We start from the raw sequence: 57264 nt of genomic DNA, 5'->3' as shown, positions 1-57264 counted from the left end.
CTCTTCCCCTCCCAGGTTGAAGAGCTGGCCCTGCAGCAGCCCGAGCTGTCGCCCCACTTTGCCTTGGAACTGACCCGCCCCGGCCGCATGGACGAAATGACCGTGCGCATCGAACGCCGCGAAGAGTTCACCCTGGAAGCCGCCGAAGAGGCCGGTAAGCGTCTGCTGCACGATATCAAGACCAAAATCGGCTCCACCTGCCGTATCGAGGTGCTGGACCCGGACGTCCTGCCCCGCTCCGTCGGCAAGATTCGCCGTATCTACGACTACCGCAACAAGCCCAAAGGCAACGAATAAACCTACTCGCCTGCAGGCAGGTTTGTTAGCATGTAGGGAGCTCCTGTGCGGGGGCTCCCTACCCGTGTGTGAGAGGAAGATGCTGTGAGCACTCAGTCCCAGCCCGCCAAGCGCGGCCGCCCCGGCTATGACCGCCAAGAGGTACTGCGCCTGGCCGTAGAGGTCTTCAACGAGCACGGCTACGACGCCACCAGCATGGATATGCTCGCTAAGCGCCTGGGGCTGACCAAGAGCGCTATCTACCACCACGTGACCAGCAAAGAAGAGATTTTACGCATCGCCCTCGACCGTGCCCTCGATGCCCTTGACGAGGTATTTGAGGCTGGCGAGAGTTTAGAGGCGGACGCCCGCGAGCGGCTTGAATTTGTGGTGCGCCAGACTGTGTTTGTGCTGGCTGAGCACCTGCCCTATGTGACCCTGCTACTGCGTTTGCGCGGTAATTCCCCGGCCCAGCAGGCTGCTCTCGATAAGCGCCGGGCCCTGACCGGCCGCCTGGCGGCCCTGGTGGATGCTGCCCAGCAGGCTGGGCAGGTGCGGCAGAGCGCGGACGCCCGCACCCTGGCCCGCCTGATTTTCGGCATGATTAACTCCCTGGCGGTCTGGTACGACCCGGCCCGCGGCGGCGATGTTGAGGCCCTGGCCGACACCGTGGTGGATATGGCCTTTAGGGGGATTGCGGCAGGCCCCCGCCCCTAGAGCTGGTGCAGGGTATCGTAGACCTATGACTGAAACCCACTCCGCACCTACCTTTCCTGGCCTAAGCCCGGCGGGGGCGCGCGTCCGCTCCACCAATCGCGGGGCAGAAATGTCCAGCCCGACCGGTAAGGGTACTACCGGCATCAATAAGCAGCCGGTAGATTCGCTGGAGGTTTTTGCCCCGGCGCCCGGCTACGGCAACGGCTCCGGCGTGAGCGGAGATTTTGTGGGGGATGCCAAGCACCACGGCGGTGCTGACAAGGCGGTTTATGCCTTTTCTTGGGAAGAATTGGATTACTGGGCCGAGCGCTTAGGTGCTCCCTTGGGTAACGGGCAGTTCGGTGAGAACCTAACCACCGAGGGTATTACCTGGAGCCGGGTTCTCATCAACCAGCGCCTAGCGGTAGGCACGGCTGTGCTTGAGGTGTCGGTACCGCGCCAGCCCTGCCGCACCTTTGCCGACTGGCTGGGTCAAAAAGGCTGGGTAAAAACCTTTACTGAGCGTCAGGACGCCGGCGCCTACTTGCGCGTTATCCAGCCAGGCACCATCACCGCCGGGGATACTATTACTTTTCTGCCTGCCCCCGACCACGGGGTGACTATGGGGCAGGCCTTTGCAGCTGCTATGGGTGACCGTGCTGCCATGCAGGCCGTGGTGGAAGCAAGTTGCTACCCGCCCTTCTACCACGACCGGCTACTGGCTAAACTGGGGCGTTAGCTGGCGTCAGCCTCAGTCATAGGCCAGGTCTTGGCCACCAGGGTCAGCACATCGTAGGTGGCGACGATTTCGTCCCTCTGGTTGTGTAGCACCGCGTCCCAGGTGACCTCGCCGTACTCGTCGGTCACGCGCGGGGTAATCTTCTTGGCGGTAAGAGTCACGCGAATCGAATCATCGTAGGTGACCGGGGTGATAAAGCGCAGGTTCTCCAGGCCGTAGTTAGCCAGCACCGGGCCCGGAGCCGGGTCAACGAAGAGCCCGGCGGCCCACGAGACCAGCAGGTAGCCGTGGGCCACGCGGCGGGGGAAGAAGGGGTTAGCTGCCGCAGCCTCCTCGTCGGTGTGGGCGTAGAACTGATCCCCGGTCTCGTTGGCGAAATCGGTGATGTCTTGTAGCTTGACCTCACGCAGGTCAGAAGCGAACTGGTCGCCGATAGCCAGCTCGTCCAGAGACTTGCGGAAGGGATGCACACCCTCGCCCGACTCTACCTGGGCGCGGGTGACGGTTGCGGCGTCCGCCCCGGGGTGCCACACCCCGGTCAGGGCAGTGAGCTTATTGGGAGAGCCCTGAATGGCGGTGCGCTGCATGTAGTGCTTCACGGCGCGCACACCACCGAGTTCCTCACCGCCACCAGCACGGCCGGGGCCACCATGCACCAGGTGGGGCACGGGGGAGCCGTGGCCGGTTGAGGTCTTGGCGTCCTCGCGGTCCAGCACCAGGACGCGGCCGTGGTGGGCGGCAATGCCCAGGGCCAGCTGGGAGGCGGTGCCATTATCGTGGGTGCAGACCGTAGCCACCAGGGAGCCCTTGCCCAAGGCGGCCAGCTCAACAGCCTCGGCTAGGTCGGTGTACTCCAGAATGGAGGTTACCGGGCCGAAAGCCTCAACGGAATGAACCTCGGGGGTGCGGGCGTCCTCAAAGGTCAGCACCGTGACCGGGTAGAAGGAGGGGCCCTCGGGGGCTTCGCCGCGGAAGGCAATCGTACCGCCAGCCTCCACCAGGCGGGTCACAGCCTTTTCAACCTCGGCTTTCTGCTCGGGGGAGGCCAGCGAACCCATGGTCACGCCCTCCTCGCGCGGGTCGCCGACCACCACGCGTCCGGAAATCTTGCCCGCCAGGGCCTCAACGACCTCAGCGGAGCGCCCGGCGGGCACCAGGACGCGGCGGATAGCGGTGCACTTCTGGCCTGCCTTAGCGGTCATTTCCACCATGACCGACTTGATAAAGGCCTCAAACTCGGGGGTATCAGCGGTGGCGTCCGGGCCCAGAATAGCGGCGTTCAGGGAGTCGGTTTCGGCGGTAAAGTGCAGGCCCTTGGTCTGCACGCTGGGGTGTTGACGCAGGGTGTGGGCGGTGGCGGCAGAACCGGTAAAGGCGACGTGGTCACGGTAGTCCAGGTAGTCCAGCAGATCGCGGGCTGAACCAGAAATCAGCTGTAGGGAGCCCTCGGGCAGCAGACCCGAATCCAGCATGAGGCGCACGGTTGCCTCGGTGACATAGCCGGTGGGGGTGGCGGGTTTGACGATGGTGGGCATGCCGGCGATAAAGGCCGGGGCGAACTTCTCAAGCATGCCCCAGATGGGGAAGTTGAAGGCGTTAATCTCAACGGCCACCCCGGGCAGGCTGGTGTAGATGTGCTCACCGATGAAGGAGCCGTCGCGGGAGAGCTGCTCGACGTTGCCGTCGATCATGACGCGGGAGTTGGGTAGTTCGCGGCGGCCCTTGGAAGAGAAGGTGAAGAGGGTGCCGATGCCGCCGTCCACGTCGATGTAGTGGTCACGCTGGGTGGCGCCGGTGGCGAAGGAAAGCTCGTAGAGCTCGGTCTTGTGCTCGGTGAGGTACTGGGCCAGCTGCTTGATGATGAGGGCACGGTCGTGGAAGGTGAGCTTGCCCAGATTGGCCTGGCCGGTGGTACGGGCATAGTCAATGGACCCTGCGGTGTCGAGTCCCTCGGTGGATACCCGGTAGATGGGCTTGCCGGTGATGGCGTTGAGGACGTCCTGGGAAGAGGTGGGGTTTTCCGGGGTCCACCAGGAGCCCTTGATGAAGCTGGGGACCAGTGTGGGGGTGCTCGTCATTGAGAAATCCTTACTGTTGGGAAGCCCGGAAATAAATGACCGAGCGTTCAGTTATTGGTATAAACTATAGTTCACATCACAGGTGAAGAAAAGCCTTGCACCTCTTGAGGAACAGGGCGGAAAGGACGCTCATGGGCGAGCAAGTAGCCACCGGCCAGGAGGCTGATGGGCAGGTCGAACTCTGGAAAATCACCCTGGGTGAGCTAGACGAAAAGATGGGCGTGCAGGTGCTCGAAGAGTCCGCCGAGCGGGTCGTGGCCACCATGCCGGTGGAGGGCAACCGCCAGTCCCTGGGCCTGCTGCACGGGGGTGCCATGCTGGCCCTGGGGGAGGCTGTAGGCTCCTGGGCCGCGGTCATTCATGCCTCGTCCATGGGTAGGGTTGCGGTGGGTGTGGACGTGAACGCCACCCACCATAAGTCATCGAAGACCGGCACGGTGCGGGCCACGGCATCTGCTATTCACCTGGGTAGATCGCTGACCACCCACGAGGTGCTGATTACCCACGAGGAAACCGGGGCCCGGCTCTGCACCCTGCGGATTACCAATTTTATTAAATAGAAGATTATTTTAAAAAATATATTTTACCAAATTTCAAACAAGGCTTATTTTGAGTATTCTAATTATCTATTGAAATTCTATTTTTAGGCACGCGTTTTATATTCAAAAATCCTCCTCTCAAATTGGGTCGAGGGCTTGGTAAAAAACGTTCATCTATAACAATAGACTTATAACCCCAGCCTGAATCAGGATCATACCAGGCCACCCAAGTTGTGAATTCAGCGCCGGGCTCCTTTTGAGCACTCCCAGCTTGAAACCAGATACGGTCAATCCCTTTAGGTATATCCACAGGCAACAAAGGCTCATCTTGAAAATCAGGCTCCCAGCGACAAAGGCGATTAAACCAATCCCGATATTTCATGCCACGACCATAAAGATAAAGGTGCCTTCTATCAGCTTTCGCCATACGAAGTTTTTCAACATTTTTCACAACCCACCCCTCAGACAACATTTCATTAATATTCTCATGAAGCATACCCCAGTCACTCCCAAGAAATCCAGATTCGATATGATTTTTCCCATCTCGCGCAGCAATAAACATGTTTCTCATCAACTCGGTTTCATCGGGAGAAGTCACTTCTAATATATTTAAAAAATCATTAGCAGGGTCTCGCCATTCTCCATCCGGCCTACTATTTCCCCCACCAGAATCTGCCAGATATATATCAACATCAAGAATATTTTCAATTGCAAGAAAGGCTATTTCTTCTTCGCGACGCGTCTGCGTTCCAGTTTTATTACTCATGGAAAAATTCTACTCAAGAGGGCAAATTTCGACAAGAGTATTCCCAATGAGTCAGATTACCTTTAAAAGAAGCTGGACCCGGTATCCAATGTAAATATTGGGTGGGTCCGCATTTCTATTATCCTCTATCTCTGTAGATATAGAGGGTTATTCAAAAGGTGAGGTTTATTCATAAGGGGTCGGCGAAGCATGCTCACAGCGAACCAGGCGAGAGGGTCAGGCTTACGCCTATTCCGCCCGCAGATTTACTTCCTCGCTCGCTCGGAATCTGCTGGGCTCCATCCAGCGTGAGCATGCAAGACCCTTATGAATAAGCCTCATAGCAAGGTCTAGCTGTAGTCGTAGAAGCCCCTAAGCTCTTCACGAGCGTGCATAAAACGAGGCTCCATGATACTTACACTATGGGCATCAAGGCCATTCTTTCTAGCCTCAGGAATAGCCCCTTCAAGGACCGGCCCTACCGCCTGTAGCCAGCGCTTTGCTTTAGCTTCAGTCAGCCCACAAAGACTAAGTATCTCCCGATCAAGAACTTCATCAAGGGTGTAGTCCTCTGAGCCGTACAGTGATAGCTGATGGAAAACGTCATCAGGTGTCGGGTTGACATCAAAACTGGGAGCTAACTCCCAAGAGCCAGAGCTATACAAGAAACCGTGGTTTCGCAGGTGATCGTCAGTATTGCCCACCAGATAGCCAAAAGCCAGACGGCGCCACAGCTCCTGAGTGTTGGCGCCATTTTCGCGTGCGAACTCAAGCAAATCTACCCAGTCGCCCCCGTCACCATCCTGAGCTTCAAGTGCAGTCATAGCAGAAATATAAGGAATACGTGCTCCTTGCAAGGTGCGGTCGAACCGTCTTTGGAGGTAAACCCGTCGAGAGCTCCCCGCCTCATCAGTGATGGTAAGAGTCCGCCCCTGTGGCACGGCAATGCCAACCTTCTCTTGCAGGGACCGTGCGGTGAACTCCCAGCCCATAATGTCCCACTCATCCCCAATGGGCTTAGGAAACTTAGCCAACCACAACTGGTCATTAATCTTTATATTTGCCTTAGGCCGAGCACCCCCCAGGGAGCCGGTCGCCCTAAAGAGTCGACGGGTCTGCACATCCGGAATATCAGGGAAATTCTGTTCTACCGCGTCTGCTATTGATAGGAGCTGGGGTAGATCCACTTCGGCAGGGACCCCTGCCCCATCTGCTGTCTGAACCACGCCCTCACGCCAAAACCTTGTAGCCCCCTGCCGCCCTGCGTCATTGACCCCGAGGAGATAGTCATATTCTCCCAGGCTGGTCTTACCGGCGGCTCTTTGCAGAAGCTTGCGCCCCCAGCGGTCAGGTGCACTATCGGATAAAGGGCCTAATCCCTGGAAGGCCTGAGGGCCCGATACAAGAGGCAGTGAGGGTGCTAAAGCAAAGGCGCGCGGCTGTGAAAGGTAATCTGTGGTGTAAGAAAAAACCCCTGTGCGGTAGTCGGGATAGAGGTGCCCTGCGGTTACCTCTTGACTGCCGATGAAAGTTGTTACGGTAATTTTAGGGTTCATTGCGCCGCCTCACCACCTTGGGCAGTTTCTCGTTGGCGCGGAGCTTGCCTACATCGGTCTGGTAGGGGTCAGTTGCGGTGACAACACTGTCTAGCATTCCTAGGACCTTCAAAACCGTCAGCAAAATATCAGAGCGCACCGGCTGACCCGACTCAATTTTTCGCAGGGTCACCACCGTGGTTCCAGCACGTTCCGCTACCATCTGGGCGGTAAGGCCCAAAAGTTTGCGCTGGGTTCTTAGCTGCTCGCCCATAGTGCGTTGGGCCCGGCGGACGGGTAGGGGAATATATCCCACTGAGACCTCCCTTAAACAGAAGCTTTTCTTTTAGTATAAGTCTTATAGTGAAAGAAAAGCTTCTGTTTATTGTATGGTCAGGCGGGCCTAGCTGTAGTCGTAGAAACCCTTGCCGCTCTTGCGGCCCAGCTCCCCGCGGGCTACCATGTCGCGCATGAGCTGGGGTGGGCTGAACCGCTCCCCCAGCTGGGACTCCAGGTACTCGGCGATGCCCAGGCGGACGTCCAGCCCCACCACATCGGTCAAAGCCAGCGGGCCAATGGGGAACTTGTAGCCCAGCACCATGGCGTTATCGATATCCTCAGGGCTGGCCACCCCCTCCTCGACCATACGGATAGCCTCAAGAGCGATCGCCACACCCAGGCGCGAGGACGCAAACCCAGGAGCGTCATTGACCACCACCGGGGTCTTGCCCAGGCCCTCAACCCAGAGGCGGGCAGCCTCCTTCAGTTCGGTAGAAGAATGCTTGGACTGCACCACCTCCACCAGCTTGGACGCCGGCACCGGGTTAAAGAAATGCAGGCCAATAAAGTTACCGGGGCGCTGCAAAGACTCCGCCAACCCGTCAATCGACAGGGAGGACGTATTCGACGCCAACCAGGCCCCCTCTCCCAGCTGCTCCTCCACAGCCCGCAGGGCACTAACTTTCAAATCCCAGTTCTCGGGCACGGCCTCAACCACCAGCTGGCGGTCCGCAAAATCACCGTAATCCACCGACACCGCAAACCGCCCGGTCAGCTCATCAAAATTACCGTCAAAAGCCCCGCGCTCCAGCGACTTAGCCAGGTCGCGCTCCACGCGCTCGCGGGCAGCTTCGGCTGCCTGGGCATCCCGCTCAACCACCACAACCTGGGCCCCGGCCAGCAGGAAGGCATGGGCAATACCCGCGCCCATGCGTCCGCCACCCAGCACGCCCACACGGGCGGGAACCTTCAACTCGTGAACTTCAGTCATCACTCACCTCTACTTCTTTTTGCGGTCAAGAAAAGCTTGCATGCGGTCAAACTTGGCCTGGGACTCAAACAAAATCGCCTGGGCCAGCTCGTCAATGTGGGGGTGGGCCTCGCGCGGGGCCGCAAAGACCCGCTTGGTCACGCGCACCGCCAGGGGGTCCTGGGCCCCGATGCGGTCTGCCAGGGCATGGGCGGCAGGCAACAGCTCGGACGGCTCATGCAGCTCGGTCACCAGGTGCAGCTCAAGTGCTTCGTCGGCAGACAGAATACGGCCGGCCATCAGAATTTCCAGGGCCACCGGCTCACCCACCAGCTCCTTAAGGCGCCAGAGGGCTCCGGCCGCGGCGATAATACCCAGGTTGGTTTCGGGCTGGCCCATCTTGATATAGGGGGTGCCCAGGCGGAAATCAGCCGCGTAGGCCAGCTCCGCACCGCCGCCCAGAGCGTAGCCGTCAATAGCAGCAATCGCCGGCATGGGGAGCTTATGAATACGGTCGAAAATTTGCGAATTAACCCCGCGCAGGGCGTCCTCCCGGCGGCGCTCGCGCAGCTGGGCGATGTCGGCGCCCGAAGCGAAAATTCCGCGCCCGTCCACCTCGCAGCCGGTCAGGATTAGGATCTTAGGAGTGACCTCCAGGTAGGTGCAGACCTCGTGCAGCTCGGCGACCATGGTGGCGTCAATGGCGTTGCGCACCTCGGGGCGGTTCATGCGGACGACCAGGCGGTCCTCGCCCTCTTCAACAGCTAGGGCGGTGAAGTGCTCAAACATTAGACGGCCTCCACCAGCAGGGCAGCGCCCTGGCCCACGCCAATGCACATGGTGGCTAGACCCTTGGTGGCTCCCTCGCGCTCCATGCGGCCCAGCAGGGTAATGACAATGCGGGAGCCGGACGAGCCCAGCGGGTGGCCCAGAGCAATCGCCCCGCCGTCGCGGTTGACGATATCCTCGTTCAGGCCCAGGCGGCGCATGGACGCCAGGGACTGGGAGGCAAAAGCCTCGTTGAGTTCCACAGCCCCCAGGTCTGCCACCGTCCACCCGGCCCTGGCCAGGGCTTTTTCGGTGGCGGGTACGGGGCCCAGACCCATAATTTCGGGGGCTAGACCGGCGGACGTGCCGGTGACGACGCGGGCGCGCGGGGTTAGCCCGTACTTCTTCACAGCTTCTTCGGAGGCCACAATAATGGCTGATGCTCCGTCGTTGAGGGAGGATGAATTACCTGCCGTCACCACAGAACCACCGGCAACAACCGGGCGCAGCTTGGCCAGCACCTCGACGGTGGTGCCGGGGCGGGGGCCCTCGTCCGTATCAACCGCAGTTTCCCGGCCCTTGCGGTCCCGTACCACCACGGGAACGATTTCGTCTTTAAAGTGCCCAGCCTCAATGGCCGCGATGGCCCGCTCGTGGGAGCGGACAGCAAAGGCGTCACAGTCTTCACGGGAAATAGAATCGACGCGGGCTACCTCTTCTGCAGTTTCTGGCATGGAGTAGGTGAACTTGTCGCGCTCAGCAAAGACGGGGTTGACGAAGCGCCAGCCGATAGAGGTATCAAAGCTCTGGCCGGGCTTAGCAAAAGCGGTGGTGGGCTTTTCCATGACCCAGGGGGCACGGGACATAGACTCCACGCCACCGGCAATCACGATATCGGCCTCGCCTGCCTTAATCATCTGCGTAGCCAGGGTAATAGCGCTGAGCCCTGAGGCGCACAGGCGGTTGACGGTGATGCCGGGGACGGTGTCGGGGTAGTCGTTGAGCAGCCAGGCTAGGCGGGCCACGTTGCGGTTCTCTTCACCGGCGCCATTGGCGTTGCCCAAGATGACCTCGTCGACAGCCGCCGGGTCAAGCCCGGCCTTCTCGACGACGTCCTTAATCACCAGAGCCGCGAGATCATCGGGGCGGACGGACGACAGCGCCCCGCCGTAGCGCCCCACGGGGGTGCGGGAGCCGCCTACGAGATAAGCCTGGGGTGTCTGCGACATTCAAACTCCTTTGTCAGAAAGCCAAGAAATAACTGACCAATCGTTCACTAAATCTTTTCACTTTAAGTGATGTAGGTCAAGGGCAAGAGAAAGACCCCCGCCACCGGTGGGTGGCGGGGGCTGAGGGCTTATGCCTCTTCGGGGTGAAGGTCAATCTCCTGGTTGCTCTTGGGTACCATGCTGACCGCAATCACCGACACCACAGCCAGGGCCGCGATGTAGACGCCAATCACCCAGGACTGGCCGGTCTGCTTCAGAATCATCTCAGCAATCATGGGGGCAAAAGCGCCACCCAGAATCGCGCCGATGGCGTAGCCAATCGAGATGCCCGAGAACCGCACGGAGGCCGGGAACATTTCGGCGTACATGGCTGACTGGGGGCCGTAGGAGGGGCCCAGGCCAATGGTGAGGACGAAAATAGCCAGGGTGAAGAGGGCTGCGTTGCCGCTGTCGATCAGGAACCACATGGGTACGGCCCAGAGAATCATAAAGCCGTAGCCCAGCTGGAAGGTGCGCACGCGGCCAATCTTGTCGCTCATCCAGCCGCCGATCATAGTGAAGGTGAGCCATCCCAGACCGCCAATAAGTGAGGCGGTCATAGCATCGCCGCGGGTCATCCCCAGGGCCTTCACGCCGTAAGAAATGAAGAAGGCGATAACCAGGTAGCCTGCTGCGTTGTTGGCGATGAAGATCAGAGCTGCCAGCACAACTTCTTTGGTGTTGCCCTTAAAGAGCTGCTTGAGCGGAGCTGATTCGCGCTTCTTGAGGTTCTGCATCTCCTTGAAGACGGGGGATTCTTCAACGGAGTGGCGGATGTAGAAGCCCACCAGAATCAGGATGATGGACGACCAGAAGGGGATGCGCCAGCCAAAGCTGAGAAACTGCTCTTCGGTCAAAATGGAGTTGAGGAAGAGGTTGACCAGGGTTGCCAGAATCATGCCCAGGGGTACGCCAATCTGGGGGAAGGCTCCGAAGAAGCCACGCTTGTTGCGGGGTGCGTGCTCCACCGACATAAGGGCGGCACCGCCCCATTCGCCGCCGGCTGAGAAGCCCTGGAGGATGCGCAGAATCACGATAATGATGGGCGCTGCGATACCGATTTGGGCGTAGGTGGGCACAAAACCGATACCGACGGTGGCGATGCCCATCAGAATAAGGGTGAGCACCAGGGTGATGCGACGGCCGAACTTGTCGCCGATGTGGCCAGCGACGATAGCGCCGAGCGGGCGGAAGATAAAGCTAATACCCAGGGATGCCCATGAAACGATCTGGGCGATGGTCTTGTCTTCGCCTTCGGGGGTGAAGTACTGGGTGGCAAGAATCAGGCCTGCGGCCTGGGCGTAGATGAAGAAGTCGTACCATTCGATGGTGGTGCCGATGAGGGTGCCTGCTAGCACCTTCTTTTCTTCGCGGCTGACCCGGTGGCGGGTGGTGGTTGCCATGTGTGAAGACATCGGTGTCTCCTTGTGTGCGGGGGTGGATGATATGTACCCTGTGAGGTGGGGGTCACATTTGTTTGAAATCATATACGAAAACCCGGGCTTGGCAACAGGTTTGCGCGAGAAATTTTTTAACGCTCGGTCAGTAATTTTTACCCGACCCCGCCCGCAAGGAGGTTAAGGACGCCTGCCCCGCCCGGGTGCGTCCGGACGGGGCAGGGGAAGGGTGGGGTTTATTCGCAGATAACCTGCGGCAGGCCCATATGCTTGAGGCCCTCGACACCAAACTCCACGCCGTAGCCTGAATCCTTGGTGCCGCCGAAGGGGATGCGGGGGTCAATCGCGCCGTGCTTGTTGATCCAGACGGTACCGGCCTCAATCTTGGCGGCAACCTCGCGGGCTCGCTCAATATTCGATGACCAGACAGAGGCGCCCAGGCCTACATTCAGCTTGTTGGCCTCTTCGAGGGCTTCCTCCAGGGTGGAGTAGCGGATAATCGGCAGAGCCGGGCCAAACTGCTCCTCGGTCACCAGGGGGTTGTCCTTGTCGATATCGGCAATCAGGGTGGTGGGGTAGAAGAAGCCCTTGGCCCCTTCATCAGGGTTGCCACCCAGCAGGACGCGCGCACCGGCGTCCTTAGCTTTCTGGACTAGATTGGCAACAATGTCGTACTGGGCCTTGTTCTGCAGGGGACCCAGAACGTTCTGCTCATCAAGACCTACACCCATGGGCATATTCTGGGCAACGGCAACCAGCTCGTCGCAGACCTGGTCGTAGAGGGAGTCGGGCACATAGAGGCGCTTGAGGGCCGCGCAGGTCTGGCCGGTGTTGATAAAGGCACCCCAGAAAAGCCCCTCGGCAATGGCCTTGGGGTCGGCGTCATCCAGTACGATACCGGCGTCATTGCCGCCCAGCTCCAGGGTGAGGCGCTTGAGGGTATCGGCCGTTGAAGCGGCAATCTTCTTGCCGGTAGTGGTGGACCCGGTAAAGGTAATTTTATCGATGCCCGGGTGGGTGGTCATGGCGGCGCCCACCTCGGGAGTCGCCGGGATAATCTGCACAACCCCCTCGGGGAGCACGGTGTTGATTACCTCAACCAGGGCCAGCACGCTCAGGGTGGTGTACTCGGACGGCTTGAGCACAATGGTGTTACCCATGCGCAGGGCCGGGGCAATCTGCCAAATGGTAATCATGAGCGGCCAGTTCCAGGGGCCAATGCCGCCCACTACGCCAATGGGGCGGTAGTTGAGCACGGCGCGGGTCTCGCCGTCATCTACCAGGGTCTCTTCCTCCATGCCGAAGGACGCGGTGGCGCGAGTCCAGGCTACGCAACCGCCCAGCTCAAACCGGGCATTGGGGCCGTTGAGGGGCTTGCCCTGCTCGCGTGACAGCAGTTCGGCCAGGGGCTCGGAGGCCTGCTCAATGGCGTCCGCCATCTTCATGAGGTAGTCGCTGCGCTCGGCGTGAGAGAGGGCCGCCCAGGCCGGCTGGGCCTCCCGTGCCTTGGCAACAAGCTGGTCAAGGATGTCGGTGCCCTGCTCGGGTGCCAGGCCGATAAGTTCTTCGGTGGCCGGGTCAAAAACCTCGCGGGTGCCCCCCGCGGTCACGCGGCTTACCAGTTCTGAGTAGGATGTGGGTAGTGACAGCATTGTCATCTCCTTGCTGTTAAAAACGGTTACATCTATGATGTGAGTCACGGTTTTATGCGCGTTAGGCGAGCCGTGCACAGTATTTGGCGCAGTGTGCGCCCGGTCACTTATGTGACCGCAGGACAGCAGGAGGACGCCCACGTGAGCCAAGAAGAAAACCGCGCAGCCTACCGCTTCAGGCAGCACCAAGAACTCGGCTTCACCGACTGGTGTGCCGGTGCGCGCGAAAGCTTCGGCGACCTGCGCATCACCTGCGACGACCCCGAAAACTTCAGCGCCAGCGTCCGCACCGCTTCCCTGGGGGATGTAGAACTCTTCGACATGACCACCCCCGCCCACAGCGTCGCTCGCACCCCCGACGCGCACGACGCCGAACACAACGGCTACTGCAAACTCAGCCTGCAGCTCGACGGCGAAGCCGTGCTTACTCAGGACGGGCGCACCTGCCACCTGCGCCCCGGCGACCTGGCCCTCTATGTGACTAAGCGCCCCTATCAGCTCGAATACCCCGGCCAGCAGCGCAGCCTCATTGTGCTCTTCCCGCAAAACTTCGTGCACCTGGGGGCCGACTACGTAGGGGTCATTACGGCCACCCCCGTCTCTGACCAGCAAGGGCTCGGGAAGTTCGCCGTGCCCCTCTTTGAGCAGCTCGCAGCCAACCTTGACGAACTCAGCGGCCCCCACGCCCTGGCCCTCGTACGCTCGGCCCTCGAAATGCTGATTACCGTCATGGCGGCAGAATCAAACGAAGCCGGGCGCTCGCCGGGCAATATGCTCTTTCACCAGGCTGTCGCCTATATTGAAGAGCATCTGGGTGACCCCGACTTGGGCCCCGGTAAAATTGCTGACGCTCTTTACATCTCTCTGAGGCAGTTGCACGGCAGGTTTGCGGCCAATCAGCAGACCGTCTCTACCTACATCCGCACCCGCCGCCTGGAGTGCATTCGAGAGGATCTAGCTAACCCTCTTTACCGTGGGGATTCGGTGCAGACCATCAGTGCTCGCTATGCCCTGTTTGACCCCTCGCATGTGAGTAAGGCTTTTAAGGCTGAATACGGTGAATCGCCCTCGGCCTACCGGGCGAGAATGTTGGCTAGCTAGCCTGTCGAAAAGTGCAACTGCCGTATGAAAAGTGACGGGTATTTGCACTTTTCCGATGGCGTCTCCCTATCGCTCGAAATGCTTTCCTGGTAAAGTAATGCCTGTAAGGAAAATCAACCTGAAAGGCATGCAACCATGGCACCTAAAATAGGCTTCCTCTCCTTCGGCCACTACGGCGACTACCCCGGCTCCAAAACCCGCACGGGCGCCGACATGCTCCACCAGGCCATCGACCTGGCCGTCGGCGCTGAAGACATCGGGCTGGACGGGGCCTTCTACCGCGTCCACCACTTCGCCCAGCAACAGATGTCCCCCTTCCCCCTGCTGGCTGCCGCAGGGGCCCGCACCTCCACCATTGAGCTGGGCACCGGCGTCATCGACATGCGCTACGAAAACCCGCTCTACATGGCAGAACAGGCCGCCATGGTTGACCTGATTGCCGGTAACGAGCGCCTACAGCTGGGTATCTCCCGCGGGTCACCCGAAACCGTCTACAAGGGCTTTGCCCACTTTGGCTACCTGCCCGCTGAGGATGAGGATGAGTCTGACATGGCCCGCCGCCACACCGCCCTCTTCCGCGAGGCTATCGCCGGTAAGGGCATCGCCCAGAACGTTTCTGACCCCACCCAGCTCGATCCGATTACGCCCCAGTCACCCGGCCTTCCCGGTCGTATCTGGTGGGGCGCTGGCACCCGCGACACCGCCCGCTGGACCGGCGAGCAGGGCATGAACCTGATGTCCTCCACCCTGCTGCTGGAAGACACCGGCGTACCCTTTGACCAGCTGCAGTCCGAGCAGCTGCGTATCTTCAAGCAGGCATGGGCGGACGCCGGGCACGAGGGCACCCCGCGCACCTCGGTATCGCGTTCGATTATTCCGATTATTGACGAGCAGAGTAACTACTACTTCGGCCTGCGCGCCCAGGCTGAGGGCCAGGATCAGGTCGGTATTCTGGACGGCGCCGTCTCCCGCTTCGGCAAGAGCTACATTGGTGAGCCCGACAAAATCGCCGAAGAGCTGGCTCGGGACGAGGCCGTGGCTGAGGCAGACACCCTGCTAGTGACCATTCCCAACATGCTGGGAGTGGACTTCAACCTGCGTCAGCTGGAGGCCATCGTCCGCGATATTAAGCCCGCCCTCTAACCCCTTCCCGCCCTTCGCAAGGGGACCTCATTTCCAAAAAAAGACCGCATATTATGCGGTCCTTTTTAAGTTTTGCGGTCCCTTTGAGAGTGAGGAGTTACTTGGCGGCTTTAATCTCAGACTCAGTGACCCACTTATGGTTCTTCATGGTCATGCCACCGGCAGTAAAGTCCACCATATAAACGGTCTCATCAGTCGATGACTCAATTGTTCCTTCGGCTCCCTTCATACCTGCCATGTGTTCAGCCTCGATGGTCACGGGGGTATCGTCGGCAAGGCGTTCACTCCCGGCGTCCGCCAGTTCTTCTTGCACAACCCACTTGTGGTCGGTCACGGGGTCAGACCCGTCAGTGGGGGTGTAATTCACCGAGTAAGTGTAGGTCTGGTAAGCACCAACGACGGTGGCGGTCGCCCCGTCCATGCCGCTCATGTGGTCAGCAGCAAGAACTACCTCGGTGCCAACAGGGTAGGTGGGGTCGGTAGCTTCGGCGATGCCGGCAGGGGCAGGCCCGCCATCTGCCGGGTGGTTGGCGTGATCAGCATGGGCAGCTGCGGCCGATGACACCAGGGCCTCGGCTTCACTTTTAGCTGTGGAGTCGTTGGAACCACAGGCCGTCAAAGCCAGCAGCGATGCAGCGGTGAGGGCGAGGACGCGGGTAGTTAGGGTTTTCATAGTTACCTCCTAGGGTGTGGGTTGAATGTTATGAGAAGCGGAAGAGTCGGGTGGAGTTGAGCACCACGAAAACCGACGAGAAAGCCATGGCCGCCGCCGCAATCATGGGGTTGAGCAGGCCCGCCGCCGCCACCGGAATAGCTATCGTATTGTAGGCAAAAGCCCAGAAGAGGTTGCTCTTAATCAGGCGCAGGGTGGCCCGTGAGAGCCGAATGGCCGTCGGCAGTGAACCTAAGTCACTGCGCACAATGGTCATGTCGGCGGCCTCCATGGCCACGTCGGTGCCCGACCCCATGGCCACACCCACATCGGCCTTGGCCAGGGCGGCCGCGTCATTCACGCCGTCGCCCACCATAGCAACTCCTACCCCGCCTTCTTGCAGGCGGGTGATGGTGGCCAGCTTGTCGGACGGGCTGACCCCCGCATAGACATTCTCGGGGCCAATACCCACCCGGGCTGCCACAGCGCGGGCGACGGGCTCGGCGTCCCCGGTGAGCAGCACCGGGGTGAGGCCCAGGGCTCGCAGCTCGGCCAGGGCCTCGGACGCCCCCGGCTTAGGGGTATCCTGCAGGGCCAGCAGGCCGGCGGGCTGCCCGTCGAGGGCGAGGACGACGGTGGTGCGCCCCGCTTCCTGACCGGCCAGGAGGGCGCGGATGTGGGTCTCGCTCAGCTCAATACCCTCACCGGTTAAGAAGCTGGCCTGACCTACCAGAACTGTGACCGGCAGGCTCTTACCTGCCGGGGTCTGCTCGAGTAGAGTTGCCCGCACGCCCCCGCCAGGGGCTGATTCAAAGTCGGTGACCTCGGGCAGGGGAACCCCCGCCCCAGCTGCGGCCTGGGCTGCCTGGGTGATAGCCCGGGCAAGGGGGTGCTCAGAGCGGCTCTCAGCCGCCCCAGCCAGGGCGAGTAGCCGGCCGGCGTCCTGGTCTTCAAAGCCTACGAAGGGGGTTACCTCAGCCAGGGTGAAGGCGCCGGTGGTGACGGTGCCGGTCTTATCGAGCACCACGGTGCGCAGGTGCTTGGTGGATTCAAGCACCTGGGCTGAACGAATCAGAATGCCCAGCTGGGACCCGCGCGAGGTACCCGCCAGAAGAGCCGTAGGGGTAGCCAGACCCAGGGCGCAGGGGCAGGCAATGACCAGCACCGACACGGCTGCGGTAAAAGCCGCATTGACATCGTTGGTCACCAGTAGCCAGCCGATCAGGGTAGCAAGAGCCAGCCCAATGACAACTGGAACGAAGACTGCAGAAACCCGGTCAGCCAGGCGGGCAATAGGGGCCTTAGTGGACTGGGCCTCCGCCACGGTGCGGCTCATCTGGGCCAGCACAGTATCAGAGCCCACCCGGGTCGCCCGCACCGTCAGCGAACCCGACGTATTGACGGTTGCGCCAACAACGGCGTCCCCCACTTCCACTTCAACCGGCACAGACTCGCCGGTCAGCAGAGAGGTGTCCACCGCTGAGCGTCCTTCAACGACCTCGCCATCCACCGCAATTTTCTCACCGGGTCGCACCACAAAGAGGTCGCCGGGGAGCAGATCCTTGACGGGAATCTGAACCTCCCGCCCGCCCTGCAACACCGTGGCCGACTTGGCCCCCAGATTCAGTAGGGCCCGCAGGGCCTGGGACGACCGCCGGGTGGTGCGGGTCTCAATGCTGCGCCCAGCCAGCAAAAAGAGGGTAATCATGGCCGCCGCGTCAAAGTAGAGCATGTGGTCCATGCCGTGCCCACCAGCGGACGCCCCGTGCCCGGCATAGGTGGTCATAACCGGGTCAAGGGCCAGCTGCCAGAGTGAAAAAGCGTAAGAAGCAATAACACCCAGAGAAATAAGAGTGTCCATGGTAAAGGAGCCGTGCCGCAGGTTAGTCCAGGCCGGGCGGTGGAAGGGCAGAGCCGCCCAGGTCGCCACCGGCAGGGTCAGTGCCGCAACCACCCAACCCCAGTGAGGGAACTGGAAGGTCGCAAACATAGAAATGAGAAAGACCGGCAGGGTAAAGATTGCCGCCACCCACAGGCGCGGGGCGAGCGAACCCTGCCCGGCATCGTCCGTCTGCTCGACGGCGTCCTGCTTGAGACTAGCCGTGTACCCGGCCTTCTCGATAGTCTCAATCAGCTGCTCATCGGTGATAGAAACAGGGGCAACCACGCGGGCAGTTTCCAGCGGAAGATTGACCGAGGGCTCCACCCCAATTTTCTTGAGCTTGCGCTCCACCCGCCCCACACAGGACGCGCAGGTCATACCCCCCACGTTCAGATTTACGATGCGGGTATCACCGGTGAAAACCTCAGCGGTGGATTGGGTTGGCATGACGCCTTCTTTCACTTGATGTGCTTGTTGTGTTTGATGCCTGGGGTCGGGTACATATCGCGGGCTGTGGAGGGCGGCTTTGCCCAGCGACCCTCTTGCTCCTCGCCTGGGGGCTCGTCGCAATTCACGCCAGCCCCGGAGCCAGCTGGGCGCCAGCCGCCCTCCGTCGTCCGCTCCTCCTGTGGGCAAAGCCGCCCTCCACAGCCCTAGAAAAATGAGCCGACAGAGACGCGCGCCCGCCCTAGAGTGCGCTAGAAGATTAGCCGACGGGGGTGAAGCCGGCTTCTTCGATGGCGGCTGAGACGGCGGCGGCGTCCAGGTCGCCGGTGTGGGTGATGGTGACGGTGGATTCGCCGCCCTTGACCACATCGACCTCTACACCGGTGACATTTTCAATTTCTTCAATTTCTTCGCGTACGCTCATGGCGCAGTGGTTGCAGGTGAGGCCGGTTGCTTTGACGATGGTTGCTGACACGGGTTTTCTCCTTGTGGGTGAGGGGCGCGGACGCCCGTACTTGGGGTGGCGGGAGCCGGTTGGCCCCGCCGGGTTTATGGTTTAGCTCTTGATGAGGCGGGTAATGGCTGCCATGGCCTCGCTGATTTTGTCGTCGAGGGGAGCGGTGTTGCCGGTGGCTTCTGCCTGGGTGGCGGCGTCGACGACGCAGTGCCGCACGTGATCTTCCAGAAGCTGGATGGAAACACTGTGCAGGGCCTTGTTGATGGCAGAGATCTGGGTGAGGATGTCGATGCAGTAGACGTCCTCGTCGACCATGCGCTGGATGCCGCGTACCTGCCCCTCGATGCGGCGTAGGCGCTTGAGGTAGGCGTCCTTGTCGGCGGTGTAGCCGTGCTGGTGGTCAGCCGAGTGGCTTGCGCAGTGTTCTTCGCTCATGTCTTTAACATATACCCCCTGGGGGTATATCTACAAGGGGGCTGATTCTTGAATGTAACCAAAATTTTCATAGGTGCGGGCAAAGAACGCACTTATGAAACTTTCGATTACCTTCAGCACCACCGGCCGATACTAAGCGCCCTGTTAGACTGGTTCTATGGCTTCTTTCATCGAGGATTACGCCCTGCTTTCAGACATGAATACCGGCGCGCTGGTTTCCCGCACCGGTTCCATTGACTGGTTCTGCGCCCCGCGCTTTGACTCCCGCGCGGTCTTTGCCGCCCTTCTGGGGGAGCGGGAGCACGGACGCTGGTTGCTGGCTCCCCTCGAATCGGTCAACCCCGCCCCGGTGGAAGAGATCCGCACGGAGCGTTCCTACCGCGAGAACACCTTTATTCTGCAGACCGTCTGGTTTGTGGGGGACGCGTCGGTGCGCGTCACCGAGTTTATGCCGCTTTCGGGCGGCACCACCATTGTGCGCAACGTGGAAGGCTTGACCGGTGAGGTCACCATGTATCACGAGCTCGCCCTGCGCTTTGATTACGGCAAGACGATTCCCTGGGTTACCCGCTATGAGGGGGTGGATGCCACTGGCGCCCCCGACCCGTCCGCCGACATGCTGGTGGGTATGGCTGGCCCCCACGCCCTGGTCTTCCGGGGGGACTCCCTGCCTGAGGGTGACCCCGAATCTAAGGCCGAAACCTTCACTATTTCTGCTGGTCAGAGCTACACTTTCACCCTGTCCTACTTTGCCTCTAACCACAATCCGCCTGCCACGGTGGACTACCCCACGGCCCTGACCTACACCCAGGAGCAGTGGCAGGAGTGGTCCGAGCTCTACAGCCCCGCAGACTCCCTGCCAGAGGCCGAAGATGAGGACGCCGCCCCCGCCCACCTGCCCAAGGGCGGGCAGGTGCCCACCGGCGTCCGCGCATCTGAGCAGGCAGAGCAAGCGCCCGCTACTATTTCGGCGGTGCGCGAGGTTGAGGAGTTGGAAGAAGCTAAGACCTCATCAATTCTGCTGGAAACCGGCTCAAACACCGCCGCTCCCGAGGTCGATGAAGCCACCTACCATGAGCTAGCCCAAACCGTTGCGAGCCAGGTTGTTGCCCCCACCGCCGAGGACCACCGCGAAGAAGCCAACACCCGCTACCGGGAAGCCCGCCTGCGGTCCCTGCTGGTCCTGCGCGCCCTGATTTCCCGTGAAACCGGTGCCCTGGTCGCCTCCGTGACCACCTCCCTACCCGAGGTCATTGGGGGTAAACGCAACTACGACTTCCGCTTCACCTGGCTACGCGATGTCGCCATGGCCATGGACGTAACCCTCGCCCACGGCCACGAGCGTGAGACCGCCCAGCTGCGTAACTGGATTCTCCGAGCCTTGGCCAACAACCCCCGCCGTATTCACGCGGTCTACGGCCTGGCTGGCGAAAAGGACGACATCGAGCGCCGCCTGGCCCTGCCCGGCTACGAGGGGTCCCAGCCGGTGCGAAGCGGCAACGGCTCGGGCGACCAGTTCCAGGGGGACGCCCTAGGCCAGGTGCTCGTCACCTTCGCCAATCTGCGTGAAGCGGGCGTAGCAGAAGACCACCTCTCCTGGCCAATCCAGAAGGCCCTGCTCAACGCCGCCACCGAACGTATCGGCGACACTGACCGCTCCATGTGGGAGACCTTCGGCGAACCCGCTGTCTACACCCACTCCCAGGCCATGCTCTGGGCAGCCTTCGATGCCGGCGTCTCAGCCGTACGCGACTTCGGGCTCGACGGGGACGCCGCCACCTGGGAACACTGCCGCGACGCCGTTGCAGATGAGATCCTGAGCCGCGGCTTCAACGCCGACCTGGGCTGCTTTGTCTCCACCTACGGCGGCACCGCCGTGGATGCCTCCCTACTGCAACTACCCCAAATTGGGCTGGTCGACTGGGACGACCCCCGCATGCTGGCAACCGTTGAACGTATCGAAGCGACCATCCGCCACTCCTCGGGCATGATTTACCGCTACGACAACTCCGACTCCCAAGACGGCTTTGAGGGGCAGGACAACCCTCACTTCGTCTCCTCCCTCTGGCTAGCAGAGCAGTACATCCGCTCAGGTCGGGAGGCGGACGGCCGCGCCCTCCTCGATACCGTCCTGGACTGCGCCAATGACCTGGGGCTCATGAGCTCCGAGTATGACTTCGACCAGCAGCGCCTTACCGGCAACTTCCCCCAGGCCCTGGCCCATATCTCTCTGATTCGGGTGGTGGAGGCGCTGGGGTTATAGGCCCTCTAGAGCAGCTTGTGCGCCGCCTCCACTAGGATCAGCACGCCAAAGACCAGTAGCGCTGACCCCGCGATGCCGCCGTGGATGAGGGCTAGCAGGCTTCCCCATGATGAAGGGTTGCACGCTGGTGACCATAAAGGGCAGCACGCTGGCGATGTAGAAGACCGCGATTTTGGGGTTGAGAATGTTGGCGATCAGGAAGGTGACACCCAGGTAGATCAGATAGCGGCCACCTTCCACAGTAATGAAGTCAAAGACGCAGGCGTAGGCGTTTCGTCGTCCTAGCCCACCCAGCGGTAGCCGGTTCCCTTACGTCCTCGCTCACCTACCATCGCAACTAGCCCTGCCTCAAGGAGCTGCTCTACAGCGTAGCGAACCTGGGCGGGGCTGAGCCCGGTCTGGTCGGCAAGCTGAGCGCGCGTCAACACCTGCCCAGACGCAAGAGACTGCGCAATAAGGGGGGTATTCTTGCCAACTCCCTGGGGTAGGACCGGGGCAGGAGATTGTTGCAGGCTAGGGCGATGTGTCGGCACAGAAGGTGCTGGCTGTTCCTGGCGGGCAGGCAGGGGGTGCTCTGCAAACCAGAGAACCACTCGAAACTTGACCCCGGTATCGGTGAAAATAGGTGCGGGTGCCCCTGCCGCTTCAAGGGCCTGCTGGACCTCCCGAATCCCTCCGCCTTCGCCCTCAATAACCCGAGCTCCATCTGAGGTTTCACTGTTCTTCATCAGGTAATAGAGCCTCTGATTGACCGCTGCCTGAGCATGTTCTTCGCTCAGGAGCTGGTGGGTGGACAGGCCGCGCAATCCACCGGGGCTCTCAACAATGAGGCACCGCTCGGTGATGCGAACCTGCACAGACTTGCCGGTGCTGAGCGTCAGGGGGCTCAGGTCACGGTGAACCAGGGCGTTGGCAATGACCTCACGCACTGCGGTCATGGGGAGAACTGTTTGGTCGTAGAGGTCCCCGCTACCGTTGTAGACCTGGTAGGTAGGGAGGTTGGCCTCCACCCAGTTCGTGAGGTCCGCAAGCAGGTCAGGCACGGCTCCATCGAAATGTTCAAGATTGCGGCTTCGTGACGTTCCGTTGCGGGTGGTGAGGACGGCGGCGGTCACCCCGAGCGCAGGTTCCGGGCCCTGCGGGTAAAAACCTAGTCCGTACAAACCCGCTACAGTGGGGGTGCCCTGGGGGTCTAAGACACCTGTTGCCCTGAGAATATCTTCGTCCTCTAGCTGCCGCATACGCCTGCTACTTGCCCGGGTATGCTCCAGGTAGCTCTTGACGAGCTGGGGGTTTAAATCTGCCCTGGTACTGTTGGGGGCAGGCTGGGCATCATAGCGAATGTGCTCAGAAGTGTGGAGTTTAGCAATCTCAATCATGCGTAGCTCCACGGGGTTCATGGCGTAGTCGCCGTCTGACTGGCGAAGATACGATATGCCCTTGTAGGTGGCAGGCTTGTCTGTGATGGGGAGTCCCTGGACTTCAACAATGAGTACGGTGGCGGGTTCATCCTCTTCTGGGGAGAGGGAAGTGAACTCTAGATACGGGGCCGGAGCAACATCGTTTCGGTTATGTGCAGCGATCGCTGCTTCAAGCTGGGCAACCTGGGGTACCCCGGTAACGGTAAACCCTGCCTTCTCGTCGATACCTAGAATAATAGTTCCGCCACTAGGCATATTGGCAAAGGCGCAGAGGGTTTCCCCTAGGCGGGTTGGCATGCCTCCCTGGGCTTTTTTGACTTCAATGGTGGTGGTGTCGCCTTGGCGCTGACGTAGCTGCTTGAGGGTTTCGGTAAGGCGTTCGGATGTCCAGGTCATGGTTAAAGCATGGGGCTGTCATAGTGAAAAGTCAACGTCATTGCTAACCATGATGGCCATTTTCACCATGATAGTCACCATGATTTTCACTATGAAGCTTGGATCTGCCTGCCCCATCGGGCAGCCTTGGCAGCGCAAATCATGAGCTGCACCTGGTGGAAAATCATGAGCGGCAGAATGAGAGCCCCCACGGCTCCACCCCCGAAAATTACCGCTGCCATGGGCAGGCCGGTTGCCAGGGACTTCTTCGAGCCGCAGAACTGTACCGCCACCCGGTCGCCGTAGCTAAAGCCCAGCTTCTTTGAGACAACCCCGCTGAGCCAGAGCAGGAACTCAACCAGGACAAGCGACAGAAGAACCAGGAGCAGAATCTGCCAGGGGCTAATGCGGGTCCAGATGCCCTGCACAATGCCGTCCGAAAAGGCTGCATAGACCACCATGGCAATGGAGAGACGGTCAACGTGCTTGGTGAGCTTGTTCTTGGATATGTCGCCCACCCAGCGGCGCAGGAGCTGACCCAGCACGAAGGGTAGCAGCAGCTGGAGCGCGATATCACCAAAAACGGAGCCTGAGATGGTGAGCTGATCGCTCTGCATCAGCAGCATAGCCAGCAGGGGAGTGGCTATCACACCCACGATATTTGAGGCACTCGCGCTAACAATTGCCCCTGCCACATTGCCCTTGGCGATAGAGGTGAAAGCCACCGAGGATTGCACGGTGGATGGCACCAGGGTCATAAAGAGCAGGCCCAGGTAGAGCTCCCGGCCGATAATGCCCTGGACGGGGTAGAGGGCTAGGCCAATGAGCGGGAAGATGAGGTAGGTAAAGCCCAGGATGGTGCTGTGGAGCCGCCAGTTTTTCAGGCCCTGCAGGGCTTCTTGGGGTGAGAGCCGGGCACCGTAGAGAAAGAAGAGCAGGCCGATGGCGATTTTGGTGGCTACGCTGAACCCCTCGGCGAAGTTCCCGCGCGCCGGGAAGATAATCGCCAGGGCAACGGCAAGCAGAATTAGGGTAATCAGCGGGTCGGGGCGCCAGGAGCGCAATTTCTGGGGTAGGGCCATTTAGCCCATTCTACTCTTTGCCTTTTTCGGCCTCGTACCACTTGGCACCGCCAAGGGCGGCCAGACCTAGGCCAACAATACCGGCGATAGCGTAGAGAAAACCCATGGGGATCACCTTCCTCTTTGAGGGCTAATAAACCCCACCCTAACCCATGCCTGTGATGTGGGCAATAGGTTGGGGTGGGGTTTTCCTGTCGAGAGTTAGCCCTGGTCAGTGGGCGGGTTGTCCGGGGCGGACGCCGGGCGCTCGCCTTCCCGAGGCGTAGCACCCGAGCCGCTACCGGCGTCCTGACCCTGCTGCTCAGGTGACTGGCCAGGTGCCTGCTGGGGATCCTGCGGCGAGGGAGCGCCGAAGCCGTTCCAGGGAGTGCGCTGGCGGTACTGCGGGGGCACCCAGCCGGTGTAGAGCATGTCGCCTACGGTGCGGTCGCGGTACTGGGCCGGGGGTCGGTAGGTGGTGTTGACTGAACCCCAGTGTTGGTTGTCGGCGCGTTCGGGGTAGGTTGCCAGGTGGTCGGTGGCCTGCAGGGGGTCGGCCCAGGCTTCGGCGGGCTCTGCTGCCGGAATCATGGAGAGCGGGTAGGGCGGGTTGTTCTTGGGGCGCCAGATCAGGCGGCCGGGTTCGGTGCGGTCGCGCAGGGCGTGGGCACGCCAGGTCACCGGCGGGTGGGTGGTGGTGAGATTGGCGAACCAGGTGAAGAAGCCGCGCTCGTAGACGGCCCGGTTGGCCAGTTCGTGGAAGTTGACGTCGTTCATCAGGTACTTGCCGACGGTGAGTACGGTGGTGGTGGTTTCGGCGCCGTCGGGGGCGTAGCGGTAGCCGAAGTTGTCGGCGGTGTATTCCTGGGTGCGGGAGAGCAGGTTGCCGAGGATCGGAATCTGCATGAAGAAGCTGGTGAAAATCAGGCGGAAGTAGCTGACATGACCGGCAGCGATATGCCCTACCTCGTGCCCGATGATGAAGCGAAGGGCCTCGGGGTTGCGGGCTGCGCCACCGATTTCGAAGAGGTCGGAGTAGATGGCGATGAAGCGGCGGTGCCCGTGGCCCGAGGCGAAGGCATTGATTTGGCCGTTGCCGAGTACGACGTAGGCGTCGGGTACGCGGCGCAGGCCGGCGGCGTGGGCGGCTTCAACAATCATCTGGTAGGCCTCGGGGAACTGGGTGGGGGTAATGCGCACCCCGCTCAGGCGCAGACGTCCGTACATGGCGCCGCGTACGAAGAAGATGCCCAGGGGCAGGTAGATAGCGATGGCGATGAGTTGGCCGACCAGGTTACTGATTTGGTAGTTGACGAAGTCGTCCCCCAGCACGCTGCTGAAGAGTGAGTAGATGAGGTAGACACCGCCGCCCACGTAGAGCATGATGGTCAGGGCGTAGGCCATGACGAGCAGGGGCAGCTCGGCCGGGTGGCGCAGGGCATTGAGGAACTTGAAGGGCAGCAGGGATTGGAAGCCGAAGAGCTTGGGCGCGGGCAGGGGCGAGAGGGGCCGCTGGCGCGTGTCTTCGGGCAGCCAGCCGCCGCTGAGGTCGTTGGGTAGGGGCTGGGTAAGGCCCTGCTCGTTGATGTGCGCGGACGCCTGTGGGCCGGGTTGCTGCGGGTAGGGCGGGGTGGTGCCGGGGTTGTTCTCACTCATGCGATTTCCTGCTGGTTAGGCGGTGTGTTCTGGTTCCACAGTAGCAAGAAAGTTGGTGAGCGCTGTGTTCTGGACTGGCTGGTTGAGAGCCGTTACTTGGCTACGTGGGTTGGGTGGGCCCTGTGGGCGCAGGCTTCCGCCCGTTGCTGACGAGTTTTGCCGGTGTTGAGCTGTGCTCTAGTGAGGGGGTAACTAAAATTCATATAATGTTTCAAATAACCTCTTGTACACGATTTGGATTGGTGGTAAAGAGCAAATCATGAGGATATCTCCTGATACCCAAGTCTCAGCCAGAGACGGCTGACCAATCACTCAGGGAGCATCAAATGAGAGCCAGCTCAATATCAAAAGTTGTGGCGTTAGCGTTTATTGTATCTACAACGTTTGGATATCAAGGTATCCGTGTAGATAAAAATGGAATAGTCGAAACCTGGGGGGCGTAAACGTTTGAGATAACACCATTAGAAATTATCAACAGCTGAATTTTGCTTCTCCTTGCTTTTGCTATTGCATACAGATCTATTCGCTCGCAGCCCAACAAAAAGTAGTAGAACCTGTGCCACCATAAAACGCTCAGTGGCACAGGTCTCCTTCACCAAATTAATTTTTGTACAGGTAAAACGAGCCCTTAATTCTGAGGTTCTGATTGCTCATGGCAGCGGGGTGGCTGAGGCTTTTCTAATGTTGTATCTGAGTAGACTTGATTTTTATTTCTATCGCTTATCTGTCGAACTACATCTGGTGCATCGTTAATATAGGCGTAGTTCTTTTCCTTTTCTTCTGGTGATTCTGTGAGGGATTTTTCTATCTCTGAAAAATCCCTAAAAGATGATGTGTGGCAGATGATGTCGTAGTAGCTATCGAACTGTTCTTTGCTGAGGTTTGATAGGGCCTTGCTCTCATCAGCTACCGGTTCATATTGGCGCAGGGGTGGCGCAGTGGCTTGCGGTCTTGTGTCTGGAAATTCTTCTTTGATAGTTCCCGTTCCGCAACCACTTAGGGCTAAAGCTCCTAGAATTACCAGAATTTCTATTTTCTTCATTTTAAAATCGTTCCATTTAGCATTATTTAATGATGCTTTAACCGAATCAGTTATTCTTATTGGGTGAGGGAGTACCTTTCAATTTTCTCTATACTTGGATACACCCTGCTTGAATAGTGTGTCCTGTATGGCATCTCAAACTCCTGGTTTGTATTCTCGCGCCACACTGTCCAGACTTTTGCTGTAGGTAAGCTTGACTCTAGTGAATGATACATAACCCGTCCCTTGCCAAAGCCGGGGGAGACTGTTTTAGCAGAGCGAACGTTTACATCGAAGACCCCTTTTTGTCTAAAATGAAAAGTTTCACCAGAGGTATTTCTAATCTGGTAGGTATTTCTCAGTGATGATTGAGTTTTGTTCAGTATACCGATTCTGGAGTTTTCATGTACGTTTTGTGCGCGATACCTGTGGGTAATGCTCTGCTGTGTTTCTGTTGTTTCATCATTTTGATTTTTAACAAAAATGGGGAGGGTCTTTAAAGCTTCCTTTTGTTGGTGAATAATCTCTTCGCTGTACCCCATTTCCTCTAGTTCTTGTGGTGAAATGATATAAGATGATTCACTTAGAATTTCACTATAATAGCTGTTTGTGGTACTTATATTTTCAGAATGCTTTACTTGTGAGGATGTTGGAGTAGCATGTGCGGTATGCGGCACTAGAAAAGTAACTGTAAAAAATAAAACAGAAATCTTACCGAAAAATTTAGCTTTCACTTGGTTCTCCTTGAGTGCTTGGTCAGCCTTCCTTGGCTGAGACTTGGGGATCAAGAGTGGAGTTCTTGTGCTTCTGACATTAATACCTTGTTTAGGATCCAGTCAAGAACCTATCTAAAAATACTGAATAGATTGTTCGGCTGCTTCTTCGTAATGGTGTAACTCTAGCTTGTGGGTCTTGATACCTGGCCAGAAACGAAAAGCGGGGTTTCTTTCGAAACACAGTAAAGAACCGTAGTTCGAAAGAAACCCCGCTCTATCAGCGGTGAGGCTCTAAAACTTAGGCAACCAGGGCCTCGGTGGCCTCAGCGATAGCCTTTTCTTCGTTGGTGGGGATAACCAGTACGGGGATAGCTGAGTCCTCGGTGGAGATGATGCGGGGGTCGTCGCCGCGTACCTGGTTGGCTTCGGTGTCCAGCTTGATGCCCAGGGCGCCCAGACGCTCAACTGCCAGCTCACGGAACTGGTGGGAGTTTTCACCAATACCGGCGGTAAAGACCAGGGCCTTCATGCCACCAACAGCTACATGGTAGGCACCGATGTACTTAGCCAGGCGGTAGGAGGTCATATCCAGGGCCAGCTTGGCGCGCTCGTCCCCAGCTTCCATAGCCTCAACCACGGCACGCATGTCGTTGTTGCCAGCGATAGCGAGCAGGCCGGACTCCTTGTTCAGTAGGGAGTCCATCTTGGCGGGGGTCATTTCGGGATCCCGCATCATGATGGAGGTCAGTACAGAAGGGTCAATATCGCCGGAACGGGTGCCCATGACCAGGCCAGCCAGGGGGGTGTAGCCCATGGAGGTATCCAGGCACTTACCGCCCTCAACAGCGGTGATAGAGGCGCCGTTACCCAGGTGGGCGATAACACCGTTAAACTCGGAGCGGTCTAGACCCAGGAAGTCAGCGGCAATGCCGGTGACGTAGTCGTGGGAAGTGCCGTGGAAGCCGTAGCGGCGCACGCCGTACTTCTCAACCAGTTCTTCGGGAACAGCGTAACGGTAGACGTGCTCGGGCATGGTGCCGTGGAAAGCGGTGTCGAATACGGCAACCATGGGGACGCCGGGGTAGGTTTCCTGGGCAGCCTTCAGACCCAGCACGTGGGCGGGGTTGTGCAGGGGAGCCAGAGGGGAGAGCTCATCAATCTTGGCGATGACCTCGTCGGTGACCAGCACGGGCTCTGAGAAGATGTCGCCGCCCTGAACGACGCGGTGGCCGATAGCGTCGATGGTCTTACCGTGCAGGGGCTCAACCAGGGCCTTAGCCATGATGTCGAGGGCTTCGGTGTGGGTGGGGATCTCGGCGGAGCCGATGTTCTCGACCAGGCCCTTAGCGATGACCTGGTTCTCTTCACCGGTAGCGGCGGTGTCACGCACCTGGTACTTCACAGATGAGGAACCGCAGTTAATAACGAGTACGAGCATGAAAGTGTTTTCCTTTAGTTGCTTAGTGAGTGAGGGGGGAGCGGACGCCTGTGCCTAGGACGCAGGCGGACTCCCCGAAAGGCGACTGGCTGGGTCTGGCATGAATCGAGCGAGCCCTCCAGGGCGAGCTCGAGAAGGTTAGTCGCCGCAGGGGAGTCCGCTGCGGCCCTAAGGTTCGCGGCGGAGGGGACGTACCCTGCTTCGCAAACCCAACCCGAGCGCGTCCGCGTCCGCGTCCTATTACAGGGTCTGTGCCTGGATCGCGGTGATAGCTACGGTGTTGATGATGTCATCGACGGTAGCGCCGCGGGAGAGGTCGTTGACGGGCTTGCGCAGGCCCTGCAGGACGGGGCCGACGGCTACAGCACCGGAGGTCTGCTGCACAGCCTTGTAGGTGTTGTTGCCGGTGTTCAGGTCGGGGAAGATGAACACGGTTGCCTGTCCTGCGACCTCTGAGCCGGGGAGCTTGGAGGAGGCGATGGACATGTTGGAGGCCGCGTCGAACTGGATGGGGCCCTCGAAGGCGAAGTCGGGGTTGGATTCGCGCAGCTTCTCGGTGGCTTCGACGACGAGTTCGACGTCGGTGCCGGAGCCGGAGGTGCCGGTGGAGTAGGAGAGCATGGCGACCTTGGGGTCAACGCCGAACTGGCGGGCGGTCTCTGCTGAGGCCTTGGCGATGTCGGCGAGCTGCTCGGAGTTGGGGTTGGGGTTCACTGCGCAGTCGCCGAAGACGAGCACGCGGTCTTCCATGAGCATGAGGAAGACGGATGAGACGACCTTGACGCCTTCGCGGGTTTTGATGAATTCCAGGGAGGGGCGGATAGTGTTGGCGGTGGTGTTCACGGCGCCGGAGACCATGCCGTCGACGATGCCCTTGTGTACGAGCATGGTGCCGAAGTAGGAGGGGTCCATCATGCGGTTCTGGGCGCCTTCGAGGGTCATGCCCTTGTGGGCGCGCAGTTCGGCGTAGGTTTTGGCGAAGTCCTCGGTGTAGTCGTTGTTGTCGAGGTCGATGATGGTGACGCCGCGCTTGCCGTCTTCTGCGATGGGTAGGTCGATGGATTCGCGCTGGCAGATTTCTGCGATTTTTTCGGGGTTGCCGATGAGGGTGAGGTCGCAGAAGTCGCGGCGGACGATGATGGATGCGGCGCGCAGGATGCGGGGGTCGTAGCCTTCGGGCAGGACGATGGAGCGGCGGTCGCTGCGGGCCTTTTCGATGAGGTTGTGCAGGAAGCGCAGGGGGGTCATGGTTGCGGGGCGTTCGAGTTCGAGGCGCTCGAAGAGTTCCTTTTCGTCGACGTTGCGGAACCATTCGCCGAGGGCGGTTGCGATCTTGCGGGGCTGGCCGAGGGCGAGCTGGCCACGTACCATGGAGACGGCGCGGCCGGCTTTGAAGGTGTCAAGCTGGGTGGAGAAGACGGGGAAGGGCGCCTTTTCAACGAGCTGGCCGATGGCGGTGTCGCCCTTGAGTTCTGCTGCGAGGCCGCCGGTCAGCAGCATGCCGGAGGGGGCGGGGAAGCTGGGGGAGAGGGCGGAGGCGAGGGTTGCGACCATGATGTCGGAGCGGTCGCCGGGGACGATGACGAAGTCGCCGTCGGTGAACTGGGAGAGGAAGTTGGAGACGGTCATGGCCGCGATCTTGATGTCGTGGATGTCGCGGTCCAGGAAGTCCTGGCTCATGCCGTCGTGGTTGAGGCCGAGGTTGTAGACGACTTCGGCGACGGTGGGCAGGGAGATTTCGGGCAGTTCGGGCAGAACGTAGACGGGACGGTTGGAGGGGCCGCGCTTGACGTTCTTGAGGATTTCTTCGCGCAGTTCGGGGCGGGCGCGGTTGACCATGATGGCCAGGACGTCTACCTTGGCGCCGTGGAGTTCGGTGCGGGCGACGTCAACGGCGTTGACGACGTCTGAGACGGTGGATTCCTGGGCGCCGACGACGGCGATGACGGGGGTGCCGAGGTCTTTGGCGAACTGGGCGTTGAGGTCGAATTCTACGGTTGCTGCGTTGTGGGAGAGCAGGTCGGTGCCGTCGACGATGATGGCGTCGCAGTGCTTGGCCATCTCGGAGTAGACGGAGACGGCGATGGAGGACATTTCTTCGTGGTCGCCGGATGCCAGCAGTTCACGGCAGCGTTCGAGGGAGACACCGCCCCGGGCCTGGGCGTCGCTGAGGTTGTACTTGGTGCGGAGCAGACGGATGAGGGGGTCTTGTGACTCGATTTCGCCGCTGAAGACGGGGCGGAAGAAGCCGACGCGGTCGGTTTCTTTGAGTAGGGAGTCGATTAGGCCGATGGCGATGAGGGACTTGCCGGAGCCCTGGTTCATCGCGGAAATGTACATGCCGTTGGTCATCTGGGTCTACATCCTTGTGGCTGTGTTTTTGTGGGTTACGGTGGCCGTGGGGCTACCGTATGCTTACTTCTGAGTTTATTCCTTTGTGTGGGCTTTAGGGGCGGAGCAGCGTGCGTTTGTGTGGTATCTCATGAGGGGCGGACGCTTGCTGACAGTCTGTGCCCGCACGGGGTGCAGGCGGGTGGTTAGGCTGGGTTCAGAACTATCGTCTGAGAGAAGAGTCTTATGTCTGTGAAACTCACCCGCCGAGCCCTTGTAAGCACCCTCCCTCTGCTGGGCTTGGTGGCCTGTGGCGGTTCTACCGAGACCACTGCCGGCGCTTCTGCCGCCGCGAGCGGTGAAGCTGCGGCGGGCGTCCGCACCGATGCTGGCTACCAGCTCAATGCAGTGACGGACGGGGCCCCCACGGTCATCCTCTACACCGATCTGCAGTGCCCCTACTGCGCTAAGGCCGACCCCAAGTACCGTGAAGCCGCTGCCGAACTGGAGGGCACCATGAACGTGACGGTGCGCCACTTCCCGCTGCCGATGCACGCCAACGCGGTTCCCGCTGCCCAGGCTGTGCAGGCTGCTGAGGCCCAGGGCGCTTATGTGGCGATGGCTGATCACCTCTACACCCACCAGGCTGACTGGAAGGAAATCACCGATACCGCCCAGTTCGCCACCCTCATGGGTGACTACGCCGAAGAGCTGGGCCTGGACCGCGCCCGTTTCGAGTCTGACCTGGCAAGCGAAGAGGCCCTGGCCCTGATTGAGCAGGAGTACCAGGACGGCGTCGCCGCAGGTGTGAAGGGCACCCCCAGTTTCGTGGTGGAGGGAACCAAACTAGAGAACGTGGATTCAGGCACCAGCACCGCCGACATGGTGGCGGCCTTCAAGCAGGCGGCCGGGCTCTAAGAAATCGTGTAGGTAGCCGAAACCTTCTTGTGCGTGTTCTTTGAACGCGCAGATGAAGGTTTCGATTACATTCACCGGAGCGGACGCCTGGTCACCGCCCGCTGCGCCCTCTAGAGTTGAAGGTATGAAGATAGCTCTCGCCCAGATGCTCAGTACCAAGGACGTTGCCCGCAATATCGAGACGATCCGTGAATACACGGCGCTTGCAGCAGAGCGCGGTGCCCGCCTGGTGGTCTTCCCCGAGGCGGCCATGCTTAGCTTCGGCGGGCGGCTGTATGACGATGCTGCCCAGCACGAGCTGACCTTCCGCACCGCCCTCGCTAACATCGCGCGCGAGAACTACGTGACCGTGGTGGCGGGTGGCTTCGCCCCGGTGCAGCTAGCTGACGAGTGGAACCTGCGGGTCTACAACAACCTCTACTGCTTCGACCAGAACGGGGTAGAGACCGTCTACACCAAGATGCACCTCTACGACGCCTTTGGGTTTAAAGAATCTGAGGGGGTCAAGGCCGGTGAGCAGCTGGTGACCGTCACCGTGGACGGCACCAAAATTGGTCTGGCTACCTGCTACGACGTGCGTTTCCCCAAGCTCTTTGCCGACTACTCCCGCGCCGGGGCGAAGGCGACGGTGGTGGCGGCGTCCTGGGCCGGGGGTGAGGGTAAGGTGAGCCAGTGGCAGATTCTCACCAGTGCCCGTGCCCTAGATTCCAATATGTTTGTGTTGGCTGTTGATCAGGCGTCCCCCGCCAGCGCTGACCCGCGGGCAGATATTACCCAGCCGACCGGCGTGGGCTACTCCCGGGTAGTTTCCCCCTTCGGTGCGACCCTGGCTGAGGCCGGTGAAGCTCCCGAGATTCTGGTGGTTGACCTTGACCTCACCGAGGTAGACCGGGCCCGCCAGGCCCTACCCGTACTGGCGAACGCCAAGCTGGGCTACTAGAGAAAGGGTCTTCTGACATGGGTTTCTTTGACATCTTCACCGATAAAACCCCGGCTGAACCGGCCGAGGCCCAGCTCATGGCTACCGCCTACGGCCACGTGCAGGGCGTGGGCTTCCGCTGGTGGGTCGCCGGTATCGCCAAGCCCCTGGGGCTGGTGGGCTACGCCAAAAACATGGATGACGGGTCGGTTGAGATTATCGCCCAGGGCAGCGCGGACGCCTGCGAGAAGCTCCTTGCCGAACTGACCGGGGGTGATACCGCCGGTAGGGTTGACCACGTTGACTCTGACATCACCCAGCCGGTAGGCTCCTATAAGGGGTTCGGCATCTACTAGGAAGGCGCACTATGGGCCATTCTCACGGTCACTCTCATAGCCAAGCCCACGGGCATTCCCACGGCGCCGGAGTCAACGAGCGCCGCCTCATTGTTGTGGTGGCTATCGCCTGGTCGCTGGTAGCCTTCCAGCTGGTCGGAGCCTGGCTGACCGGCTCCCTGGCTCTGCTCTTCGACACGGTTCATGTCTTCACCGATGCCCTGGGGGTGAGCGTAGCCCTAGCTGCTGCGCGCCTGGCCCGCCTACCGGCGTCCTCGCGCCACACCTGGGGATTCCGCCGGGTTGAGGTGCTCTCAGCCATGTTCCAGGCCGCCGTGCTGCTCGGGGTCGGGCTCTTTGTGCTCTACGAGGCGGTGCAGCGCCTGCTGGAACCTGCCCCCATACCCGGCCGTGAAGTGCTAATTTTCGGCGCCATTGGCCTGGTGGGCAACATCGTGATGATTGCGGTACTGGTGGGCGGCGACCGCACCAACTTCAACATGCGGGCCGCCTTCTTGGAAGTGCTCAACGACGCCCTGGGCTCGGTGGCCGTTGTTATCTCGGCCCTGGTGATATGGCGTACCGGCTTCTACCAGGCCGATGCCCTGGTCGCTATGCTCATCGGCCTGCTCATTATTCCGCGCACAGTCAAGCTCTTTCGCGAAACCACCTCGGTCCTGCTGGAATCAACCCCGCGCGGGCTTGATCTCGACGAGGTCCGCCGCCACCTGGAAAGCCAGCCCCACGTGGTTGCCGTACACGACCTACACGCCAGCCAGATTTCCTCCGACCTGCCGGTGCTCACCGCCCACATTGTGCTCGACGATGAGTGCTTCATCTCGGGCCACTCCGTAGAGATTCTCAAGCACCTGCAAAGCTGCGTGGCTGAGCATTTTGAGGTGTCGATCAAGCACTCCACCTTCCAGATAGAGCCGCGCTCTCTGGCTGCCGACGAAGACCTGCGGCACCTGCACTAGACCGGAAAGGGGCTAGGCTAGAGAACATGTCACGCACCATTCAACTTTCTTTTTCTGGCCTGAGCGCATCCGTTGCCCCTGACGGCTTCTCAGCGACCGGCCGGATTCTTGAAATCGGCGGGGCAGAGCAGTCCCATGTGGATCTAGCCCACCCCGACTTCATCTTCTACGAGTACCTGCGCCGCATCGGCAACCTGGTTGATCTTCAGGCTGAGCCCGGGGCACCCATCACCGCCGCCCACCTGGGGGCAGGGGCTCTGACCCTGGTGCGCTATATTCAGGCCACCCGGCCCGGTTCTGCCCAGCTGGCTGTTGACATCGAGCGGGAGCTGCCCGGTTTTGTGATGGAGCAGCTACCCCTGCCAGAGGGTACTAACTGCACAATTTTGATTGAGGACGCCGCCGCGGCGGCTCCCCGCCTGAAAGCGGAGTTGGGCGCGCCGGGCGGTCTTGACCTGGTCGTCCTCGATATTTTCTCGGGCTGGGAGGCCCCGCCCCACCTGACCACCGCCGAGTTTTACACCGACCTGCGCGACTCCCTGGCCCCTGCCAGTAGTGAGAGTGCGGGCGGGCTCCTGGCTGTGAACGTGGGGGATGACGCCGGGCTGAGCTTCTTCGTTGCCCAGGCCCGCACCCTGCTCGATGTCTTTGAGCACGTCTGGTGCCTGGCCGACACCACCATGCTGAGCGGACGCCACGCGGGCAACCTCATTCTGGTGGGTTCGCACGTGGCGCTCCCCCAGGACGCCGCCACCCGCCTGGTCGGTGCCGGGCCGCACCCGGCGTCCGCCCTGGGCACTGACGAGCTGGTGGAGCTCCTGGGGAAGCTAGGCTAGGGCCAGGACGCCCGGGTTGGCAAAAGCCTGCACGGCACCGGCTTCGCCGAAGGGTAGCGTGATAAGCGTGGCGATGACCAGGGCAGCTACCTCTAGGCTCAGGGTGGTCACACCCCAGGCGTCCAGCTGGGGAAAGAGCTGCACCGCAAAAGCCGCGCCTATCTGTAGGGAGATACAGGAGCCGATCACGAGAAGCACACCGGTGGTCTTATCGGAGCCGGTGAAACGGGAACGGACTGCCTGCACGGGTGCCTTCTTTCGCGAGGGGTACTGCAAACAGTGTAGGTGGCTGCCTGCCGTAGGGGTGGCGCTGACCGCCAAATGTTACGGTGTCGCTCACACACGTGGCGGCCGGTGCCACAATTGTCACCTAGAGGTGCTGCATAACCTGTCATGCCCAGGGCATACACGATAGCAAGTACACTGTGTTTAGGGTCGTTTGCCGGTAAACTAAAAGCTATGTTCAACTTCAACGCATCTAGCGCTTTTGACGCTAACGGTCAGCCCAAGCCCGCGGTTACCCGCACCGTAGATACCGTGCTGAAGGTTCAGCGCCCCCTGATTGTTTCCATGCTCAAGAAGATGCGTGAGAAGCACCCCCACGAGACCCCCGACCAGATTGCCAAGCGCCTCGAAAAGGCCTACCTGCGCGATGTGACGGTCGGCGGCGGTGCCGTGGGCGCAACCGCTTTTGTGCCCGGTCTGGGTACTGCGGCGTCCGTCGGCCTGTCTGCCCTGGCGGTGGGCGGCTACCTGGAACGCACCGCTATCTACGCGCAGGCTATGGCTGAGCTGCACGGCGTGCACGTTGAGGACCCCGAAAAGTCCCGTCTCATGGTCATGGCTATCATGCTGGGTGAGGACGGCTCCGTGCTCATGAACTCAATCCTGGCCCATACCGGCAAGACCGGCGGTGTTTCCCGCAAGTGGGGCATGATGATGGGTTCCAAGGACTCCGGCAAGGTGTTCAGTATCGAGCGCACCATCCGCAATATGTTCATTAAGCGCTTCTTGACCCGCCAGTCCGGTGCGCTGCTCGGCCGTGCCCTGCCCTTCGGTATCGGTGCTGTGGTGGGTGGCGGTGCCAACCTGGCCCTGGGTAAGAACGTGGTCAAGTCGGTGGAGCAGACCTTCGGTGCCCTGCCCGCTGTCTTCCCCGATGCCCTTAACCTCGACCGGGCCCCCAAGTTTGAGGGTGGCAAGGGCGAGGACGCCGGCACCTCTGAGGGCGCGCAGGGTGAGACCGCGCAGCTTGAGAAGTAAAGAGAACTGTCATGGGTTTTAACGACAACCTAGATAACAACTACTCCCAGCGAGGCTCATCGGGCGGCAACGGCCGTTCCGGTGGTGGCGGTAGTGCGAACCCGCTCATGATGATGCTCATGGGCAGCGTGGCACGTAAGTTCGGTATCCCCGGCGTGCTTGTTCTTGGTGCTATCTTCCTTTTTGCCTCGGGCGGCCTTGGTGGCCTGACTGGCGGTAGTTCTAACTCCATGTACGGCACCGAAGCCCAGCAGGACCAGGTTACCGGCGCCGGGAACTTCGACCACTGCCAGACCTATGAGGACGCCAACCGCTACGATGATTGCCGTATTCTGGCGACCGGCGTGAGCCTGGATATGGTGTGGGAAGAGAAGCTCCCTGCGGAGGCGGGTATCTCCTACACCGCACCCGACCTGGTGCTGGGGGAGGGCCAGCTCTCTACCGGCTGCGGTACCGCCAATATCTCGCAGACCGGCCCCTTCTACTGCCCGGCTGACCAGACCGTGTATATGTCGGTTCCCTTCTTTGACCAGCTCAAGGCCATGGGTGGCTCCAACGGCGATTTCGCGGTCATGTATGTGACCGCCCACGAGTTCGCCCACCACATTCAGCAGACCATGGGCACCCTGAAGTACTCCAACTACCAGGACCCGGGTGCTGACTCTGGCGCCGTGCAGGTTGAGGTGCAGGCCGACTGCTATGCCGGTGTCTGGGCTTCCCAGGCTGACAAGGGCGAAAATGCCCTGCTCGACCCTCTGACCGAGAGTCAGATCCAGCAGGCGATCGATACGGCCCGCGCCATCGGTGACGACGCAATTCAGCGTTCTTCGGGTCAAGAGGTTAACCCCGACCTGTGGACTCACGGCTCGTCAGAACAGCGCGTCAGCTGGTTTACGAAGGGCTACACCGAGGGCACCATGGCAGCCTGCGCCCAGCCCTTCAACTCGTAAACGGAGCACCCAACCAGGGCGCGCGACCTGATCCGCGGGCGTCAGCACCCCTCTCTTTACAGTAGGGACCAGATTCCTACCGATGTACCTAACGTCCACACGGTATTTGGTAGGAATCTGGTCCCTTCTTTTAACCCTTGAAACGGGAGCGGGCGCGGACGAACGCACGGGCAGCTAGGCGGGCACCCTTGGCGGTTGCCCCGTCGGCTGCCGCCAGCTCCGCTTCGGTGCTGGGCCGTACCTGAGTTTCGGTTACCACCGGGGTAGGTTCTTCAATGGTGGATGCCGTCACCGGCTCGGGTGCCTCAATCTGGGAAGGCTCGACCGGCGCAGGCTCATCCAGGGCAGAAGGCGCTACCGGCTCGGGTGCCTCAATTGCACTGACTTCTTCGGCGGAAAGTTCTAGCAGGTCAGCGTCATCGTCGGTGGGTGCCGAACCCTCGCTGCCTTGCCCCGACCCGTCGACCGGGCTGCCGGCGTCCTGCCCGCTGCCTAAGATCGCGAGGGTGCTGGCAGGTAGCTGGCCGGGGGTGCTTCCCAGGTTCTGGTCTACCTGGGTAATGAGCTGCTGGGCAAAATCCCGGCGCATCTTCTGACTAGCGAAAACAGCGCCTCCCGCCTTGACTAGCTGTTCGCCGGCCTTGACCAGCAGCAGGGTCTGGGGGTTGCGCAGGCCGACGGCGGCTACGGCTCCCAGAATGTTCATCTGCTGGGTGGCGCCACTACCGCGGGGGGCTTCCTGCATCTGGGTGAGAATATCGTTGACCTCGGCTCCCAAGATAGCGGTTGCTGCCTCGTCGCTGCCTTCAACGTGAAGACCGTGGAGTAGGGCCATGCCGTGCAGGTAGGTTTTGACGGCCTGGGCACTCCCCACATGGGCGGTGGTGTTAATGCCCTTGTTGGCGGCCCGACTGTAGGTGGCCATGCCCTGCTGGATCGCACCCAGGTGGGCGGCTGCTTGGGTGAGCCCGGCGACGCGGCGGTTGCGGGTGACGCTGCCGAGGACGTTGGGGGTCAGTTCTTGCGCCCCTGCCTGGGCTGACCCGACCAGGGTAAAGTCGCGCACGAAGATTCCGCCTAGGCGCTCTGCTAGGTCGGTGGGGGTGGCTTCGGGATAGCGGGCGCGGAGCTTGCGCAGGCGGCGCACGGCCAGGGGAACCTGGTCGGGTGAGCTGTCTGCGGGGCGGGAGTTCTCGGTCATACCTTCTATCTTAAAAGTGAAAACCTCTCGGGGGAGCAGAAAACCCCGCCAGGTATGACGAGGTTTTCTTATGTGACCTGTGCGAGCCAGTCTTTAGCGGGTGGCGTGCTCCAGCAGAGAGGGAGCCAGACCGATGTAGGTTGCCGGGGTGAGCTCGGAAAGCCGGGCTTCGGCGTCCTCGCTCAGACCGAGCTTAGCGACGAACTCCTTGAGGCGGGCTGCATCAACGCGGTGGCCGCGGGTCAGCTCCTTGAGGCGCTCGTAGGGGTCCTCCATACCGGGGACGCCCGCAATTGCTTCGGCGCGCATGACCATCTGGATAGCCTCGGCCAGAACTTCCCAGTTCTCATCCAGGTCTTGGGCGATGACGTCGGTGGCGATGTCCAGGCGCTCTAAGCCCTTGACCACGTTAGAGATAGCCAGCACGGAGTGGCCGAAGGCTACACCGATGTTGCGCTGGGAGGATGAGTCGGTCAGGTCGCGCTGCCAGCGGGATTGCACCAGGGTTGAGCCCAGGGTGTTCAGCAGGGCGTTGGAGATTTCGAGGTTGGCCTCGGCGTTCTCGAAGCGGATGGGGTTGACCTTGTGAGGCATGGTGGATGAACCGGTTGCGCCCGCAACGGGAATCTGGCGGAAGAAGCGGATAGAGATGTAGCTCCATACGTCGGTGCAGAGGTTGTGCAGCACCTGGTTGAAGTGGGCGATGGAGGAGTAGAGCTCAGCCTGCCAGTCGTGGTTTTCAATCTGGGTGGTTAGGGGGTTCCAGGCCAGGCCCAGGCCGGTGACAAATTCTTCGGAGATCTTCTGCCAGTCGGCGGTGGGTACAGAGACCACGTGGGCGGAGTAGGTGCCGGTTGCACCGTTAATCTTGCCCAGGAACTCGGCGTTTTCAACGTGCTTAATCTGGCGGTTTAGGCGGTAGGCGAAGACGGCCATCTCCTTGCCCAGGGTTGAGGGGGTGGCCGGCTGGCCGTGGGTGCGAGAAAGCATGGGCACGTCGCGGGCCTCTTCGGCCAGCTTCATGACCTGCTCAACCAGGCCGCGGGCGGCGGGAAGCCAGACGTTGGTAACGGCGTCCTTGATACCCAGGGCGTAGGAGAGGTTGTTGATGTCTTCACTGGTGCAGCCGAAGTGCACCAGGGGCTTGAGGTGACCCAGGCCCAGGGGCTCAAGACGGCGGGCGATGAAGTATTCTACGGCCTTCACATCGTGCACGGTGACGGCTTCGATTTCTGCAAGTTCTGCGGCGGATTCTTCGGTGAAGTCGGTGACGATGGCGCGCAGACCGGCACGCTGCTCGTCGGTGAGGGGTTCAAGACCGGGCAGTACCCGATGGTCGCAGAGGTAGATGAACCACTCGACCTCAACGTGGATGCGGTCGCGGTTGAGGGCAGCTTCTGAGAGGTAGTCGACCAGGGGTTCGGTGGCGGCCTTGTAGCGTCCGTCGAGGGCGCCGAGGGCAAGACCAGCGCCGGTGAGGGAGTGACGGCCAGAGGGCAGGGTGGTGCAGTTTTCGCGATGAGACATGTCTTTAGTTTCTCACGGTTGGGTGGGGTGGCGCACGTTTTAGTGGGGGTGCGAGATGGGCTTTTACGGGTAAGTGGTGGCTGCCGTCAAGGGGTGTGAACTCGCTGCGTCATCGTGCGTCATTGCTGCACCAATTTTGGGGCGATGTGTGCAGGTGGCCTGGGTGGAGCTTATCCACAGGCGGGCGGCAGCTGGTGCTCCGCGGGGTGCTGCTTTTAGGGTGTGGGCTAAGGAATTGCTCGTGAAAGAAGTGAGGAGGGGAATCGATGCCTTCGGTGTATGAGCTTGTTGCTGCTGCGGGCAGGGTCGGCCTGGGGAGTCAGGGGGCTGCGAGCGCGTCTGCGGGTGCACTGGGTTTGGCTCAGCGAGTGCGGGAGTGGTCTGCTGCGCTGGCGCAGCAGGTTTTGGGGCAGGCGGACGCCGTCGGGCAGGCCTCTGGGCAGGCTTTAGCTGCGGGGCAGGTGCAGTGGGATTCTGTGGCTGGCCGTGCCTTTCAGGGTGCTTTAGAGGCAGAGGGGGGTGCGGCTAGGGTTCTGCAGGGGGAGTTGGAGGCTAGCGCCCAGGAGGTGCGGTTGGCTGGTGAGGCTGTTGCTGCTGAGCTTGAGCTGGTGGCTTCTGCTATCGGCGCTGCCGGGGCTGCTTTTGATGCCGCTTTGGCGGGCATGGCGGTGCTGGACGATATCGACTTCGATGACTTTATCGTGCATGCCGAGCGGGCTAACTTACCTACCCTGCACGGGGCTCTCAGCTCGGCTATGGGTAACCCTCTGCTTGCCCGCGTGAGCGCTACTTTGGCAGGAGAGGGGTGGTAGGCGTGGTTGCAGCATATGTTTCTGGTGCCCCGGGGGCAGGGCCCTCGGGTGGTCGTATCTCGGTGGAGTTCTCTGAGCTAGAGCCTCTAGCCCACCAGCTTGCTGCCGTGGCTGGGCGGTACGAAGAGGCGAGCCGGGAGCTAGGCGGTCTCACTGCGCGTGTGGCCCTTTTAGCCTCCCTCGACCTGACGGGGGCAGGTAGCCGCGCCCTGGCGTCCTTGGGTGCCAGCACCCTAACACTCACCACCCTGGTGGCGGGTATGCGGGGCCTAGCCCGGGGCGTGCAGGGTGCCGCTGAGAACTACCGGCAGGCGGAGAACTTTGCCAACCAGGTTATTAACCAGACAAATCAGGCTCAGACCCTGGGCATGGCGGTGCTGCGTGGCACGCAGTCGGCCTTCGGTTACCGGGTTGACTTGTTCAAACTGGCTGTTAAGCGGGGAGCAGTGCAGGCGGTGACCTACGCTAAGGACGCCTTCCTGCTGGCTCGCACTACTCCCGATGGGCGTAAGATCATGCAGGATACGACTAAGGGACTTAACAAGCTGGTGCAGGTAACGGGTACGACCGGGCGCTTGCGGGCTACCCGAGACATGACGGATGTGCTCAGCCCTAGCCTGCGCGTCGATAACCTAGACCCAGGTAAGAGCATTCCCCGTCTTGAACCCAACGGCACCGGGCAGGATCTCCCCCTGAGCGCCCGCGGAATTGCCGAGCACTTCCAGCGTATGGAGGGTATAGAGAACCGGGGCGATGAGCTCTTTGAAGCCGCCCACTACCAGGGAGCCTGGGATCACGTCATGGTTCAAACCCTCTACAACCCAGAAACCGGCGAAACCCAGTACCTGGTGACCATTCCCGGGACGGACGGCGACGGCGAGCGCGAGGATTTCTTGCAGCCCTGGCGCGGGGGCACAAACACCTGGGCTGGCACAGCCGGTAGTGCTACCTCTGGTTACGGGGCCGATCTCACCCCGGAGCAGTACACGGCTTTGATGACCCAGGTAGAGCGAGCATTAGAGCAGGCAGGGGCGGCTGAGGGCAGCGGGGTGATTTTGGCCGGGTTCAGCCAGGGCGGGCTAGCTGCCGGTGCGCTCGCGGCCAATACGTCCTTCGGTTCCCGCTACCGGGTCAAGGGGCTCATCACCCAGGGTAGTCCGGTGGACGACATCAAGGTACCTGCATCGGTGACCCACGTCGATACCCGGTATAAGGGTGACCCCGTCCCCTACCTTCAGGGCGACCGCCCCGACTATGCGCCTGATACGTCTACCGTGATGCAGCACAGACCTGCTGGCGCCTCGGTTCACGGGGCCGCGGACTATGTGAAGATAGCGGGTGCCAACCCCGGCACGGAGCGGGTAATACCCGAGCTGCAGGGCTTGATGGGCGGCTATAGCGTGGTAAAAACGACAATTACCGCTGGCACGACCCAGAAGCCTGACATCACTCGCACCGAGCAGGAGCAGATGGCTATAGCGGGAGTCGGTAACGCTGTGCACGCTGGGGCTCAGAAAATAGGGTTGGGTAACCGCTTAATCAATAGCGCCAGCATTAACCCCTCTGATCTCTACCAGGACGCCGACTCAGCCCTGCGCACCTTAGATACCGAGGTGATACAGAAGGGGGATCGCTGGCTCGATACTCAGCTGCGCAAGGTAGAAATCGGCGGTGTACAGCTCTATAACCCCACTATCACCTTGCCAGGGGTGGGGGAACAGCCGCCTGTACCCATACTCGATAACAGTATCCGGGTGTATGAACCCACTGCCCAGCAACAGGTGCGCAACCTGACCAACCTAGCTGGGGTGGGTGACCTCATCAGCGACGAAGCAATCGATGAGGGGGTGAGAGTCTTTTTGCCTGCTAGCTCGACTCCGCCCGAGTGAGGTGCCGGGGCTGAGCCAAGCTAGCAGGCGGACGAAGCGGCAAGTGCTTAAGCAGCCGGGTAGAGGGGGTTATGGCCGGACGCTACCCGCTCGTCTTCCCGTACCGGGGCAGGGGCGGTGGCACCGGCGTCCGTATCGAAGGGGGAACCACCTAGCGCCTCACGCCCGTGCGGGGTCAGCCAGCCGGAAAGGTCAGGGCCGGCGGGCACGATGCTGGTGGGGTTGATGTCCTCGTGAACAATGAAATAGTGTTCTTTGATCTGCTGGAAGTCCACGGTATCGCCAAACCCGGGGGTCTGGAAGAGATCACGGGCGTAGCCCCAGAGATTAGGCATGGAGGCCAGGGTCTGGCGGTTGCACTTGAAGTGGCTGTAGTAGACCGCGTCAAAGCGTACCAGGGTGGTAAAGAGGCGCACATCCGCTTCGGTGATGTGGTCCCCCATAAGGTAGCGGCGGTTTGCCAGGCGCTCTTCAACCCAGTCTAGGGCCGTCCAGAGGCGGTCGTAGGCTGCCTCGTAGGTCTCCTGTGAGCCAGCGAAACCGCAGCGGTAGACCCCGTTGTTGATTTCGGTGTAGATACGCTTCATGACCGCGCGCATTTCCTCTTCAAGGTCGGCAGGCCACAGGTCGGGGGCTCCCTCGCGGTGGTAAGCCTTCCACTCTTTCGAGAAGTCCTCGGTAATCTGCGGGAAGTTATTGGTGATAACGCCACCTGATTCAATATCGACGATGGCGGGCACGGTAATGCCGCGGGGGTAGTCGGGGAAGCGGGCAAAGTAGGCCTGCTGCAGGCGCTCAATACCCAGCACCGGGTCTTTGCCGTCTTCATCGAGGTCAAAGGTCCAGGAGCGGGCGTCGTGGGTGGGGCCGGGTAGGCCAACGGAGAGAGCATCTTCGAGACCTAGCAGACGGCGGACGATCAGGGTGCGGTTAGCCCAGGGGCAGGCGCGGGCGGCTACCAGGCGGTAGGCTCCGGGCTTGACCGGCCAGAGCTGGTGGTTGGGGTCAAGCTGGGCAGTAGCGACGGGGTCTGCGACAATGCGGTCTTCAATGTAGGTGGTATCGCGGTTGTATTCTTCCCCAGCATGTACATAGGAGCCGCGGGTTGAGTGTTCGGTCTGTTCGGTGGTGCTCATGCTTCCACCCTCTCACACAATACTTTCAAAGTAAAGTATTTTGTGGGAGTGGAGAAAAGCTTGAACCCCTCTTATTGCGAAGGCAGTATCAGCCCGCGGTACATACGGGCTGTTCGCGCGGTGCCCCAGGCGCCACCGCAATCGATGGGGAGTCTCTCGTCCTTAAAGCCCCGGCGGCCATAAAACTTCCGAGCCCGCTCATTGCCCACGATGTACCAGAGGTAAGCAGGTTCATCAGGGTAGAGAACAGCATCAAAAAGAGCCGCTCCCAGCCCCGTGCCGTGAGTCGAGGCAAAAGTGTAAAGGTGGGTGAGCTCCCGCGTCCCCTCATCAACCGGGGGTAGGCCAATCTCTAGCTCCCAGGCCAGGGGGCCGGGGCGGGACAGGGCAAAACCGACAGGAGCGTCCCAATCAATCTCTCCTCCCACCGCGCAGCTCAGACCACCGGCGGGCGTCCAGGCCGGATTTTCGTAGGCAAAAAAGGCGCGGGCACCGGGCGGTGCGATATTCTCAGCAAACTCTTCCAACCAGCTGTCCCGGCTGGCCGCCTGTCGGGCCCCAAAACCGGGGTCTACCAGCCCGTTATAGGTCTCTGCCAGGCACCGCAGCTGCAGGTCAACATACTTCTCGGCGTCTTCAGCGCCCACCGGCGCCACCACATACCTGCCATCAGCTACAAAACCCACGCGTGTCCGTCCTTTCACCTACTGTCACTGCCCTCTCACTCTAGCAAGCCCCGCAGAGCCCGCCCCACCCACTAGGCTAGAGGGGTGGCAAAACGCAGACGAACCCCCAAAAAACAGGTAGAAACCCCCGAAGCCCTCGTTGAAGGCACCTATCCCATCGACACCGGCATCGCCGAACTCATCGAAGACGACTACACCCCCGGCGGCTGGGTACTCGAAATCAACGGCATGGAATCCTCCCACATCGTGCTGGGCCAGCCCCGCGAACTCGACTTCGAATACATGCGCTGGCTCGTCGCCGTCGTCGAACCCTTCGTCGACGCCCACCTCGACCCGACCAAACTCCGCATCACCCACCTGGGCGGCGGAGCCTGCTCCATGGCCCGCTACCTGGCCGACGTCTACCCGGCCTCCCACAACACCGTCGTCGAACTCGACGGCAAACTCGCCGCCTACGTGCGCGAATGGTTCGACCTGCCCAAAGCCCCCACCATCAAAATCAGGGTGGGCGAAGCCCGGGCAGTCACCGAAGGGTTCGCCCCGGCCTCACGCGACATCATCATCCGCGACGTCTTCGCAGGCTACATCACCCCGGAGCCGCTTACCACCCTCGAATTCACTCAGTTGGCCGAGCGCTCGCTGGCTCCGAACGGGCTCTACATCATCAACTGCGGCGACGACCGCTCCCTGGCCGGGGCCCGGGCCGAAGCGGCCGCTATCGCCCAGGTTTTTGAACACACCTGCATTGTGGCCGACCCGGCCATGCTCAAGGGGCGGCGCAAGGGAAACGTCATTATCGCCGGCTCCCACGCGCCGCTGCCGGTAGCCGGTGACCTGGCCACCGCCGCCATCACTAAGCGCCTGCTAGGCGGCGGGGTACCTGCCCAATACAAGGACGACGCCTGGGTACGCGACTTCGCCCGTTCAGCTACCCCGCGCCGCGACGCCCAATAAGGTAATCGCCCTATTCCTTCTCTCTTCACCCCGAGATAATCCCTAGGGTCATGAGAAAAGGAATAGGGCGAAAAGTCTGCCGGGTCTAGCTGACCTCACCGTCCACGTAAAACCACACCCCGCCGTCCTTGGTGAAGCGGGAGATCTCGGTCTGTACCCCGCGTACCCGCTCGCCCTCCGGCGTCCCCGGCACTGACCTGTAGTAGGCGGCGAACTCTACGCCGCCGGCACTGTCAAAGGGGCCACCTGCCGTGCTGAGAATATCGAGGCGGTACCAGCGCAGGCTGTCGTCGAGGGGTAAGGACGCCGGCCGCGTGCTCGGGTGCCAGGTGGCCAGTAGGTAGTCGGGCAGGCCCGCCGCAAAGGCGCTGAAGCGGGAGCGCATCAGCGCCTCGGGGGTGGGGGCTGTTAGTTTGCCGGTCTGGGCAAAACGGGAGTGGTAACGGCCGCAGCAGGCGCCGTAGGTTTCGCCGGTGCCGCAGGGGCAGCGGGTATCGGGTTCAAGCATGCCTCCATTAAAACAGGTGAGCGGGGGAACCCGCCTGCCCTCAGCGAACCAGCCTTGCATCAAGGGCCTACCGCCGCCCGTCCGCGCTGCTTACAGAAATACCCCAGTTTTAGTGCGACTACCCCAGGTAAAAACCGGGGTAACTGCACCACAACTGGGGTACTTAGGAAAGGGGAGAGGGCTAGGTGTGCAGCCACCCCTCAATCACTCCCATGCCGAAGAAGACCAGGAAGGCGGCTGAAACGATGTACATAATCGGGTGTACTTCCTTGCCGCGACCCTGTACCAGGCGGATAAAGGTGAAGGCGACGAAGCCGGCACCGATACCGTCCGCGATGGAGTAGGTGAAGGGCATCATGATGATGGTGAGGAAGGCGGGAATGCCCAGGCCCCAGTCGGTCCAGTCGATGTGAACAGCCTGGCGGACCATCAGGAAGCCCACGACCACCAGGGCGGGGGCTACAGCCTCGAAGGGCACGATGGATACCAGCGGGGAGATGAAGACAGCCAGCAGGAAGAGGGCACCGGTGACGATGTTGGCGAAGCCGGTGCGGGCACCTTCACCGATACCAGTGGCGGATTCCACGAAAATCTGGTGGGCTGAGGACGATGAGCCACCACCGAGTACGGAACCGGCAGCATCAATCAGTAGCACCTTATCGATGTTCTCAATCTTGCCGTCTTCGTCGATGGTGCCAGCCTCGGAGGCCAGACCCACGGAGGTGCCCATAACATCGAAGAAGACAGCCAGCAGGATAGCGAACATGAGCATGGTTGCGCCCAGGGCGCCCAGGGATGAACCGGAGAAAGCACCGACCATATCAACGGAGCCCAGCAGGGAGAGGTCGGGGTGGCCGATCCACTGGGTGGGGATGCCGGGGATCATGAGGGACCAGCCGGTGGCTGAGTCCATGGAGGAGCCGGAGGGCCAGACCTTCTCTAGCACGATTGCCAGGATGGTTGAGGCGACCACACCAATCAGAATCGCGCCGCGCACGTTGCGGATGAAGAGGGCGATGGTGAGGAAGAGTCCGAAGAGGAAGACGAAGATAGGCCAACCCTGCAGGTGGCCACCCGCGCCGAAGGAGACGGGCACGGTGGTGCCGGCAGCATCGGGCATACGGCGGACGATACCCGCGTTGACCAGGCCAATCAGGGAGATGAACAGGCCGATACCGACCACGATGGCGGTCTTGAGCGATTCGGGGACGGCGTCGAAGACGGCGCGGCGGAAGCCGGTGAGCACCAGGATGGCCATGACGATACCGGCCCAGACGACCAGGCCCATAATCTGGGGCCAGGTTAGGTTGGGGGTGGTTGCGATGGTGGAGGCCAGCAGGGCGTTGACGCCCAGACCTGCCGCCATGGCGAAGGGCTGCTTGGCCCAGAGGCCCATGATGATGGTCAGGACGCCCGCCACCAGTGCGGTTGCTGCAGCAACGCGCTCGACGCCGAGGGCATTGCCTGCGCCGTCGAGGCCGAGGCCCAGGATGAGGGGGTTGAGCACCACGATGTAGGCCATGGCGAAGAAGGTCGCTAGGCCACCGCGGACTTCGGTGGAGAGGGTGGAGCCGCGTTCGGTGATTTTGAAGTAGCGGTCGATGGCGCTGGTGGGCGCTGAAGGTGCGGGTTTGTGAGCCGCGGTGTTCTCAGAAGACATTCGTGAAAATCCGTAGATACTCGTGTGGGTTTGTGTGGCCCAGAAATGAAAGTATGCCGTCCTTTGGTGCGGACGCTGATGTACCTACCTAGTTTACGCTATGTTTGCGGGGCGGACGGAGGGGTAGAGCATGTGGGCTTCAGCCTGTTTTGCGGTGACGATGGGGGTGAAGTCGGCGGGGGCAGGCAGGTCCTTCAGCTGGTAGGGGGTCTGGTCTGCGGCGGTGTTGGCTGTGAGGATGGGCCATTTGCTACCTAGGTCACTGATGGAGCTGTGTTTGACGTCGTAGTAGCCCTTTTTACCGCTAAGAGCGATCCCGCGGGCCCCGTGGGCTGAGGCCATGACGTGGTGGTGGAAGCGGGAGGTGATCCATACCTGGTGGGGTGCGAAGGTGAAGCCTGCCCGCCAGAAGTGGGCGAAGGGGATGAAGCCGTCGTCGGCTATGAGGTCAGCTAGGGCTTGGTAGCCGGGGCGGTCGTCACCGGGGATGGCTTCTAGGTAGTAGGTGCGGTGGCGGGGGATACCGAGGGCGAGGATCTGTTGGCGGGTGAGGTTGATGAGGTGTTGGTGGGCTCCTGGGTCTAGGGTGTCGCTTTGGAGGCAGATGTAGAGGTCAGTTTCTTGGGGGATGAGCTGGGGGAGGGGTTGGGAGAGGTGGTGTGCTGGTGGCAGGAGGTAGGCGTCGTCGAGGCCAACTTCTTGGTTGAGGGCGTGGGCGCTGGGGGTGTCGCGGACGCTGACGTGGTCGAAGTCTGCGAAGTGTTCGCCGGCGAAGGGCATGAGTCCTTGGCCGGTGGCGTAGAGTTTGGCGCCGGAGATGTCACGGGCTGCCCGCATGGCCTGGACGATGTGGAGGTGGTCGGCCCAGAAGTGGTTGATGTAGCCGCCTCCGAGGAGGTGGATGCTACCTGCTGAGCGTAGGTCTAGTAGGCCCAGGTCGTATCTGGGGGACCCGAGGTCTTTGACCTTATCTGCCGGGGTTCGGGGGTCGCCGTTCAGGTGTTCGTGGAGGGCCCGGAAGATGGTGTTGGTGATGTGCAGGCGGGGGTGGAGACCGGCAAAGAGAGAGGAGGCTAGGCCGGGTTCGCGCACATCGAGCCAGATGTCGGTGGTGGGGTGGGTGACTGCTAGGTGTTGGAGCCAGCGCAGGGTGATGAGTTCGTCGCCGTAGTTGGGCCAGGAGGCCATGGAAATCAGGTAGATAGGACGGCCGGGTTCTGCCCCCTGCCCCTGGCTGGTGTCTTCGGGGGCGGTCTGGGAGGTTGAGCTTCTGAGACGGAGGAACTTGGTGAGCATGGGGTAACTCCTGTGGGGTGCAGGTGGTAGGGTGTGGGCTTTATGGAAGATATTAGTAGCTTTTGTGCCTGGCCCCTGTGATTCTTGCCTGAAGGTGGGCTTGTGGCTGGCGGTTTCCTTCCCTAGTATTTTAGGTAGACCTAACTTCTTGTGAGAGGCTAACTGTGGAATCCACTGCCTACCCCCCTATTGAGACTATGGCCGCCCGCTCGTGCGCCGTCGTCCTCACCGACCGCCCCGCCCGCTATGCCAAGCAGCTTGCTAGCCACTTCGGGCACAAGATCACGGTTGAAGAAGTTGCGGGCGGCCACCGCCTGACCTTCAACCGTGATGGCAACTTCGGTGGCTACGGCGATGTGTTGGTGCAAGAAGTGGACGGCACCGACCGTCTTGTTTTGCTGGCCTACGCTGCAACCCCCGAGGGGCGCGAGCGCCTTGAGGGTGTGCTGGGCCGCCACCTGGAGCGTTTTGGTGAGAAGGACGGTCTTGCCGTCACTTTCGTAGCCCTCTAGGCTCTTGCGGTGCGCGGGTGTATGTTTGAAACTGAAATTTTTTGTACCCGCTGCACCGTTGGAGCGTTATGAGTCAGAGAGACCCCCGCGATCTTGAGGTTGCCCGCGATTTTCTTGCCGAGTTGGCCACCCGCCTGAATCTTGACCCTGCCCTGATGGAGCAGACCATGCCTCACCTTTTGGGCATGACCAAGCACGTGGCGCACGGGGTAGTGCGCCCGGCGGCCCCCCTGGCAGCCTTCCTGGTGGGCTACGCAGCCGCGCAGGCAGAAAATCAGGCGGACGCAGGTCAGACGGGGGAGCGCGTCCGCTCGGCTTTGGCTCAGGTGGAGACCCTGATTGACGAGTATAAAGAGCGGGCCGATGGGCAGGCTTAACCGCACCGCCCCGGCTACCCGGTATGTGCTCAAAGACGACGGCACCTTTTCGGTAGACCGCCGGGCTGATGCCCTCACCGCCGAAGAGCCCCTCGAAATCAGACTGGATGGCCAGACCGTCACCACCACGATGCGTACCCCGGGTCACGATATTGAGTTGGCCCACGGCTTCCTGCATGCCGAGGGGCTGATTAGGCGCGCTGCTGAGATTAGCACCGCCCGCTACTGCGCGGGGGCTACCGGGCCGGACGGCGCCAACACCTACAACGTGCTTGACTTGAGTCGCGCAGTCCCCGAGACCGCGCATCCCAGCCCGCCGGGCGGCGTCCTACCCCTCTTTGAGAAGGCCACGCCCCTGCGCCTGACCGTGACCAACTCGGCCTGCGGGGTCTGCGGGTCTGCCTCAATTGACTCCATTATGGGCAAGGCCACCCGCCCCATACCGCCCACCGCCCTTACCCCCGAGCGGGTGCTGGAACTACCCTCTCGCCTGCGCGACCACCAGGTGATTTTCAAGAAAACCGGTGGTATTCACGCTGCCGCCGTCTTTGAGCCGGGCGGCGAACTGTTGGTTGCCCGCGAAGACATCGGCCGCCACAACGCCGTGGACAAGGTGGTGGGCCACCTGCTCATGAACGACGGGCTGGAGCCCCCAGCCCCCGGCCTACCGGGGCGGACGCTGGTGGTCAGCTCGCGGGCGTCCTTTGAGCTGGTGCAAAAAGCGGTGCTGGCCGGTTTCTCGGCGCTCGTGGCGGTTTCTGCCCCGTCCTCGCTCGCTGTGGACCTTGCTAAAGAATCGGGCCTCACCCTGGTAGCTTTTGCTCGAGAACGCCGTTTTAATCTGTATTCCGGCCAGTTAGCTGAGTAACCTGGCACACAGCGCGCTACACTGGGGTGTATGAGCACGGTAAGCAAGCACGAAGACGTCCCTGTTGTCAGCCGCGTGAGCGAAGAAGCCACGGCCTTTGATAATCCCAAGATTGGCCACCGCACCAAGGTCGCAGCGGGCCCCGGTGGTGTGCTGCACGCTATGGCCCACGCGATTCCGGCGCGCGGTCTGCTCCCCCTGATTAATATGAACCAGCACGGCGGTGTCGACTGCCCCGGCTGCGCCTGGCCCGAACCCCACCAGAAAGACATGAACGTGGTGGAGTTCTGCGAAAACGGCGCCAAGGCGATCGCTGAGGAGACCACCCCCGAACGCGCGGGCGTCGATTTCTGGGCGCAGTACTCTGTGACTGAGCTGCGCGACAAGACTGATTTCTGGCTGGGCAAGCAGGGCCGCATCACCCAGCCCCTACTCTACGACCGCTCTAGCGGCGATGACCACTACCGTCCCGTTACCTGGGAGCGTGCCTTTGAACTGATTGCCGAGCAGCTCAAGAAAACCGACCCCACAAAGGCCGTTTTCTACACCTCGGGCCGCGCCTCCAACGAGGCAGCCTACGCCTTCCAGCTCCTAGCCCGCCGCCTGGGCTCTAACAACCTGCCCGACTGCGGCAACCTCTGCCACGAGTCCACCGGCGTCGCCCTCAAAGAGGTCGCTGGCCTGGGCAAGGGCTCAATCACCATGAGCGATCTCGAAACCACCGACCTGCTCATCTCGGTGGGGCAGAACCCCGGCACCAACCACCCGCGTTCGCTGACCAGCTTCAAGAAGATGAAGGAAAACGGCGGCAAGATGGTGGTGCTCAACCCCATGCCCGAAACCGGCCTGATGGCCTTCCGCGAACCCCAGTCGCCGGTGGGCATGATTGTGCCCGAGAAGCTGGCAGACGAGTATCTGCAGGTGCGTCTGGATGGCGACCGAGCCTTCTTCCAGCAGCTCAACAAAGAGCTGATTCGGCGCGATGCCATCGACCACGTTTTCATTGAGAAATTTACGGACGGCTTCGAGCAGCTGCGTGAGCACCTTTTGGGTCTGGACGACGCTGAGCTGGAACGCGGCTCTGGCATTTCGGCTGCCCAGGTGGCGCGGGTTGCCGACCTGGTTGAGGCCTCTGAAAATGCTATTGTCTCCTGGACTCTGGGCGTCACCCAGCACCGCGAGTCGGTGGCTACCCTGCGGGAGATGATGAACTTCCTCTTCCTCACCGGCAATATGGGTAAGCCCGGGGCTGGTTCTGCGCCTTTCCGCGGCCACTCCAACGTGCAGGGCAACCGCACCGTGGGTATCTGGGAGAAGATGCCTGAGCCCTTCCTTGCGGCTCTTGAAGACTACTTTGGCTTCCCCGTCCCCCGGGAGCACGGTCTGGACACCGTGGATGCCCTGCGCCAGATGCGCGACGGTGAGAACCAGTTCTTCATGTCTCTGGGCGGTAACCTGGTGCGCGTTGCCTCAGATACCACCGCCTGCGAGAAGGCCATGAGCCAGCAGGAGATGACCGTCCACCTGTCCACCAAGCCCAATGGCTCGCACGCCTACCCCGGCGAGAAGGCACTGATTCTGCCCGTCCTGGCCCGTACCGACCGCGATGTGCAGGCGTCCGGCCCGCAGAAGATTACCGTGGAGAACTCTTTCGGTATCGTCTCTGCTTCTATTGGCAAGCGTACCGCTAACGACGACCTCGATCTCAAGTCCGAGGTAGAGATTATCTGCTCGGTAGGCCGTGAAACTTTCGGCGATGATTTCTGGCAGCCCATGATTGACGACTATGGCGTGATTCGTGCGGCTATTGAGGGTACTATCCCCGGGTTTGAGCGCTACAACGAGCGTATCGAGAAGCCCGGTGGTTTCTACCTGCCGAACGGTCCGCGTGAGCGCGTCTTCAACACTGAAACCGGCAAGGCCCGGCTGACGGTCAATGAGACCAACGTGCTGGATGTTCCCGAGGGGCACCTGCTGCTGTCGACGGTGCGTTCGCATGACCAGTTCAATTCCACGATTTACGGGCTGGACGACCGCTACCGCGGCGTGCGCGGTGGCCGCCGCGTGGTCTTTATGCACCGGGACGACATTGCCGCCCTGGGTCTTGAGGACGGCTCCCTGGTGGATATTGTGTCGGTCTGGGAGGACGGCGAGCGTCGGGCTCCTAATTTCCGTGTGGTGGAGTACGACCACGCCCGCGGCTGCTGCACCGTCTACCTGCCCGAGGGCAATGTGCTGGTTCCGCTGGATTCGGCGGCGAAGCGCTCGAACACTCCGGTGTATAAGTCGGTGCTAGTGCGCCTGGAATCGCTGGGGCGTAAGGCTTAACCGGCGGTAGCGGGCGGACGGCCGGGCCCCAGCCCGCCCAAGGTAATCGAAAGCTTCATCAGCGCGTTCTAAGAACATGCTGATGAAGCTTTTGATTACATTAGATACTAGAAGGATGAACCGGCTAAAAACTCAAATACATCTAGCCACTCAATATCACCTGTTGAAGGGGCGAATCTATCACCTGTGAGTAGGAGGCAACGCGCTCCGGGAGATAGTCGCTGAAAAGGGGCTAATTCTCGTGCTAGGGTTTGCTCAGATTCTGTTGTTAGGGCTACCTGAATATAGGTTGTGTGCCCTTCCTTCTTGGCTAGAAAGTCTATTTCACCTCCGGGGACCTGCCCGGTGGTGACTTCAAAACCCCGGCGGAGAAGTTCTAGGTACACCATATTTTCGAGGTCTCGACCCCTGTTGTAATCCCGTGACCCTAGCAAAGAATTGCGTAGACCGGGGTCTACGAAGTACATCTTTCCATTGGTCTTTAGCCACTGTTTCCCTTGGGTGTCGTACCGGCGGCAGCGGTAAAGTAAGTGCGCGTCGACCATTAACTGTAGGTATCGATCTACGAGCTCAGATGAAACATTCCTGCCGTGTGACTTGAGTTGTTTCACGATGGAGAGGGTTGAAAGTTCAGAGCCTGCGTTATCAAAAACGAATCGGGCTACTCGCAGAAAGGCTTCGGTATCGCGTATCTGCCCGCGTAACGCTATGTCCCTGGTAAAGATTGAGTCAAAGAGACCGGTGTTGAGCTGTCGTACTACTTCTTCGTTGGTTGTTACAGCTGCTGCTGGGAAGGTACCCCATTTAATCCATTGTTGGTAGGCCTGAACTGCTCCTGTGAAGTGTATCCCTGCGTGTTCTCGGAAACGAGTAAATTCGGTCAATGACAGGGGAAGCATGGGTATCTCGATATAGCGCCCTGCTAAATAGGTGATGGACTCAGAAATGAACATTGACGCGTTGGATCCGGTAACACAGATTTCAAGATTCTCGCGGCTACGCAGTGAGTTTACGACGCGGGCCCAGTCATTTAGTTCCTGAACTTCGTCGATGTGTAGAAACCGTACTTCGTGGTTTTCTATCGTTTCGAGAACATGTGCGTGGAAGATCTGCGGGTCTCGCAGGTTGTCGTTGCTCATGTCTTCAAAATTGATAGATAGTATCTGGTGAGGGGCAACCCCGTGGCTTATGAGGTGTTCTCGATACATTCGAAGTAGGGCTGATTTGCCGCAGCGTCGTACGCCGGTAATGACCCGTACAAGAGCGGGGTCCGTGATGCTGGTTAACAGGTCAAGGTAGCGGTCGCGAGCAAGAAGCTGAGTCATAATTTCGAATATACCTGAAATTAAGTGAAATCTTCCCTGTAATTTCAGGTATACCTGAAATTACAGGGCAGATGAAGGTTTAGTCCAGCACCGGGAAGTTGTGGTGCCCTGCGTGTACCAGGAGCTGGGTGCGGGTGGTGACGCCCATCTTTTTGTAGACCTGTGAGAGCGTGTTTTTGACGTTTGAGAGTGAGTAGTTCAGCTCCTGTGCGATTTCCTGATTAGTGTGCCCCAGGCAGACGAGCTTGGTGATGGCCTGCTCTGTCGCGTTGAGCTCGCTCCAGGGGTCGCCCTGGGGTGGTTGGGTGAGGTTCATGGAGATAACCAGGCTGGCGAGGGCCCGCCGGTCGATGATGGCCCGCCCCTCAACCGCAGCTGTGACCGCTTGTTTGATTTCCTTGGCGCGGGAGTTTTTGAGGAGGTAGCCGTGGACGCCTGCGGCGAGGGCTTGGCTGACGTAGCTGTAGCTATCGAAGGTGGTGACGGCGATGATTTTGGTGTCTGGGTGGGTTGCCAGGATGCGCTGGGTGGCTTCTATGCCGTCCATGACGGGCATGTTGAGGTCCATGAGGAAGACCTCAGGGCGTAGGGTGTTGGCAATAGTGATGGCTTCTTGCCCGTTGCGTCCTGTGGCGATGAGGTTGAGGTCGGGGTCGTTTTTGATGTAGAGGCCCAGGAGTTCGTTGAAGTCGGGGTCGTCTTCGATGAGGGCTACGGTGGGTTGGTGCATGGTGGGTGCTTTCTAGGCGGTGGCGAGGGGCAGGTGGATGGTGAGGTTCCAGGTTGTGTCTGTTACTCCGTAGTGCATGGTTCCGCCGAGGGCGCGGATGCGCTCACCTATGCCGACAAGCCCGTAGCCGGTGCCCCGGGTGCGCTTTTTGGGGGTGCTGGGAGCAGCGGGGTTGGAGGTGGTGACGGTGACGCCGGTGAGGTTGGGTTTGGCGGTGACGGTGATGGTGCAGCCTGGTTGGGCGTATTTTTTGGCGTTGTGGCAGATTTCTTGGATGAGTTTGTGGAAGGTGGGGCGTACTCCGTCGGGTAGGTCGGCTTCGGTGATGGTGATGTTTTCGTGCAGGGTGAAGCCGTGGTCGGTGAGATCTTTGCGGGCTTGGGCTAGGGTTTGGCTGAGGTCGATGATGGGGGCGGACGTCTGGGGTAGGGCTGTGGGGTCGGTGTCGCCTCGGGTGGTGCGAATGAGCAGGCGCATGTCTGTGAGGGCTTTGTGGGTGTGTTCTTCGATAGTGTGCAGGGCGGCGTCTTTACCGCTGGGGGTGATCGCGTCGAGCCCTTGGCCGGTGGTGAGGCCGATGACGCTGATGTGCCGGGCTACGGTGTCGTGGAGTTCGCGGGCTAGGGCGCGGTTGGATTCAGCTACCTGTTCTTTGTAGTCGGCATATTCCTGAGCCAGGGTCTTTTTCTGTTCCCAGGAGATTCGTAGTGCTAGGGGGGTGCCTATGAAGAGGAAAAGGCTGATGCTGAGTGTTAACAGGTTAAAGGGCCGCAGCAGGGTGTAAGCTGTGATGATTTCTCCAGCTATGTGTGAGATGGCGAGGAGAAAAATACCTGGTAGGGGGCCGGTAAGAACGAACAAAAAGGTGCAGGCAAGAATGAAGAAGGCCAGCAGAGCGGACTCCTGGTCGTAGTAGGCCGAGCTGAGAAGCATGAGCGCGCACAGGGCATATACAGAGTACCGGTAGGCGGTGTAGTAGAGCGCCGCCCAGAGGGTGATGAGCGCGAAGAAGACGATATGCAGGGATAGGTAGCTGTCGGGATGGCTGACGGCTTGGAAGAAGCCTGTAGCGCCGATTGCTAGAGAAAGGATGAGTGTGGTGAGCCGGACTGCGCGGGAAGGACGTGCGGTCGGCAGGGACCGTAGGGTGTGTAGTAGCTGGGTCACTGGTGTGCTTGCTTGCAGAAGGGTGGTATGTGCTGGAGGATTTTGCAGAACCGCATAGGAGTAGGGGTTGCCTCCTGAGCATATATTTCTGTTTGGGCGTAGCTTGGTGCTACTGATGCGAAGAGAAGGTTGGTTGCGATGAGGACTGTGACAAGGGATTTCAAGGGTCTTCACTTTCTCAGATGGGTACAAATCTTCATCTTTGATAACCCCTATATGTGAGCTATGTCAAGGGTCTGGGTGAAAGTCAGTACTAAGGTACTGACCTTGCCTCCAGAGGCTGTTTTTCCTTGCCGGGGGCGCCCTTCGACCCCTACCATCAAAATGTGACATGAAACCTGTGGATAAACGCCGATGGGTTTCGGTTATTCGTTGAGGCTTATTCAAAAGTCCCACCCCCAGCCAAAAACACCAACCCCCGCACCACCGCAAACACCCGCCCATACAACCCCAACGGCCGCCTAAACCCCGTATGAAGAATCCGCCAAGTCTTGATGTGAGCGATAACCCGCTCCACCACCGACCGCAGCCGATTCAGCACCCGATTATTCCGCTTCTGCTCCCGGCTCAGCCGTTGGCCCGGCTTACGCCTGGCCGGGGTAGCCAACCCCAGACCCACATAGCCCTTATCAGCCAGAGTCGAGGAATCCAGCAGCTGATCTAGCCCGTGAACCTTGAAGGCATATGCATCATGCCTGGCCCCGGGCACCGGGTCTGTGATAGCCAGCAACTTTCCATCCAAGGTGCAA

Annotated in this window: 53 protein-coding genes (1 of these 53 only partly in view); 21 read left to right on the top strand and 32 right to left on the bottom strand. The window is 60.6% G+C overall.

Annotated features, from left to right (window positions below):
- The 3 genes from VSX42_RS07610 to VSX42_RS07600 all read left to right on the top strand — a co-directional run.
- On the top strand, window positions 1-297 hold the final stretch of the coding sequence (locus VSX42_RS07610) for a phenylacetate--CoA ligase family protein (RefSeq protein WP_326503719.1). The gene continues 1077 nt to the left of window position 1, outside the view; only the last 297 of its 1374 coding nucleotides appear in the window; its start codon lies off the left edge, out of view; the stop codon is at window positions 295-297.
- Between the two features lie 84 nt (window positions 298-381).
- Window positions 382-993 carry a TetR/AcrR family transcriptional regulator gene (locus tag VSX42_RS07605; protein ID WP_326503718.1) on the top strand — a complete coding sequence of 204 codons (612 nt, stop codon included), beginning with the start codon at window positions 382-384 and terminating at the stop codon, window positions 991-993.
- A gap of 25 nt (window positions 994-1018) precedes the next feature.
- The gene (locus VSX42_RS07600; RefSeq protein WP_326503717.1) at window positions 1019-1711 is read left to right on the top strand and encodes an MOSC domain-containing protein; all 693 of its coding nucleotides are present in this window, start codon (window positions 1019-1021) and stop codon (window positions 1709-1711) included.
- Here VSX42_RS07600 and paaZ read toward each other — a convergent pair.
- Window positions 1708-3789, bottom strand: coding sequence for a phenylacetic acid degradation bifunctional protein PaaZ (paaZ, locus tag VSX42_RS07595; protein WP_326503716.1), 2082 nt, complete (start codon window positions 3787-3789; stop codon window positions 1708-1710). The two genes, VSX42_RS07600 and paaZ, sit on opposite strands and share 4 nt — an antisense overlap.
- 131 nt (window positions 3790-3920) lie before the next feature.
- On the opposite strand from paaZ, the gene VSX42_RS07590 reads away from it, so the two are divergent.
- Entirely contained in the window at window positions 3921-4349 is a 429-nt protein-coding gene (locus VSX42_RS07590) for a PaaI family thioesterase (protein ID WP_326503715.1), read from the top strand.
- A 58-nt stretch (window positions 4350-4407) separates the two neighbouring features.
- Here VSX42_RS07590 and VSX42_RS07585 read toward each other — a convergent pair whose 3' ends face one another.
- The 8 genes from VSX42_RS07585 to VSX42_RS07550 form a co-directional block, all read right to left on the bottom strand.
- Window positions 4408-5094, bottom strand: a complete 687-nt coding sequence (locus tag VSX42_RS07585) for a hypothetical protein (RefSeq protein ID WP_326503714.1) — start codon at window positions 5092-5094, stop codon at window positions 4408-4410.
- 329 nt (window positions 5095-5423) lie between these two features.
- Window positions 5424-6629, bottom strand: a complete 1206-nt coding sequence (locus VSX42_RS07580) for a type II toxin-antitoxin system HipA family toxin (RefSeq protein WP_326503713.1) — start codon at window positions 6627-6629, stop codon at window positions 5424-5426.
- Window positions 6619-6924 (bottom strand): helix-turn-helix transcriptional regulator, encoded by a 306-nt coding sequence (locus VSX42_RS07575; RefSeq protein ID WP_326503712.1) that lies wholly within the window; start codon window positions 6922-6924, stop codon window positions 6619-6621. The genes VSX42_RS07580 and VSX42_RS07575 overlap by 11 nt, the downstream gene beginning before the upstream one ends.
- 87 nt (window positions 6925-7011) lie before the next feature.
- Complete coding sequence (locus VSX42_RS07570) at window positions 7012-7878, bottom strand: 3-hydroxyacyl-CoA dehydrogenase family protein (RefSeq protein ID WP_326503711.1); 867 nt, start codon at window positions 7876-7878, stop codon at window positions 7012-7014.
- A gap of 9 nt (window positions 7879-7887) precedes the next feature.
- Window positions 7888-8646 carry an enoyl-CoA hydratase/isomerase family protein gene (locus tag VSX42_RS07565; protein ID WP_326503710.1) on the bottom strand — a complete coding sequence of 253 codons (759 nt, stop codon included), beginning with the start codon at window positions 8644-8646 and terminating at the stop codon, window positions 7888-7890.
- Complete coding sequence (locus VSX42_RS07560; RefSeq protein ID WP_326503709.1) at window positions 8646-9854, bottom strand: acetyl-CoA C-acyltransferase; 1209 nt, start codon at window positions 9852-9854, stop codon at window positions 8646-8648. Before VSX42_RS07560 ends, VSX42_RS07565 begins: the two co-directional genes overlap by 1 nt.
- Before the next feature lie 128 nt (window positions 9855-9982).
- A complete protein-coding gene (locus tag VSX42_RS07555) occupies window positions 9983-11308 on the bottom strand; it encodes an MFS transporter (RefSeq protein WP_326503708.1) in 1326 nt (441 codons plus the stop codon).
- Window positions 11309-11526: 218 nt separating this feature from the next.
- Window positions 11527-12942 (bottom strand): aldehyde dehydrogenase family protein, encoded by a 1416-nt coding sequence (locus VSX42_RS07550; protein ID WP_326503707.1) that lies wholly within the window; start codon window positions 12940-12942, stop codon window positions 11527-11529.
- Window positions 12943-13083: 141 nt separating this feature from the next.
- Here VSX42_RS07550 and VSX42_RS07545 point away from each other — a divergent pair, with 141 nt between their 5' ends.
- Together VSX42_RS07545 and VSX42_RS07540 are read left to right on the top strand one after the other, a co-directional pair.
- Window positions 13084-14043 (top strand): helix-turn-helix domain-containing protein, encoded by a 960-nt coding sequence (locus VSX42_RS07545; protein WP_326503706.1) that lies wholly within the window; start codon window positions 13084-13086, stop codon window positions 14041-14043.
- Between the two features lie 135 nt (window positions 14044-14178).
- Window positions 14179-15186, top strand: coding sequence for an LLM class flavin-dependent oxidoreductase (locus VSX42_RS07540; RefSeq protein ID WP_326503705.1), 1008 nt, complete (start codon window positions 14179-14181; stop codon window positions 15184-15186).
- A gap of 97 nt (window positions 15187-15283) precedes the next feature.
- On the opposite strand, the gene VSX42_RS07535 is transcribed toward VSX42_RS07540, so the two are convergent.
- The 4 genes from VSX42_RS07535 to VSX42_RS07520 form a co-directional block, all read right to left on the bottom strand.
- On the bottom strand, window positions 15284-15859 hold the full coding sequence (locus VSX42_RS07535; protein WP_326503704.1) for a YdhK family protein: 576 nt from the start codon (window positions 15857-15859) through the stop codon (window positions 15284-15286).
- Between the two features lie 28 nt (window positions 15860-15887).
- Complete coding sequence (locus VSX42_RS07530) at window positions 15888-18167, bottom strand: heavy metal translocating P-type ATPase (protein ID WP_326503703.1); 2280 nt, start codon at window positions 18165-18167, stop codon at window positions 15888-15890.
- Between the two features lie 259 nt (window positions 18168-18426).
- Window positions 18427-18642, bottom strand: a complete 216-nt coding sequence (locus tag VSX42_RS07525) for a heavy-metal-associated domain-containing protein (RefSeq protein ID WP_326503702.1) — start codon at window positions 18640-18642, stop codon at window positions 18427-18429.
- Between the two features lie 81 nt (window positions 18643-18723).
- The gene (locus VSX42_RS07520) at window positions 18724-19059 is read right to left on the bottom strand and encodes a metal-sensitive transcriptional regulator (protein WP_326503701.1); all 336 of its coding nucleotides are present in this window, start codon (window positions 19057-19059) and stop codon (window positions 18724-18726) included.
- 157 nt (window positions 19060-19216) lie between these two features.
- On the opposite strand from VSX42_RS07520, the gene VSX42_RS07515 reads away from it, so the two are divergent.
- The gene (locus VSX42_RS07515; RefSeq protein ID WP_326503700.1) at window positions 19217-21322 is read left to right on the top strand and encodes a glycoside hydrolase family 15 protein; all 2106 of its coding nucleotides are present in this window, start codon (window positions 19217-19219) and stop codon (window positions 21320-21322) included.
- 281 nt (window positions 21323-21603) lie between these two features.
- Here the strand turns inward: VSX42_RS07515 and VSX42_RS07510 are convergent, their stop codons facing one another.
- The 7 genes from VSX42_RS07510 to pta form a co-directional block, all read right to left on the bottom strand.
- On the bottom strand, window positions 21604-23139 hold the full coding sequence (locus VSX42_RS07510) for an ATP-binding protein (protein WP_326503699.1): 1536 nt from the start codon (window positions 23137-23139) through the stop codon (window positions 21604-21606).
- Between the two features lie 89 nt (window positions 23140-23228).
- Window positions 23229-24200, bottom strand: coding sequence for a bile acid:sodium symporter family protein (locus VSX42_RS07505; protein ID WP_326503698.1), 972 nt, complete (start codon window positions 24198-24200; stop codon window positions 23229-23231).
- A gap of 201 nt (window positions 24201-24401) precedes the next feature.
- Window positions 24402-25835: a M48 family metallopeptidase gene (locus VSX42_RS07500; RefSeq protein WP_326503697.1), complete on the bottom strand. Its 1434-nt coding sequence runs from the start codon at window positions 25833-25835 to the stop codon at window positions 24402-24404.
- Between the two features lie 628 nt (window positions 25836-26463).
- Window positions 26464-26877, bottom strand: a complete 414-nt coding sequence (locus VSX42_RS07495; protein ID WP_326503696.1) for a hypothetical protein — start codon at window positions 26875-26877, stop codon at window positions 26464-26466.
- Window positions 26878-26933: 56 nt separating this feature from the next.
- The gene (locus VSX42_RS07490) at window positions 26934-27590 is read right to left on the bottom strand and encodes a hypothetical protein (RefSeq protein WP_326503695.1); all 657 of its coding nucleotides are present in this window, start codon (window positions 27588-27590) and stop codon (window positions 26934-26936) included.
- Between the two features lie 280 nt (window positions 27591-27870).
- Complete coding sequence (locus VSX42_RS07485) at window positions 27871-29010, bottom strand: acetate kinase (protein WP_326503694.1); 1140 nt, start codon at window positions 29008-29010, stop codon at window positions 27871-27873.
- Between the two features lie 240 nt (window positions 29011-29250).
- Window positions 29251-31362 (bottom strand): phosphate acetyltransferase, encoded by a 2112-nt coding sequence (gene pta / locus VSX42_RS07480; RefSeq protein ID WP_326503693.1) that lies wholly within the window; start codon window positions 31360-31362, stop codon window positions 29251-29253.
- A gap of 225 nt (window positions 31363-31587) precedes the next feature.
- Here pta and VSX42_RS07475 point away from each other — a divergent pair, with 225 nt between their 5' ends.
- The 5 genes from VSX42_RS07475 (at window position 31588) to VSX42_RS07455 (ending at window position 35326) form a co-directional block, all read left to right on the top strand.
- Window positions 31588-32259 (top strand): DsbA family protein, encoded by a 672-nt coding sequence (locus VSX42_RS07475; RefSeq protein WP_326503692.1) that lies wholly within the window; start codon window positions 31588-31590, stop codon window positions 32257-32259.
- 124 nt (window positions 32260-32383) lie between these two features.
- On the top strand, window positions 32384-33199 hold the full coding sequence (locus tag VSX42_RS07470) for a carbon-nitrogen hydrolase family protein (protein WP_326503691.1): 816 nt from the start codon (window positions 32384-32386) through the stop codon (window positions 33197-33199).
- A gap of 17 nt (window positions 33200-33216) precedes the next feature.
- A complete protein-coding gene (locus tag VSX42_RS07465; RefSeq protein WP_326503690.1) occupies window positions 33217-33534 on the top strand; it encodes an acylphosphatase in 318 nt (105 codons plus the stop codon).
- An 11-nt stretch (window positions 33535-33545) separates the two neighbouring features.
- Window positions 33546-34490, top strand: coding sequence for a cation diffusion facilitator family transporter (locus tag VSX42_RS07460; RefSeq protein WP_326503689.1), 945 nt, complete (start codon window positions 33546-33548; stop codon window positions 34488-34490).
- A gap of 26 nt (window positions 34491-34516) precedes the next feature.
- Complete coding sequence (locus VSX42_RS07455; protein ID WP_326503688.1) at window positions 34517-35326, top strand: fused MFS/spermidine synthase; 810 nt, start codon at window positions 34517-34519, stop codon at window positions 35324-35326.
- Here the strand turns inward: VSX42_RS07455 and VSX42_RS07450 are convergent.
- Window positions 35318-35572: a hypothetical protein gene (locus VSX42_RS07450; protein ID WP_326503687.1), complete on the bottom strand. Its 255-nt coding sequence runs from the start codon at window positions 35570-35572 to the stop codon at window positions 35318-35320. The two genes, VSX42_RS07455 and VSX42_RS07450, sit on opposite strands and share 9 nt — an antisense overlap.
- A gap of 213 nt (window positions 35573-35785) precedes the next feature.
- On the opposite strand from VSX42_RS07450, the gene VSX42_RS07445 reads away from it, so the two are divergent.
- Complete coding sequence (locus tag VSX42_RS07445; RefSeq protein WP_237186764.1) at window positions 35786-36589, top strand: di- and tripeptidase; 804 nt, start codon at window positions 35786-35788, stop codon at window positions 36587-36589.
- An 11-nt stretch (window positions 36590-36600) separates the two neighbouring features.
- Window positions 36601-37539 carry a neutral zinc metallopeptidase gene (locus VSX42_RS07440; protein WP_326503686.1) on the top strand — a complete coding sequence of 313 codons (939 nt, stop codon included), beginning with the start codon at window positions 36601-36603 and terminating at the stop codon, window positions 37537-37539.
- A gap of 130 nt (window positions 37540-37669) precedes the next feature.
- On the opposite strand, the gene VSX42_RS07435 is transcribed toward VSX42_RS07440, so the two are convergent.
- Window positions 37670-38740: a hypothetical protein gene (locus VSX42_RS07435; protein ID WP_326503685.1), complete on the bottom strand. Its 1071-nt coding sequence runs from the start codon at window positions 38738-38740 to the stop codon at window positions 37670-37672.
- Between the two features lie 93 nt (window positions 38741-38833).
- Window positions 38834-40267 (bottom strand): adenylosuccinate lyase, encoded by a 1434-nt coding sequence (gene purB, locus VSX42_RS07430; protein WP_326503684.1) that lies wholly within the window; start codon window positions 40265-40267, stop codon window positions 38834-38836.
- A 266-nt stretch (window positions 40268-40533) separates the two neighbouring features.
- On the opposite strand from purB, the gene VSX42_RS07425 reads away from it, so the two are divergent.
- Together VSX42_RS07425 and VSX42_RS07420 are read left to right on the top strand one after the other, a co-directional pair.
- Window positions 40534-41079: a hypothetical protein gene (locus VSX42_RS07425; protein ID WP_326503683.1), complete on the top strand. Its 546-nt coding sequence runs from the start codon at window positions 40534-40536 to the stop codon at window positions 41077-41079.
- 2 nt (window positions 41080-41081) lie between these two features.
- The gene (locus VSX42_RS07420) at window positions 41082-42968 is read left to right on the top strand and encodes a hypothetical protein (protein WP_326503682.1); all 1887 of its coding nucleotides are present in this window, start codon (window positions 41082-41084) and stop codon (window positions 42966-42968) included.
- A 47-nt stretch (window positions 42969-43015) separates the two neighbouring features.
- Here the strand turns inward: VSX42_RS07420 and VSX42_RS07415 are convergent, their stop codons facing one another.
- Together VSX42_RS07415 and VSX42_RS07410 are read right to left on the bottom strand one after the other, a co-directional pair.
- Window positions 43016-44104 (bottom strand): glutathione S-transferase family protein, encoded by a 1089-nt coding sequence (locus VSX42_RS07415; RefSeq protein WP_326503681.1) that lies wholly within the window; start codon window positions 44102-44104, stop codon window positions 43016-43018.
- 71 nt (window positions 44105-44175) lie between these two features.
- Complete coding sequence (locus tag VSX42_RS07410; protein ID WP_326503680.1) at window positions 44176-44790, bottom strand: GNAT family N-acetyltransferase; 615 nt, start codon at window positions 44788-44790, stop codon at window positions 44176-44178.
- 84 nt (window positions 44791-44874) lie between these two features.
- Between VSX42_RS07410 and VSX42_RS07405 the strand changes: the two genes are divergently transcribed.
- Window positions 44875-45744 (top strand): fused MFS/spermidine synthase, encoded by an 870-nt coding sequence (locus VSX42_RS07405; protein ID WP_326503679.1) that lies wholly within the window; start codon window positions 44875-44877, stop codon window positions 45742-45744.
- 85 nt (window positions 45745-45829) lie between these two features.
- Here VSX42_RS07405 and VSX42_RS07400 read toward each other — a convergent pair whose 3' ends face one another.
- The 3 genes from VSX42_RS07400 to VSX42_RS07390 form a co-directional block, all read right to left on the bottom strand.
- Window positions 45830-46252, bottom strand: coding sequence for a YchJ family protein (locus tag VSX42_RS07400; RefSeq protein ID WP_326503678.1), 423 nt, complete (start codon window positions 46250-46252; stop codon window positions 45830-45832).
- Window positions 46253-46433: 181 nt separating this feature from the next.
- Window positions 46434-47912: an NCS2 family permease gene (locus VSX42_RS07395; protein ID WP_326503677.1), complete on the bottom strand. Its 1479-nt coding sequence runs from the start codon at window positions 47910-47912 to the stop codon at window positions 46434-46436.
- Between the two features lie 93 nt (window positions 47913-48005).
- Window positions 48006-49208, bottom strand: a complete 1203-nt coding sequence (locus VSX42_RS07390; RefSeq protein ID WP_326503676.1) for a polysaccharide pyruvyl transferase family protein — start codon at window positions 49206-49208, stop codon at window positions 48006-48008.
- Window positions 49209-49372: 164 nt separating this feature from the next.
- Between VSX42_RS07390 and VSX42_RS07385 the strand changes: the two genes are divergently transcribed.
- The 4 genes from VSX42_RS07385 (at window position 49373) to VSX42_RS07370 (ending at window position 53293) form a co-directional block, all read left to right on the top strand.
- Window positions 49373-49720, top strand: a complete 348-nt coding sequence (locus VSX42_RS07385) for a DUF2218 domain-containing protein (protein WP_326503675.1) — start codon at window positions 49373-49375, stop codon at window positions 49718-49720.
- Window positions 49721-49788: 68 nt separating this feature from the next.
- Window positions 49789-50097, top strand: coding sequence for a DUF6457 domain-containing protein (locus VSX42_RS07380; protein WP_326503674.1), 309 nt, complete (start codon window positions 49789-49791; stop codon window positions 50095-50097).
- Window positions 50084-50965, top strand: coding sequence for a formate dehydrogenase accessory sulfurtransferase FdhD (gene fdhD / locus VSX42_RS07375; RefSeq protein WP_326503673.1), 882 nt, complete (start codon window positions 50084-50086; stop codon window positions 50963-50965). Before VSX42_RS07380 ends, fdhD begins: the two co-directional genes overlap by 14 nt.
- Before the next feature lie 30 nt (window positions 50966-50995).
- Window positions 50996-53293: an FdhF/YdeP family oxidoreductase gene (locus VSX42_RS07370; protein WP_326503672.1), complete on the top strand. Its 2298-nt coding sequence runs from the start codon at window positions 50996-50998 to the stop codon at window positions 53291-53293.
- Window positions 53294-53400: 107 nt separating this feature from the next.
- Here VSX42_RS07370 and VSX42_RS07365 read toward each other — a convergent pair whose 3' ends face one another.
- The 4 genes from VSX42_RS07365 to VSX42_RS07350 all read right to left on the bottom strand — a co-directional run.
- Window positions 53401-54618 (bottom strand): ATP-binding protein, encoded by a 1218-nt coding sequence (locus VSX42_RS07365; RefSeq protein WP_326503671.1) that lies wholly within the window; start codon window positions 54616-54618, stop codon window positions 53401-53403.
- 79 nt (window positions 54619-54697) lie between these two features.
- Entirely contained in the window at window positions 54698-55348 is a 651-nt protein-coding gene (locus VSX42_RS07360) for a response regulator transcription factor (RefSeq protein ID WP_326503670.1), read from the bottom strand.
- A gap of 12 nt (window positions 55349-55360) precedes the next feature.
- Complete coding sequence (locus VSX42_RS07355; protein ID WP_326503669.1) at window positions 55361-56515, bottom strand: sensor histidine kinase; 1155 nt, start codon at window positions 56513-56515, stop codon at window positions 55361-55363.
- A gap of 379 nt (window positions 56516-56894) precedes the next feature.
- Window positions 56895-57264 (bottom strand): transposase family protein (locus VSX42_RS07350; protein ID WP_326503668.1); only part of this gene is annotated, 370 nt, incomplete at its 5' end.

Origin of the sequence: Rothia nasimurium (genome assembly GCF_035916755.1) — a bacterium.
Classification (GTDB): Bacteria; Actinomycetota; Actinomycetes; order Actinomycetales; family Micrococcaceae; genus Rothia.
The sequence above is the reverse complement of the archived record's forward strand: the minus strand, read 5'-3'. Positions and strand labels throughout refer to the sequence as shown.

Coding starts and splice junctions, on each gene's coding strand:
- VSX42_RS07580 (WP_326503713.1), bottom strand. CDS start 6,629: ATGAACCCTAAAATTACCGTAACAACTTTCATCGGCAGTCAAGAGGTA.
- VSX42_RS07415 (WP_326503681.1), bottom strand. CDS start 44,104: ATGAGCACCACCGAACAGACCGAACACTCAACCCGCGGCTCCTATGTA.
- VSX42_RS07365 (WP_326503671.1), bottom strand. CDS start 54,618: ATGACTCAGCTTCTTGCTCGCGACCGCTACCTTGACCTGTTAACCAGC.
- VSX42_RS07485 (WP_326503694.1), bottom strand. CDS start 29,010: ATGCTCGTACTCGTTATTAACTGCGGTTCCTCATCTGTGAAGTACCAG.
- VSX42_RS07465 (WP_326503690.1), top strand. CDS start 33,217: ATGGGTTTCTTTGACATCTTCACCGATAAAACCCCGGCTGAACCGGCC.
- VSX42_RS07390 (WP_326503676.1), bottom strand. CDS start 49,208: ATGCTCACCAAGTTCCTCCGTCTCAGAAGCTCAACCTCCCAGACCGCC.
- VSX42_RS07510 (WP_326503699.1), bottom strand. CDS start 23,139: ATGACCTGGACATCCGAACGCCTTACCGAAACCCTCAAGCAGCTACGT.
- VSX42_RS07570 (WP_326503711.1), bottom strand. CDS start 7,878: ATGACTGAAGTTCACGAGTTGAAGGTTCCCGCCCGTGTGGGCGTGCTG.
- VSX42_RS07500 (WP_326503697.1), bottom strand. CDS start 25,835: ATGAGTGAGAACAACCCCGGCACCACCCCGCCCTACCCGCAGCAACCC.
- VSX42_RS07460 (WP_326503689.1), top strand. CDS start 33,546: ATGGGCCATTCTCACGGTCACTCTCATAGCCAAGCCCACGGGCATTCC.
- VSX42_RS07455 (WP_326503688.1), top strand. CDS start 34,517: ATGTCACGCACCATTCAACTTTCTTTTTCTGGCCTGAGCGCATCCGTT.
- VSX42_RS07495 (WP_326503696.1), bottom strand. CDS start 26,877: ATGAAGAAAATAGAAATTCTGGTAATTCTAGGAGCTTTAGCCCTAAGT.
- VSX42_RS07475 (WP_326503692.1), top strand. CDS start 31,588: ATGTCTGTGAAACTCACCCGCCGAGCCCTTGTAAGCACCCTCCCTCTG.
- VSX42_RS07505 (WP_326503698.1), bottom strand. CDS start 24,200: ATGGCCCTACCCCAGAAATTGCGCTCCTGGCGCCCCGACCCGCTGATT.
- VSX42_RS07600 (WP_326503717.1), top strand. CDS start 1,019: ATGACTGAAACCCACTCCGCACCTACCTTTCCTGGCCTAAGCCCGGCG.
- VSX42_RS07540 (WP_326503705.1), top strand. CDS start 14,179: ATGGCACCTAAAATAGGCTTCCTCTCCTTCGGCCACTACGGCGACTAC.
- VSX42_RS07590 (WP_326503715.1), top strand. CDS start 3,921: ATGGGCGAGCAAGTAGCCACCGGCCAGGAGGCTGATGGGCAGGTCGAA.
- VSX42_RS07530 (WP_326503703.1), bottom strand. CDS start 18,167: ATGCCAACCCAATCCACCGCTGAGGTTTTCACCGGTGATACCCGCATC.
- VSX42_RS07370 (WP_326503672.1), top strand. CDS start 50,996: ATGAGCACGGTAAGCAAGCACGAAGACGTCCCTGTTGTCAGCCGCGTG.
- VSX42_RS07515 (WP_326503700.1), top strand. CDS start 19,217: ATGGCTTCTTTCATCGAGGATTACGCCCTGCTTTCAGACATGAATACC.
- VSX42_RS07360 (WP_326503670.1), bottom strand. CDS start 55,348: ATGCACCAACCCACCGTAGCCCTCATCGAAGACGACCCCGACTTCAAC.
- fdhD (WP_326503673.1), top strand. CDS start 50,084: ATGGGCAGGCTTAACCGCACCGCCCCGGCTACCCGGTATGTGCTCAAA.
- VSX42_RS07440 (WP_326503686.1), top strand. CDS start 36,601: ATGGGTTTTAACGACAACCTAGATAACAACTACTCCCAGCGAGGCTCA.
- pta (WP_326503693.1), bottom strand. CDS start 31,362: ATGACCAACGGCATGTACATTTCCGCGATGAACCAGGGCTCCGGCAAG.
- VSX42_RS07585 (WP_326503714.1), bottom strand. CDS start 5,094: ATGAGTAATAAAACTGGAACGCAGACGCGTCGCGAAGAAGAAATAGCC.
- VSX42_RS07535 (WP_326503704.1), bottom strand. CDS start 15,859: ATGAAAACCCTAACTACCCGCGTCCTCGCCCTCACCGCTGCATCGCTG.
- purB (WP_326503684.1), bottom strand. CDS start 40,267: ATGTCTCATCGCGAAAACTGCACCACCCTGCCCTCTGGCCGTCACTCC.
- VSX42_RS07395 (WP_326503677.1), bottom strand. CDS start 47,912: ATGTCTTCTGAGAACACCGCGGCTCACAAACCCGCACCTTCAGCGCCC.
- VSX42_RS07550 (WP_326503707.1), bottom strand. CDS start 12,942: ATGCTGTCACTACCCACATCCTACTCAGAACTGGTAAGCCGCGTGACC.
- VSX42_RS07380 (WP_326503674.1), top strand. CDS start 49,789: ATGAGTCAGAGAGACCCCCGCGATCTTGAGGTTGCCCGCGATTTTCTT.
- VSX42_RS07555 (WP_326503708.1), bottom strand. CDS start 11,308: ATGTCTTCACACATGGCAACCACCACCCGCCACCGGGTCAGCCGCGAA.
- VSX42_RS07565 (WP_326503710.1), bottom strand. CDS start 8,646: ATGTTTGAGCACTTCACCGCCCTAGCTGTTGAAGAGGGCGAGGACCGC.
- paaZ (WP_326503716.1), bottom strand. CDS start 3,789: ATGACGAGCACCCCCACACTGGTCCCCAGCTTCATCAAGGGCTCCTGG.
- VSX42_RS07400 (WP_326503678.1), bottom strand. CDS start 46,252: ATGCTTGAACCCGATACCCGCTGCCCCTGCGGCACCGGCGAAACCTAC.
- VSX42_RS07470 (WP_326503691.1), top strand. CDS start 32,384: ATGAAGATAGCTCTCGCCCAGATGCTCAGTACCAAGGACGTTGCCCGC.
- VSX42_RS07435 (WP_326503685.1), bottom strand. CDS start 38,740: ATGACCGAGAACTCCCGCCCCGCAGACAGCTCACCCGACCAGGTTCCC.
- VSX42_RS07445 (WP_237186764.1), top strand. CDS start 35,786: ATGTTCAACTTCAACGCATCTAGCGCTTTTGACGCTAACGGTCAGCCC.
- VSX42_RS07425 (WP_326503683.1), top strand. CDS start 40,534: ATGCCTTCGGTGTATGAGCTTGTTGCTGCTGCGGGCAGGGTCGGCCTG.
- VSX42_RS07520 (WP_326503701.1), bottom strand. CDS start 19,059: ATGAGCGAAGAACACTGCGCAAGCCACTCGGCTGACCACCAGCACGGC.
- VSX42_RS07560 (WP_326503709.1), bottom strand. CDS start 9,854: ATGTCGCAGACACCCCAGGCTTATCTCGTAGGCGGCTCCCGCACCCCC.